At 43.9% G+C, this 44,506-nt stretch carries 44 protein-coding genes and 1 other RNA gene; 36 read left to right on the top strand and 9 right to left on the bottom strand.

Annotation, left to right across the window (positions count from 1 at the left end; genetic code table 11):
- The first annotated feature begins 46 nt into the window (after nucleotides 1–46).
- The 4 genes from PHE37_RS12170 to PHE37_RS12155 all read left to right on the top strand — a co-directional run bounded on the left by PHE37_RS12170 (nucleotide 47) and on the right by PHE37_RS12155 (nucleotide 4,994).
- Nucleotides 47–1,516 (top strand): FAD-dependent oxidoreductase, encoded by a 1,470-nt coding sequence (locus tag PHE37_RS12170; RefSeq protein ID WP_299997730.1) that lies wholly within the window; start codon nucleotides 47–49, stop codon nucleotides 1,514–1,516.
- Nucleotides 1,517–1,582: 66 nt separating this feature from the next.
- Nucleotides 1,583–1,750 (top strand): hypothetical protein, encoded by a 168-nt coding sequence (locus tag PHE37_RS12165; protein WP_299923673.1) that lies wholly within the window; start codon nucleotides 1,583–1,585, stop codon nucleotides 1,748–1,750.
- Between the two features lie 88 nt (nucleotides 1,751–1,838).
- Nucleotides 1,839–2,648, top strand: coding sequence for a peptide deformylase (locus tag PHE37_RS12160; protein WP_299997727.1), 810 nt, complete (start codon nucleotides 1,839–1,841; stop codon nucleotides 2,646–2,648).
- 69 nt (nucleotides 2,649–2,717) lie between these two features.
- Nucleotides 2,718–4,994: a hybrid sensor histidine kinase/response regulator gene (locus PHE37_RS12155; RefSeq protein ID WP_300008674.1), complete on the top strand. Its 2,277-nt coding sequence runs from the start codon at nucleotides 2,718–2,720 to the stop codon at nucleotides 4,992–4,994.
- Between the two features lie 3 nt (nucleotides 4,995–4,997).
- Here PHE37_RS12155 and PHE37_RS12150 read toward each other — a convergent pair whose 3' ends face one another.
- Nucleotides 4,998–5,747 (bottom strand): response regulator, encoded by a 750-nt coding sequence (locus tag PHE37_RS12150; RefSeq protein ID WP_299994842.1) that lies wholly within the window; start codon nucleotides 5,745–5,747, stop codon nucleotides 4,998–5,000.
- Between the two features lie 182 nt (nucleotides 5,748–5,929).
- Between PHE37_RS12150 and hemN the strand changes: the two genes are divergently transcribed.
- From hemN to lgt, 5 genes are read left to right on the top strand one after another with little or no spacing between them, the layout of a single operon-like run.
- Complete coding sequence (hemN, locus tag PHE37_RS12145; RefSeq protein WP_299994840.1) at nucleotides 5,930–7,297, top strand: oxygen-independent coproporphyrinogen III oxidase; 1,368 nt, start codon at nucleotides 5,930–5,932, stop codon at nucleotides 7,295–7,297.
- A gap of 4 nt (nucleotides 7,298–7,301) precedes the next feature.
- Nucleotides 7,302–8,585: a (Fe-S)-binding protein gene (locus tag PHE37_RS12140; RefSeq protein WP_299994838.1), complete on the top strand. Its 1,284-nt coding sequence runs from the start codon at nucleotides 7,302–7,304 to the stop codon at nucleotides 8,583–8,585.
- Nucleotides 8,582–9,079, top strand: coding sequence for a pyridoxamine 5'-phosphate oxidase family protein (locus PHE37_RS12135; RefSeq protein WP_299994836.1), 498 nt, complete (start codon nucleotides 8,582–8,584; stop codon nucleotides 9,077–9,079). The genes PHE37_RS12140 and PHE37_RS12135 overlap by 4 nt, the downstream gene beginning before the upstream one ends.
- A complete protein-coding gene (locus PHE37_RS12130; protein ID WP_299994834.1) occupies nucleotides 9,072–9,407 on the top strand; it encodes a DsrE family protein in 336 nt (111 codons plus the stop codon). The genes PHE37_RS12135 and PHE37_RS12130 overlap by 8 nt, the downstream gene beginning before the upstream one ends.
- 9 nt (nucleotides 9,408–9,416) lie before the next feature.
- Nucleotides 9,417–10,235 (top strand): prolipoprotein diacylglyceryl transferase, encoded by an 819-nt coding sequence (gene lgt / locus PHE37_RS12125; protein ID WP_299994833.1) that lies wholly within the window; start codon nucleotides 9,417–9,419, stop codon nucleotides 10,233–10,235.
- On the opposite strand, the gene PHE37_RS12120 is transcribed toward lgt, so the two are convergent.
- The 6 genes from PHE37_RS12120 to panB form a co-directional block, all read right to left on the bottom strand.
- Nucleotides 10,225–11,430 carry an ArsS family sensor histidine kinase gene (locus tag PHE37_RS12120; RefSeq protein ID WP_299994830.1) on the bottom strand — a complete coding sequence of 402 codons (1,206 nt, stop codon included), beginning with the start codon at nucleotides 11,428–11,430 and terminating at the stop codon, nucleotides 10,225–10,227. The two genes, lgt and PHE37_RS12120, sit on opposite strands and share 11 nt — an antisense overlap.
- Entirely contained in the window at nucleotides 11,427–12,089 is a 663-nt protein-coding gene (locus tag PHE37_RS12115) for a response regulator transcription factor (protein ID WP_299994827.1), read from the bottom strand. The genes PHE37_RS12120 and PHE37_RS12115 overlap by 4 nt, the downstream gene beginning before the upstream one ends.
- Before the next feature lie 9 nt (nucleotides 12,090–12,098).
- The gene (locus tag PHE37_RS12110; RefSeq protein ID WP_299994825.1) at nucleotides 12,099–12,458 is read right to left on the bottom strand and encodes a hypothetical protein; all 360 of its coding nucleotides are present in this window, start codon (nucleotides 12,456–12,458) and stop codon (nucleotides 12,099–12,101) included.
- Between the two features lie 81 nt (nucleotides 12,459–12,539).
- A complete protein-coding gene (locus tag PHE37_RS12105) occupies nucleotides 12,540–13,586 on the bottom strand; it encodes an AI-2E family transporter (protein WP_299994823.1) in 1,047 nt (348 codons plus the stop codon).
- A complete protein-coding gene (gene ruvB, locus PHE37_RS12100; RefSeq protein ID WP_299994822.1) occupies nucleotides 13,583–14,590 on the bottom strand; it encodes a Holliday junction branch migration DNA helicase RuvB in 1,008 nt (335 codons plus the stop codon). Before ruvB ends, PHE37_RS12105 begins: the two co-directional genes overlap by 4 nt.
- An 11-nt stretch (nucleotides 14,591–14,601) precedes the next feature.
- Nucleotides 14,602–15,390 carry a 3-methyl-2-oxobutanoate hydroxymethyltransferase gene (gene panB / locus PHE37_RS12095; protein ID WP_299994820.1) on the bottom strand — a complete coding sequence of 263 codons (789 nt, stop codon included), beginning with the start codon at nucleotides 15,388–15,390 and terminating at the stop codon, nucleotides 14,602–14,604.
- Nucleotides 15,391–15,525: 135 nt separating this feature from the next.
- Between panB and PHE37_RS12090 the strand changes: the two genes are divergently transcribed.
- The 23 genes from PHE37_RS12090 to PHE37_RS11980 all read left to right on the top strand — a co-directional run bounded on the left by PHE37_RS12090 (nucleotide 15,526) and on the right by PHE37_RS11980 (nucleotide 34,996).
- A complete protein-coding gene (locus PHE37_RS12090) occupies nucleotides 15,526–15,930 on the top strand; it encodes an Hpt domain-containing protein (RefSeq protein WP_299994818.1) in 405 nt (134 codons plus the stop codon).
- Entirely contained in the window at nucleotides 15,927–16,667 is a 741-nt protein-coding gene (trpA, locus tag PHE37_RS12085; RefSeq protein WP_299994816.1) for a tryptophan synthase subunit alpha, read from the top strand. Before PHE37_RS12090 ends, trpA begins: the two co-directional genes overlap by 4 nt.
- Before the next feature lie 28 nt (nucleotides 16,668–16,695).
- On the top strand, nucleotides 16,696–17,601 hold the full coding sequence (locus tag PHE37_RS12080) for a DUF3943 domain-containing protein (RefSeq protein WP_299994814.1): 906 nt from the start codon (nucleotides 16,696–16,698) through the stop codon (nucleotides 17,599–17,601).
- 68 nt (nucleotides 17,602–17,669) lie between these two features.
- Nucleotides 17,670–18,041: a transfer-messenger RNA gene (ssrA, locus tag PHE37_RS12075) on the top strand.
- A 148-nt stretch (nucleotides 18,042–18,189) separates the two neighbouring features.
- Complete coding sequence (locus tag PHE37_RS12070; RefSeq protein ID WP_299994813.1) at nucleotides 18,190–18,465, top strand: hypothetical protein; 276 nt, start codon at nucleotides 18,190–18,192, stop codon at nucleotides 18,463–18,465.
- A gap of 382 nt (nucleotides 18,466–18,847) precedes the next feature.
- On the top strand, nucleotides 18,848–19,222 hold the full coding sequence (locus PHE37_RS12065; RefSeq protein ID WP_299994811.1) for a helix-turn-helix domain-containing protein: 375 nt from the start codon (nucleotides 18,848–18,850) through the stop codon (nucleotides 19,220–19,222).
- A 645-nt stretch (nucleotides 19,223–19,867) separates the two neighbouring features.
- The gene (locus PHE37_RS12060) at nucleotides 19,868–20,092 is read left to right on the top strand and encodes a helix-turn-helix domain-containing protein (RefSeq protein ID WP_299994809.1); all 225 of its coding nucleotides are present in this window, start codon (nucleotides 19,868–19,870) and stop codon (nucleotides 20,090–20,092) included.
- A 10-nt stretch (nucleotides 20,093–20,102) separates the two neighbouring features.
- Nucleotides 20,103–20,498 carry a HipA N-terminal domain-containing protein gene (locus tag PHE37_RS12055; RefSeq protein WP_299994807.1) on the top strand — a complete coding sequence of 132 codons (396 nt, stop codon included), beginning with the start codon at nucleotides 20,103–20,105 and terminating at the stop codon, nucleotides 20,496–20,498.
- Nucleotides 20,495–21,541, top strand: a complete 1,047-nt coding sequence (locus PHE37_RS12050) for a HipA domain-containing protein (protein ID WP_299994804.1) — start codon at nucleotides 20,495–20,497, stop codon at nucleotides 21,539–21,541. The genes PHE37_RS12055 and PHE37_RS12050 overlap by 4 nt, the downstream gene beginning before the upstream one ends.
- Nucleotides 21,542–21,803: 262 nt before the next feature.
- On the top strand, nucleotides 21,804–22,163 hold the full coding sequence (locus PHE37_RS12045; RefSeq protein ID WP_299994803.1) for a PepSY domain-containing protein: 360 nt from the start codon (nucleotides 21,804–21,806) through the stop codon (nucleotides 22,161–22,163).
- Nucleotides 22,160–23,344: a TolC family protein gene (locus tag PHE37_RS12040; RefSeq protein ID WP_299994801.1), complete on the top strand. Its 1,185-nt coding sequence runs from the start codon at nucleotides 22,160–22,162 to the stop codon at nucleotides 23,342–23,344. Before PHE37_RS12045 ends, PHE37_RS12040 begins: the two co-directional genes overlap by 4 nt.
- Nucleotides 23,344–24,393, top strand: a complete 1,050-nt coding sequence (locus tag PHE37_RS12035) for an efflux RND transporter periplasmic adaptor subunit (protein WP_299994799.1) — start codon at nucleotides 23,344–23,346, stop codon at nucleotides 24,391–24,393. Before PHE37_RS12040 ends, PHE37_RS12035 begins: the two co-directional genes overlap by 1 nt.
- Entirely contained in the window at nucleotides 24,393–27,449 is a 3,057-nt protein-coding gene (locus PHE37_RS12030) for an efflux RND transporter permease subunit (RefSeq protein WP_299994797.1), read from the top strand. The genes PHE37_RS12035 and PHE37_RS12030 overlap by 1 nt, the downstream gene beginning before the upstream one ends.
- The gene (locus tag PHE37_RS12025) at nucleotides 27,449–27,736 is read left to right on the top strand and encodes a DUF3240 family protein (RefSeq protein WP_299994795.1); all 288 of its coding nucleotides are present in this window, start codon (nucleotides 27,449–27,451) and stop codon (nucleotides 27,734–27,736) included. The genes PHE37_RS12030 and PHE37_RS12025 overlap by 1 nt, the downstream gene beginning before the upstream one ends.
- A complete protein-coding gene (locus PHE37_RS12020; protein ID WP_299994793.1) occupies nucleotides 27,737–28,384 on the top strand; it encodes a response regulator transcription factor in 648 nt (215 codons plus the stop codon).
- The gene (locus PHE37_RS12015; RefSeq protein ID WP_299994792.1) at nucleotides 28,374–29,588 is read left to right on the top strand and encodes a hypothetical protein; all 1,215 of its coding nucleotides are present in this window, start codon (nucleotides 28,374–28,376) and stop codon (nucleotides 29,586–29,588) included. The genes PHE37_RS12020 and PHE37_RS12015 overlap by 11 nt, the downstream gene beginning before the upstream one ends.
- Before the next feature lie 162 nt (nucleotides 29,589–29,750).
- Complete coding sequence (locus PHE37_RS12010) at nucleotides 29,751–30,461, top strand: DUF2231 domain-containing protein (protein WP_299994791.1); 711 nt, start codon at nucleotides 29,751–29,753, stop codon at nucleotides 30,459–30,461.
- Nucleotides 30,458–32,137 (top strand): 2-oxoacid:acceptor oxidoreductase subunit alpha, encoded by a 1,680-nt coding sequence (locus tag PHE37_RS12005; RefSeq protein WP_300008671.1) that lies wholly within the window; start codon nucleotides 30,458–30,460, stop codon nucleotides 32,135–32,137. Before PHE37_RS12010 ends, PHE37_RS12005 begins: the two co-directional genes overlap by 4 nt.
- Nucleotides 32,134–32,994: a thiamine pyrophosphate-dependent enzyme gene (locus PHE37_RS12000; protein ID WP_299996405.1), complete on the top strand. Its 861-nt coding sequence runs from the start codon at nucleotides 32,134–32,136 to the stop codon at nucleotides 32,992–32,994. The genes PHE37_RS12005 and PHE37_RS12000 overlap by 4 nt, the downstream gene beginning before the upstream one ends.
- Before the next feature lie 14 nt (nucleotides 32,995–33,008).
- A complete protein-coding gene (gene rd / locus PHE37_RS11995) occupies nucleotides 33,009–33,173 on the top strand; it encodes a rubredoxin (protein ID WP_299930981.1) in 165 nt (54 codons plus the stop codon).
- A gap of 161 nt (nucleotides 33,174–33,334) precedes the next feature.
- A complete protein-coding gene (locus tag PHE37_RS11990; protein ID WP_299996403.1) occupies nucleotides 33,335–33,925 on the top strand; it encodes a ParA family protein in 591 nt (196 codons plus the stop codon).
- 13 nt (nucleotides 33,926–33,938) lie between these two features.
- Nucleotides 33,939–34,190 carry a ribbon-helix-helix protein, CopG family gene (locus PHE37_RS11985; RefSeq protein ID WP_299996401.1) on the top strand — a complete coding sequence of 84 codons (252 nt, stop codon included), beginning with the start codon at nucleotides 33,939–33,941 and terminating at the stop codon, nucleotides 34,188–34,190.
- 11 nt (nucleotides 34,191–34,201) lie between these two features.
- Nucleotides 34,202–34,996 carry a hypothetical protein gene (locus tag PHE37_RS11980; protein WP_299996399.1) on the top strand — a complete coding sequence of 265 codons (795 nt, stop codon included), beginning with the start codon at nucleotides 34,202–34,204 and terminating at the stop codon, nucleotides 34,994–34,996.
- A 95-nt stretch (nucleotides 34,997–35,091) separates the two neighbouring features.
- Here the strand turns inward: PHE37_RS11980 and PHE37_RS11975 are convergent, their stop codons facing one another.
- A complete protein-coding gene (locus PHE37_RS11975) occupies nucleotides 35,092–35,661 on the bottom strand; it encodes an alkylphosphonate utilization protein (RefSeq protein ID WP_299996397.1) in 570 nt (189 codons plus the stop codon).
- Nucleotides 35,662–35,703: 42 nt separating this feature from the next.
- Nucleotides 35,704–36,486: an MBL fold metallo-hydrolase gene (locus PHE37_RS11970; RefSeq protein WP_299996395.1), complete on the bottom strand. Its 783-nt coding sequence runs from the start codon at nucleotides 36,484–36,486 to the stop codon at nucleotides 35,704–35,706.
- A 161-nt stretch (nucleotides 36,487–36,647) separates the two neighbouring features.
- Between PHE37_RS11970 and PHE37_RS11965 the strand changes: the two genes are divergently transcribed.
- The 4 genes from PHE37_RS11965 to PHE37_RS11950 are packed head-to-tail and all read left to right on the top strand — an operon-like array spanning nucleotide 36,648 to nucleotide 44,299.
- Nucleotides 36,648–40,019: a DUF2126 domain-containing protein gene (locus tag PHE37_RS11965; protein WP_299996392.1), complete on the top strand. Its 3,372-nt coding sequence runs from the start codon at nucleotides 36,648–36,650 to the stop codon at nucleotides 40,017–40,019.
- A 47-nt stretch (nucleotides 40,020–40,066) separates the two neighbouring features.
- Nucleotides 40,067–42,538 (top strand): circularly permuted type 2 ATP-grasp protein, encoded by a 2,472-nt coding sequence (locus tag PHE37_RS11960; protein WP_299996407.1) that lies wholly within the window; start codon nucleotides 40,067–40,069, stop codon nucleotides 42,536–42,538.
- 3 nt (nucleotides 42,539–42,541) lie between these two features.
- Nucleotides 42,542–43,444: a transglutaminase family protein gene (locus PHE37_RS11955; RefSeq protein WP_300008669.1), complete on the top strand. Its 903-nt coding sequence runs from the start codon at nucleotides 42,542–42,544 to the stop codon at nucleotides 43,442–43,444.
- A gap of 42 nt (nucleotides 43,445–43,486) precedes the next feature.
- The gene (locus PHE37_RS11950; RefSeq protein WP_299996386.1) at nucleotides 43,487–44,299 is read left to right on the top strand and encodes an HDOD domain-containing protein; all 813 of its coding nucleotides are present in this window, start codon (nucleotides 43,487–43,489) and stop codon (nucleotides 44,297–44,299) included.
- Nucleotides 44,300–44,506 lie beyond the last annotated feature (207 nt).

Here is a 44,506-nt window from a genome sequence, read left to right as displayed (position 1 = left end):
ATTGGGGTTATAATCACTTTTTATGGAATTCATCTAAGGAGAAGATATGGCGAGATTAGTTGTCCTCGGCGGCGGAGTCGCCGGACATACTGCAGCGACATTTGCGGCAGATTGGCTCGGAAAAGAACACGAAGTAGTAGTAGTTACCCCTAACTCAAAATGGAACTGGATCCCTTCCAATATTTGGGTCGGTGTCGGCGGAATGACAAAAGAGGACGTAACATTTGATCTTGCTCCTGTTTATGAAAAAGCAGGGATCACTTACAAGCAGGCAAAAGCAGTCAGTATCAATCCTGAAGGGAATGCTTCAACAGATAAATCTTTTGTAACGATTGAATATACAGGACAAGGCAAAGCGGGTCAAAGCGAAGAGGTAACATTTGATTATCTCATCAACGCTACCGGACCGAAACTTAACTTCGGTGCAACTCCGGGCTTGGGTGAAGGTTCAAACTTGGGTGAGTTCACTGTTTCAGTATGTACAGCGGATCACGCGGATCATGCAGCGCATGAGCTTAAAAAAGTTATGGATAAAATGCGCAAAGGCGAACGCCAAAAAATCCTAGTCGGTACAGGTCACGGTATGTGTACGTGTCAAGGTGCGGCATTCGAGTATATCTTCAACATCGAACATGAAATCCGTAAAGCGGGTCTTCGTGACATGGCTGATATCCAATGGATCTCTAACGAATCATTCATGGGTGATTTCGGTATGGGCGGACTCCACATGAAAGTAGGGGGATACGTCGTGAGTTCTCGTATCTTTACCGAGTCTTTGTTCGCTGAACGCGGTGTTAACTACATCACCGGTGCACATGTTAACAAAGTAGAAAAAGGGAAAGTTACGTATGAGCTTCTTGACGGGTCTACCGGCGAAGAAACGTTTGACTTCTCAATGCTGATTCCTCCGTTTGCGGGTGTAGGTCTTAAAGCATACAACAAAGCAGGTGAAGATATTACTGATACAGTATTCGCACCAAACGGCTTTATGAAAGTTGATGCAAACTATACGCCAAAACCGTACGAAGAATGGAAAGCATCAGACTGGCCACGTACCTATCAAAATCCGACCTATAAAAATCTATTCGCTGCAGGGATTGCATTCGCACCTCCGCACATCATCTCTAAACCGATGAAATCTCCTAACGGTACTGTGATCAACCCGACTCCTCCGCGTACGGGTATGCCAAGCGGTATCATGGGTAAAGCGGTAGCGCACAGTGTTTGCGATTTGATCAAACACGGCCCAAGTGCACATTTGCATGAAGCTTCTATGGCGGAAATGGGTGCGGCGTGTGTTGCATCGGCAGGTAAAGGATGGTTAGACGGTCAAGCAGCGGCTATGACGGTTTATCCGGTTGTTCCTGACTTCGATAAATATCCGGGAACAGGCCGTGACACCGATTATACGTTCGGTGAAATCGGTCTTGCAGGTCACTGGATCAAACACATCTTGCATTATTTGTTTATCTATAAAGCAAAACTCAAACCGTTCTGGAAAGTAATTCCGGAATAAGCATTAAGTCAAAACTGAAGAGAGATGACTCTCTTTGGACCTAAAATATCGCAATAGGAGAAAAAAATGGCAGTAAAAGAAGAAGAGTTTAACTTCGCTAAAAATGATAAATTCAATACCGCGATGATTCCTGGGAAATTTGCCCGTGCTATGCGTACATGCAAAATTTGGCAATTTATCCGTTTTGTCATCATCAATATTAAAATGATTATTGTAGTCGGCAAAAGCCACTAACTATTTCTAATTATTAGAACGCCAAAGGAATATATCCTTTGGCTACACTTGCCTCCTATGGGGCAGAATTTTTGAAAAGTTATCTTCTATGGTTCAACCACTTCTAAAGTATCCCGACCCGACTATCCGGCTTATTTCCGCTAATGTCCGTTTCTTTAATGACGAATTGTCTCAATGGATCACCGATATGATCGATACGATGAGAGAGAATGATCTCAGTGCACTCAGTGCCATAATGATCGGTATCCAATACAACGTAATCGTTATGAAAGAAGGGGATAGCTATATCCCATACATCAATGCCCGTTTGATTAAACATTCCGGGATGAGTACGCAAACCGAACGGAGCACGTATTATCCCGGAATCAGTGTGGATGTCGATCGATTTGAATATGTGACGGTGATCTACGAAGATGAAAATGGGAACCCTCACCATCGTGATTTAGATGCCGAAATGTCCCGAATATTTCAGCAGCAGCTCGATTATTGTTTTGGCAGCACGTTTGTTGACCGTGTTGATAAAGAGATGAAACAGCGGATTAATGATCATTTGGAACATGGCCTCGTCGAAGGGGGCGGTTCCTGTCCGATCGTTTTTTATCGGGACTATTTTAAGCGAGGGGCAAAATATTTGATTTCCTTTATAGCGCTCACGTTTGTCCTTCCGTTTTTTGTTTCGTCTGAAGTCCGAAGATGGGTTTATACGGTTGATACCTATGGTCTGATACTTATTCCGCTATTGCTGATTTCTTACTTTTTGTACGCGCAATACGAGGCCAAAATCTACAAACAGTGCACGAGCTGTCAAACCGGAAATATTATCGGTACGACGGCAATTTTGCTTTTTCAATACGCGATTATCAGTTTAGGCGTTTTTTTCTGGATCGCACCAAAATAATAAAAAATTATATTTTTACCCATTTTTCAGTATCATAACCAAAAAAATTGTTAGCAGTAAGGAATCCGTATGTCTCTACCGGATATGTCCCCTTTAGTCCGCTCTAAAGAGAAGCTCCTGTTGGAAAAGGATGCTATATTACACGAATGGGTCGAATCTGAACTGTGTATTTCGATTTTAGAGCGTCATGAGATTGAACCGGATTTTTTTCGTATCTATTATGCCGGCAGTGTTTATGATTATTTTATGGGGGTTGTCTCCGGAAATATGGCAATCGGTGAGTGCCCTGTAATCGCCGATTTAATCGATTACCTGAAAAACAAAGATCTCCGGGCGGACGAGCTGTTTGTTCTATGTACCCATTTTAAACGATCGGTTATTAATGCAACGTATCGTTTGGGAATCAATGAGCACGCGGTCTTCAATGGGATCAGTTTTTTATTCGACCAAAATTTTGCCAGTGTATTAAAACTCTATACGGATACGATTTATCAAAAAGAACAGGAAGCGCTCAACGCTTCCAAAGCAAAAGAATATTTTCTCTCCAATATGTCTCATGAAATACGAACACCGCTTAATGCGATTTTGGGATTCGTATCTCTTTTACGGGATGAAACAACAAACCCGCGATATCAACAGTATCTCGATATTATCAGCAACAGCGGTGAAAATCTTCTCCATATTATCAATGATATCCTCGATTTCTCAAAACTCCGCAGCGGGGAATTTACGGTTGATCCGCAACCATTTAATATCCATGACGAGATTTCCCATACCATGGAGCTTTTTGTCCCGAGTGCCAATTCTAAAAGCATTACGCTGACCAGTTTTATCGATCCTTCCATCCCGTATGAAATTATCGCGGACGCGCTTCGAATTAAACAGATCGTCGGGAATTTTTTGAGTAACGCCATTAAGTTCAGTCATCCGGGCGGAGCGATCCATGTGGAAGCACGATGCACGGAGGGGATACTGTCTCTATCCGTGAAAGATAACGGAATCGGTATTGCACCTGGGGATCAAGAACGCATTTTTGACGCCTTTTCCCAAGCACAAGAGGGGATGATGAAAATCAATGAGGGGACCGGTTTAGGGTTGTCCATTTGTAACCAGCTTGCAGAACATATGGGTGGAAGCATTGAACTGGAGACCCTCTTAGGCGAAGGGAGTCTGTTTACGCTAAAAATACCGGTCGTTGCCAATTATGAGTGTGAAATTCCTAAATTTGATGCTTCAATCTTTGACGGTATCCGATTCGGTCTGCTCGAGTATGATCCTTCCGAGAGTTATAAACTTGAGTCGCTCCAACGGTATTGGGAACATTTCGGGTTGGATATACAGTTGGTCACAACGGTTAAGGATGCGTGTGACCTTCTGATCTTTTTAGAGAGTTCTATGGACGATGATAAACGGGAAACCATTCTGCGTCATCATATCCCGTCTGTCGCTATTCTGGACTTTTTGGATGACCGTTATGATACGACCCCTACGATTGTACCGCTTACCTTTCCGATCTATTGTACCAAGCTCCAGAGTGCTTTAAGTGAGGTTTTGGGGATCACCCATTCCCGTCATCCGATTGAAATAGGAGAAAACGGAAGACTCGGGTTCATCGGCAAGGTGTTGGTTGCCGAAGACAATCTTGCCAATCAGGAACTTATTAAAATTATTTTAGAGCGCTACGGTTTGGAGTATGTCATTGCTTCGAACGGGCTTGAAGCAGTGAGGGAATACCGTTCGGATCGTTTTGATCTCATTTTTATGGACGAGCAGATGCCGGAAATGGACGGCAATGAAGCAACGGCGGCTATTTTGGCTTTTGAAAAAGAGACGGGGCATGAACATACCCCTATTGTCGCGTTAACCGCCAATGTCATCAAAGGAGCGCGAGAACGTTCTATTCAAAACGGATATGACGCGTTTTTAGGTAAACCGATCGTCTTGCGCGAGATAGAACAGATTTTTGAACGCTATTTGGAACCTACGGTTCTCCCTTTGCGCGAGAATGTAACGACGAAAGAGTCGGGCAGCAGAGCTATCGATATGGAACATCTCAAAAGCGCATTAATGCTCGAAGAAGATCAAATCGAACATTTGTTGAAAATCTATCATCATAAAATGGAACATTCTCTTCATGAACTTTTGAATGCGATAGAAAATAAATCGTATGAAGATATCGCTTTTATCGCCCATGCGATCAAAGGCTCAAGCGCTAATTTCCGTTTCGAGGAACTTTCCAGACTGGCATATGTCATTGAAGAATCGGCAGTGGGAGAAGATGAAGAGTTTGATTTTATCGAAGCCTACGATGTGCTTCGATCCGGATTTATCAAGAAGTTTATCTAGAAGCTATTCTTCCAAATAATAACCGACTCCCGAAGCGTTTTTAATGACGTCGGTCGGGAGTTTGCTCCGTAGTCTCCAAACAAGTGTTCGGACGCTGTTGTCGGTAGCCCCTTTGGTCTCCCAAACATAATTGATCGCCTGTTCGAAATCGACGACACTCCCGAGTTGTGCTACCAAGAGACGGATAAACGCGTTCTCTTTTTTAGTAAGCTTGATTTTTTGGTTTTGGTAATAGGTTTCGCCCAATCCTGTATCGTGGCGATACCCATCGCCAAATTCGACAATCGGTTTATCGGAAAGCTTTTTAGCGTAGACTAACTTTTCGAGCTCTTCGCGGTCGGATTTGAGTTCGTCGATATTGGAATTGCGTTTTCGCTCTTCTTTAAATCGGTAAAGAGCCATTTGAATCGTGGTATGCAGATTGATAGGATCGAACGGTTTGACAATGTATCCGTAGGGTTCGGTTTTTTTCGCTTTCGCAAGCATGTCGTTATCTGAATGGGCTGTCAGGTAGATGAATGGGAGCGGATGTTTATCACGGATAAATTGTGCGAGTTCGATTCCGTCCATCGTCTTTTGCAAACCGATGTCGATGAGGGCAATATCAGGATTATAAATTTTTATTTTATTACGTGCTGTCACGGCATTATCGGCAATCGATATAACATCGTACCCTTGTTTTTCAAGGGACATTTTCAAATTCATTGCCGTGACTTCATCGTCTTCAACGACTAGCACTTTGATTATACTCATGTATCCTCTTTTATTATAGTTTTATTAGTAATTATTTTATCACATTGTCGATGAAATTGCACGATAATGCGCGCAAATATTGTGATAAGCGGTCGCTATTGTAGAATAATATTTCTTTTTTATCCGTTATTCAACCCAAAAGGGGCATAATCGCGTCATTAACAGGGAACGATAGGATAACAATGCTTGACTTTGATAAATTTACCAAATATTCCAAACCGGGGCCTCGCTATACGAGTTACCCTACCGCATTAGAGTTTAGTGATACGTTTGATTACGACAGCTATCTCGAAAAACTCCATTCTCAAGATCCTTCGCGACCTCTATCGCTCTATTTTCATTTACCGTTTTGTAAGAATGCCTGCTATTTCTGCGGATGTAATGTTGTTTTTACCTCTAAAGAGGATAAAAAAGAGCGTTATATCGATTATCTGCTTCGCGAACTTCAAATTTTAAGTACCCATATTGATGTGAACCGTCCTGTCATTCAGCTCCACTTCGGCGGCGGGACGCCGACATTCTTCGATGCGGATCAGCTGAACCGAATCATCAGTGCGATCAAGAGCCATTTTAAAAACTTTACCGCTGATGCTGAGATTAGCTGTGAGATCGATCCTCGCCATATCAATGAAGAGCAGATGAAAGTGATGAGTGACGCCGGATTTAACCGCGTGAGTTTCGGGATTCAGGATTTTGATGAGAAGGTACAAGTCGCCGTTCACCGTGTTCAGCCGTATGACATCACCAAAGCTGCGATGGAGTTGGCGCGCAAATACAACATGGTGAGTGTCAATGTCGATTTGATCTACGGCTTGCCGTATCAGAGTTTGGAGACGTTTAAAAAGACTCTCGATTTAGCGATTTCGCTTGATCCGGACCGTTTTGCCGTCTTTAACTATGCGCATGTTCCGTGGCTCAAAAAAACGATGCGTAAAATTGATGAAACGACGTTGCCGCATCCGGCGGAGAAACTGGCCATCATGCGCTATACCATCGATCATATGTCCGAGCTCGGATATCGCATGATCGGAATGGACCATTTCGCAAAACCTGAAGATGAACTTTTCAAAGCGATTGAAAAAGGGGAACTGCACCGCAACTTCCAAGGTTACACGACGAAAGGGGGCGCCGATCTGATCGGGATCGGGCTCACATCGATCGGTGAAGGTTCCGATTATTATGCGCAAAACTTTAAAGAGATGGATGCGTATGAAGCGGCCATTGATGCGGGTAAATTGCCGTATGAGCGTGGTGTAGCCCTCAATGAAGATGATCGTATCCGTCAGTTCGTCATTATGGAATTGATGAGCAATTTCAAACTCGATATCGCCCGTTTCGAGCGGTTGTACGGAGTGAAGTTTGCAGAGTATTTTGCCGATGCTTTGGAAGCGCTTAAACCGTTTGAAGCGGATGGATTACTTACGATGAGTGACAGGGCGATAGAGTGTTCGGCTACCGGTACACTCCTGATCCGTAATATCGCAATGCCGTTTGATGCCTATATGAAACGTCATGCGGCTTCTGACAAAGCGTTTAGTAAAACGGTGTAACTGAATGGAACCTCGCGAACTTTTTAATTTTACCGAAACTTCGGATGCCTGTATCAAATGCGGGAAATGTATTCCGGTATGTACCATCCATAACGTCAATGCGGACGAAGTTACCTCTCCACGCGGATTTATCGACCTGCTCGGTGCGTATCAGCGCGGGCAGTTGGAATTGGACAAAAACGCCAAAGCGATTTTTGAGACCTGTTTCTTGTGTACCAATTGTACCGATGTGTGTCCGAAGGCGCTTCCGACCGATATGGTGATCGAACAGGTTCGTGCCGATCTTGCCGATAAATACGGGATCGCTTGGTTTAAACGGGCATTTTTCTTTCTTCTGCGTCATCGTACATTAATGGATATCCTCTTTAAATTCGGGTATGTCTTTCAAACCTGCGGGTTTAAAATCAAAGCGGAACTGAACTCGATGCAGCCGCGGTTTAATCTGCCGATCATCAAAAAAGAGCGTCTTTTGCCGTCGATGGGCAAGACGTCATTTTTGAACAGTTATCCTGAAAATATTCCCAACGGCGGGAAACGCCGTGTTGCCATTTTTATCGGGTGTCTGGCGAACTACAATTACACCGAGATCGGTAAAGGGTTACTGGAGATTTTGAACGTTTTGGAAGTGGATGCTTTTATCCCGAAAAAACAGCTTTGCTGCGGAGCGCCAGCTTATTTTACCGGGGACTTTGCGACCGTCGATCATAACGCCAAAAAGAACATTGAATATTTTGAGAGTTTCATCGATGAAGTCGAAGCGATTATTATCCCGGAAGCGACTTGCAGCGCGATGATCAAAATCGATTACGAACATTTCTTTCACGATCAGCCTGAATGGCTCGAGCGTGCCAAAAAACTCAAAAGCAAGATCTTTATGGCGACCGAGTGGCTGGAACAAAAAACCGATCTCAAGGCGATCCTGGCAAGCAAGGGGCATAGTGACGCGGTTGTGACCTATCACGATCCGTGTCATGCGCGTAAAATGCAGGGGGTGTATCAAGAGCCTCGCCGTTTGGTTTCCCAAAATTACACGATTACCGAGATGAGCGATCCGAATGCCTGCTGCGGATTCGGCGGTGTGACGATGCAGACGGAAAATTTCCATTTTGCCCAGGCTGTAGGGAGACCGAAAGCCGCCATGATCGCTAAAACGGGGGCACAGGTGGTTACGGCTGAGTGCAGTGCGTGCCGAATGCAGATCAACAACTCTATGAATGAGGCGAATGTCGATGTCGTCTTTAAAAATCCGATCGAATTGATCGCGGAAGCACTAAAGGCCGATAAATGACATCGATCGAAGTTGAATCGTTTTTAGAGACATTCCAAACACTGGTCATGGCTTCTCTTACTCCCGAGGGCGAAGCGCATGCGAGCACGGCTCCGTATATACGGATGGACAATAATTTCTATATCCTTATCAGTACGGTAGCTCAACACGGACGGAACCTTTTGGCGGCGAAAAAGGTCTCTTTGCTTTTTGCGGAAGACGAGTCTCAGTGTGTACAGCCTTTTGCCCGTAAACGGGTAACGATTGAAGCATCCGTAAGCGAATTGGACCGAGACGATGAGGCATATTCTCAGGTGATAGATCGCTTTTGCGCCCATTTCGATCCGGACTTGGTTGCATCCCTCTCGAATATGGGAGATTTTCATCTGTTTAAACTTTCTCCGCAGTGCGGCAGTGTCGTCATGGGATTCGGCAAAGCGTATCGTTTGAACGAGTGCATGGAAGTACAGACTCAAATCATGGGTCAGCATCAAAAAGGGCATGGGAATGGATAAACTCCTCATCGTATGGAGCAGCGGTGAGGTCGAAGTAGCCAAAAAACTTGTATTGCTTTATGGAAGTGTCGTCTTGCCGCGCGGATATTGGGATGAAGCACATCTTATGATTTGGGGACCTTCCGCAAAACTTTTGGCAGAAAATACTGAAGTTCAGGAAATGTTTACCAAGGTCGTAGATAGTGGCGTCACATCTTCCGTATGTGTTGTATGCAGCGACGATTACGGTGTGACCGAGCAGCTTCGCTCTTTGGGTGTGGAACCGATTCACACGGGAGAATTTTTGACTGAAGCTCTGAAAAATGACTGGAAAGTCGTGACGTTCTAAAGGAACATAATGGAATTTTGGAACCATATCTACGAGCATTTCAATCCGGTAGCCTTTAACATTTTTTCGATTCCCGTCCATTGGTACGGGTTGATGTATGTTCTGGCACTCATCTCGGCACTGATGATTGCCAAATGGATTGTGAAAAAAGATAACATCGCGATCACCAAAGAACAGCTGGACGATTATTTTATTTATGCCGAAATCGGTGTCATCCTCGGGGCCCGGTTGGGGTATATCCTTTTTTACGATATCCACACCTCGTATTATCTGAGTCATCCGTGGCAGATATTTAACCCGTTTGTCGACGGGCAGTTCGTCGGAATCCGCGGGATGAGTTTTCACGGGGCGATCCTCGGTTTTCTGATCGGATCGTATCTGTATCACCGCCGACACGGTATCCCTTTCGGGCGGCTGATGGATTTGGTTGCCGTATCGGTGCCGCTGGGATATGTTTTCGGACGGATCGGAAATTTTCTCAATCAAGAGCTTGTCGGACGCGTTACCGATGTACCGTGGGGGATTTACGTTTATGATACCCTCCGTCATCCGTCACAGCTTTATGAGGCATTCGTCGAAGGGATTGTCGTTTTCATTCTTATCTATGCCTACCGCAAGCGCAAAGCGTTTGAAGGTGAACTGATCCTGCTGTACGGATTTTTATACGGAATCGGTCGTGCTTTGGTGGAATTTTACCGTGCGCCGGATGCGCAGATCGGCTATATCGTAGGTCAGTGGATGACGCTCGGGATGGCACTGAGTTTAGGTATGGCCGCAGTATCGGCTATCATCTGGATCTGGATGAAAAGACGTATTATCAAAAGATAATACAAAATATATGGACACCCTCTTCATAGCGGTAGTTCAACGTAAAGTTGTGTAAATCTGCAACTGACTGGGCGATATAGAGTCCCAATCCTAATCCGCCTTCTCCACGCTCCGTTACAAACGCCTGCAACGCCTCTTCAACCGGACGTTTCAGCGGGTCACCGCTATTACGGATACAGATTTTTGTGCCGTCACATTCGATATCAATCGGGTAGGACGTAGCATGCCGTACGGCATTATCAATGAGATTTTGCAAGGCGCTGGTGAAGAGTGCAGGATCCACGGTAACAATGTGATCGCAGCCGTGTATCTGAATCATATCTTCTTCAATCATCAGATTGTCCATGGCGTTGTAAATCATGCTGTCCAGAGAAATAGGCGTTTTGACCAGAGCAAAGGCGTGCATTTTTTCGATATGGGCCATTTGTTGGATCAGATGTTCCAAGCGGCTGAAGAGCTTGCCGAGCAAGGTGCGATTTGGGCTGGGTTCTTCGAGCTCTACGATGAGCTTTCCTTTCATAATTGGAGTCTTGAGCTCGTGCATGATGTTGCGTAAAAAAAGTTCACGCGACTTTTTGAATTTGTTTTGTTTTTCCAGTGCACTGTGCAGGGCGTTGGAGATGAGGGCGATTTCATCTTTGCCGTTGCTCGGCGTATTGAGGATCTCTTCTCCTTCACCGTATCGCTGTATCTGCTCATACAAATGTTTGAGCGGTTTGAGATTTTTCCAAAGTACCAGATACATACTCACTAAACCGCCCATGAGGGCAAAAAACAAGAACCAGACGAAATAGTACGTTGCCCCCTCGGCCGTATCGCGGTAATACATCGTACAGTGTTCACGTGACAGTGCGTAAATTAATCCTTTGTTATCTTTGTAGATGGTGACGCTCACATTACGGGATCGTAGTTTGGCACGCATCGGCGGTGGAAGAGAAATCGCTTCACAATTCGGGGTTAACGCATCTATGATTTTAAATCCCGCTTCCTGTAGCTCTTCGCTTTGTTCCATGCAGGTTCGATCTTTGGTCTCATCAATGATACGGGAGAGCTCCATAGAGCGGTGGGCAAGGAGGTGAAATCTTTGTTGTTCCTGTTCACTCAGAGCTGAGATAAATAATAGCAGTAAAACGATCACTGCCAAAAAAAAGAAAAAATGGAGTTTGAAAAATACGGAGTGACGGCGTGAAATCATAGAGTAAACTGATAGCCCATTCCTCGAATGGAACGGATGAGGGTAGGATGTTTCGGATTGGCTTCGACTTTTTGGCGAATACGGCTGATGAGGACGTCGATACTCCGCTCTGAACTCTCCCATCCGATCGATTCGACGTTATTGGCGATAAAGTCGCGGGAAATGATCTGACGGCGGTGTTTTATCAGCAGTGCCAGAAGCTCAAATTCGGCACGTGTCAGCGGAAGGAGCTCACCGTCTTTATAGATGCCGTTTTCATCTACGCGGAACGTATCACTGCTCACCTGAATCGTTTTTCCGTTGATGCGGCGAAGGAGACTTTGGATACGGGCGACAAGTTCGCGCGGCTCATAGGGCTTGGGGAGATAATCGTCGGCACCGAGTTCCAGTGCGATGACTTTGTCTCCCAAATCACTCCGGGCCGAGGAGATAATGATGGGAATATCGCTCCGTTCACGGAGCATTTTGCAGACATCCAGCCCGTCGATATCGGGGAGGGTAAGATCGAGCAGTACGAGATCGTACGATTCGATTCCCAGCGATGCGAGAGCACTTTTGGGATGGGCATAACTGATCACCTCCATCTGATAACGGCTCAGATATTGTGTGAGCAAATCCGATATTTCAAGATCGTCTTCAATCAGGAGGATTTTTACCATGGGAATCGACTATTTGTTATCGCAAGCTTTACAGCCCATTGGCCCTTGAGGCATTTTCATCGGCATCTGTTTCGGGCACATTTTAGGCATATTGGCTTCAAATGTTTTACGTTGTTCCGGAGTAAGTACCGCCATCATTTTTTCGTGTTGTTGGTTATGGAACTCTTTGGCTTCTTCACGAAGTTTTTGGATTTGGGCTTTTTGATCATCGCTAAGACCCAATTTTTCAAACGGTCTAGGAAGTTTTGAGGTATTGCAATCACATCTTTGCATCATCCCCTGACCATTCATCATACCGCCGTTTTTCATCGGGCAGGCCATGAGTGCGGTTGCTCCGAGAATGAGCGCTATACTTAGAACTTTTTTCATTTTTTTCTCCGTCGGTTGGTATTTGACTGTAACATCATAGACTCTTTATGATAATACTGAATCAATGCTCTATTAACAGCATTAATGGATCATTTCTTCTTGAGGGACAGCTTCGCTGATACGCATGAGGGTCAAGAACAGTACGGTGATTGCCGGTCCGATAATCATTCCCCAAAATCCGAACGTCGATAGCCCGGCGATAATGGCAAAAAATATGATGAGTTCATTGATTTTATCTTCGGGTTTGATCAATTTTTTATTGATGATTTTGATAATGACCGGTTTGATAAACGTATCGGCGATGATTGAGATCACGACAATCGTATAGAGCGCGATAAAGATAGCACTTTGTGTATTCCCGACCGAGAGTTCAAAGAGGGTAAACGGCAGCCACATAATCGCTCCCCCGACCACCGGGATGAGGGAAGCGAATCCGAACATGATCCCGAACAACAATCCGTTGTATCCCATATACTCTACCGCGATTCCGAAGAGGGCTCCTTCAAATACGGCGGTCGCAAGGATCGAATAAAATACGACGCTCATGGATGAGCGCATCTCGAATATGATAAGGGTACTCTCTTGCTGCGGAAAATGGGCGGATCGTTTAAAAAATTCGAAAATCTCTTTACCGTAATAAAGCGCCACAAAATAAAAGGCCAAAATAAAGACGGTACGAGAGAGAAACGACATGGCGAAACCGCCGATCAGGCTCGCATATTCGAGTGAGTTTTGGGCAAATGATGCGGGATCAAACTTGCTTAGAGAGAGTTCCATTTTGGCTTCGATATTTGAGAGTGCAGGGGGAAGATGTGCGATCCAACTGCGTAAGTGAACGTCGATTTTTTCTAATGAAGCCGGATCGAGGTTTTGAAGAAAAACCGAAAAATGGAATAAAAAGTATCCCATCGGGGCAAAAAATAGAGCCGAGAGGACCAGTGTAGAGAGTGCCGAGGCCCAAAAGCGGCTGTTGGTAAGTTTGAAAAATCCCATCTGGATGTGGTGCGTAGAGATAGCTAGGAGGGATGCGACGATAATACTCATCCAAAACGGTTCATACAACCGATACATCGCATAGGACACAACAACTAACAGTACCAGAGTGAAATACTCTTTTTTCATTGTCATTCAAATAATCCTTGTTGAGGAGTTCCAAATTTGAGTAATTCATAGGTTTTCGGGGTTGCAACCCGTCCCCGCGCTGTCCGTTCCAAATATCCGTTGGCGAGGAGATACGGTTCGAGGACATCTTCGATCGTCCCTTCATCTTCACTGAGTGCCGCAGCGATCGTACTGAGCCCCATCGCACGTCCTTTGGCTTCCATCAGGAGTTTGAGCAGACGTATATCCATTTCGTCAAATCCGTTGGCATTGATTCCCAGCTGATCGAGGGCATAGCGGGAACGTTCGTGTAAAATGGTCGACTCGTTGGCGACATCGGCGAAATCGCGCACCCTCTTTAGCAACCGCAACGCGATACGGGGTGTCCCGCGGGAGCGTTTAGCGATCTCGTGGGCGGCATCTTTGTCGATATTTTTACCGAGTTTTGTCGCTGCTTGAGTGATGATGGTACACAGTTCATCCGGAGTGTAGAATTGCATCCGAAAATTCATCCCGAAACGGTCGCGCAGAGGATTGGAAAGCATCCCCGCACGCGTCGTCGCACCGATGAGGGTAAAGCGTGGGAGGTCGATTTTGACCGTCTGTGCCGCAGGACCGCTTCCGATGATGATGTCGAGCCGGAAATCTTCCATCGAGGGGTAGAGAATCTCTTCGACCGCAGGGGAAAGGCGGTGGATTTCATCGATAAAGAGGATATCCCCCTCTTCGAGATTAGTGAGGATAGCGGCGAGATCACCGCTTTTCTCGATCATCGGAGCAGCGGTGACTTTGATATTGCTTCCCATCTCGTTGGCGATGATGAGGGCGAGGGTCGTTTTCCCCAAGCCGGGAGGGCCGTAAAAGAGGACATGATCGAGCGCTTCGCGGCGTTTGCTGCTCGCTTCGATAAAGACTCCCAGATTCTTTTTGATCTGTTCTTGCCCGATGTAATCATCCCATGCACTCGGGCGCAGCGAGGTTTCGGTGACCTCTTCGGCGTTAAATTTTTCGATTTCGACTATGCGTTCCACGTTAGGCTTTCCTAATAAATATAATTTTCATCGGGAAACGAACGATTTTGGACTTCATCGGCATAGGTTTTTGCCGCTTCTTTGACGGCTGCCGCCCCGTTCATGTACTGTTTGACAAATTTCGGGACGAATGGCTCATAGAATCCCAGCATATCGGAGAAGACCAGTACTTGACCGTCCACGCCGTTCCCCGCACCGATTCCGATAACGGGGATGGAGACGCTTTGTGCAACCCGTGTTGCGACATCGGCTTTAACCCCTTCGATGACGAGGATAAAGGCTCCCGCTTTTTCCAGTGCCTGAGCATCGGCGATCAGAGAGAGGGCTTCGTCTTCGGTTTTTCCTTTGACTTTGTAGCCCCCTTCGGCACGAACCGCTTGAGGTAAAAGTCCGATATGCCCGCAGACGGCGATTCCGTTGGACGTGAGATAGTGTACCAGGTGGGCCTTATCCGCACCCCCCTCGATTTTGACCGCATCGGCCGGAGTTTCACGGTAAACGCGCATGGCGTTTGCAAAGGCGGTTGCTTCATCGATATAGGTTCCAAACGGCATATCGGTAATGACAAACGTATTCGGTGCACCTTTGCAGACGGCATTGGTATGGTAAATCATCTGTTCCATCGTTATGCTTAGCGTGTCGGGATTGCCGCCGAAGCTCATGTTAAGACTGTCTCCGACGAGGAGAATATCGGCGCTCTCGGTGAAAAGTCGGGCGAAAAGAGCATCGTATGCCGTGATCATTACGAGCGGCTGAGCACCTTTGCGTTTTAGAATCGTACCGATTGTCAGCTTTTTCATTGTTCTCTAAACTCTCATGTGTATTAATTGGGATAGTTTACCCAAAAAATTGCTCTCTATGGCATTGCTAGGCAGGTTACGATGCGATATTAATAAAAAGCTCGATATAATTCATCCATCATAGGAGAGTTTATTATGGGGATTCGGAGCGTTCTAGAAGCTAATTTCGACTTTGAAATCATTGACGAATTTTTAGATCATTATGCGATGATGATGGAAATCTTGGAGCCTTTAATCATTGATTTAGGTAACAATGACCGATATCAACGCAGTATCGAAGAACTGTTTCGGATTTTTCATAATATTAAATCGGCATCGGGCTATTTACAGATTCAACCGATGGTCCGTTTGTCGACGTTTGTCGAAGATGCCCTCGAACAGCTCAGAGCCCGAGATAAAGTTGTGAATGAAGAAACGATCACATGGTTTATCAGTGTCTCTGATATGTTCATGCAGTGGCAAGAAGATTTTAAAATGGATAATGAACTCTCTAAAATCCATTTTTCCCTTTTAATTTTACCCGATATGGAGAAAGCGTGAAACAACTCGTAGCGTATATTACTGCCGGTTATCCCGATAAAAATTTTACTGTTGATCTGGCTTTGGCGTTGGGCGAAAATGGTGTCGATACACTCGAAATCGGAGTCCCTTTTTCAGACCCTGTTGCAGACGGTCCCGTTATCGAAGCGGCAAACCAGCGTGCTCTCGAAGCCGGATTTCGTTTTGCCGATCTTTTAGAGATATCTGAGCGCATCGCACCGAAAATCGATACCCTATGGATGGGATATTTTAATCCGTTTTACCAATACGGCATGGAAGCGCTGCTGGATAAGGCGAAAAGCATCGGAGTTAACGGGCTCATTATCCCCGATGTCCCGTATGAAGAGGCAAAAACCTATCACCCGCTTTTCGAGAGCAGAGGATTGGCAAACATTACCTTTGTCGCTCCGACCGATGGCGAAGAGCGTATCGCGACAATTACGGCAGAAGCACGCAAATTTATCTATCTCGTCGCGTATGCAGGGATTACCGGAAGCGGAAAAGCCGAAAATTTGGCTCCGGTTCTTGAGATGATCAAACGACACACGGCTACCCCTGTCTATGTCGGATTCGGCGTCAATGAACAAACGGCTCGTGAAAAAGTGCAGGGGGCTGACGGTGTCATCGTCGGTTCGGCAATCGTGAATGTCTTGTTGGATGATGCCCTGAGCTCGACACAGAAAATCGCCAAATGCTGTGACATCACCCGCACGATCAAATCGCTTATAAATGAATAACATTCGTAGAGTGTTTGCAGTCAGATAAATGATCCGTTGGATTTTTCTTGTACTCTTTGCCTCGATAACGGCTTTTGCAGATGAGACGTTATACGATGCGCTAAAGAAAAACGACGTTCCCCAAAGCGGACAAAAGTACCGCTCTGATTTTTCTATACCGCCATCTCCCGTTTTCGCGCAATCCGAAGAGTTTCATCTCACCGAGGACGCTGAAAAAAAAGACTATCTCCCCCAATACATCAATGTCAATGATCAACTTCCTGACCGATATAAAAATTTGATCGGAGATTCGGTTTCTCTCCAGTTTCTCATGATTTCGACGATAGGCTTTTTAGCCATCCTGCCCGATAGCATAACAAACTGGAATTCGGAGAAGCTAAAGGAACGCTCGCTGGGAGAACGCTGGAAAGAAAACGTCTCGACGACCCCCGTCTGGGATCATGATAACTGGATGATCAACTATATCGGACATCCGGTATCCGGTGCGTTTTACTATACCTTGGCTCGAAACGACGGGATGTCGATGGGGGAATCTGCCGCTTTTTCAGCGCTGATGTCTACCTTTTTCTGGGAATACGGGTATGAGAGTTTTGCCGAAGTCCCCTCGATTCAGGATCTCATTTTTACCCCTTTGCTGGGGTCGATTTTGGGAGAACAGATGTTTACCCTCCAGAAAAAACTGGATCAAGAGGGAGGGGTGGTTCTCGGATCAAAAACGCTGGGGGATATGAGCTATTTTATTCTCGATCCGTTGGGGAATATCGCCTACGGGATCGGAAATACTCTGAAAAGACTCAACTTCGACGCCGATGTGACGATGAGTATCCAAACCTACCCGCTGGCTAAAATCCCACCGTACAATTCCGATGTCCCGATAGAAGATTCTTTGCATTTTAAAGAGCGCGAATACGGTTTTATTATCACCATTCAGTAGTATGGAAAACCGTCTTTGCATTTACATGGCTTTGGGTATAATACGTTTATAACTTCGGTTATCCACGAGGGGGCGACATGGCTTCGACTGGATCAAGAAGGTTTTGGTTGCATCGCCGGACTGAGCAGCTCCGTTATACGGCTCACAATTGCTTAAACGCAAACAACACTAATTACCGTCCTGCTTACGCTGTAGCGTAAGTTTAACTTAATTTAGGACTGCGCTACCTTCCTATGCTATAACCGGAAGGGCTTGGCGTATAACCCCTGTGATAGCTATATTCTTGGAATGTCTCGGACAGGAACGAATTTAGAGAATTGGATGATGTAGCTTTGCACGTTGTGTGATAGTCATCTGAAAAACAAACAACGTTACTAAGCATGTAGACGCCTTTACTCTCTTGGTTTAGGACTCCGGTTCAATCCCGGACGCCTCCACCAAATTCTCTCTGAAAATATCAATCAATATTTGATTCTAATTGCAATAAATAGGTACTATGAAATGTGATTTGTGTTGCGTAATAGGTTTGAGCTATAATGTTGACAAGTTGATTGCAAATCAATGAAATTCACAAGCGGGAGAGATTAAATGGAAATTGTTATAAGTGAAGCAATTTTAGAAAATATGCTCAATCACTTAGAAAAATACATTCATGCAAAGCCATATTGTCTTAGCCGTGCGGACAAACAGTCTATAAACGAAGCGAAGGCAAAAAAACCAACACTTCAATTGCATAAAAAGATCAAAGCGATTGTAATAAAAGTTCTTGCGAACGTCAATCAATTCAATCCTAACATTCACTTCATCACAGAAAATATCCTCACACAAACCACCTATTACAAAACCCTCACTGCACGCCCTTAATTTATACCTATTCTAATTTTTAGAAATCGATAAACCTTTTTTATGTTTTGCCATATTCGGCATTCACAAAACTAAAAATTACAATCAGGAAATAATACAATGCACAATTATTTTGGTATGAAACTCAAGATCGTCTATCTTATCCTTTTGACTATATTTGCTATTTTTCTTAGTGGAGATGATCATGACTATACCCACATACATATCGAGGTACCAAATAAGTTTATTGCAGAATATGAAAAGGATGTTAGTAATAAATACGAAAGAGGAGCAAAATAAGACAAACACTTTTTTTAGTTATAATTCGTCTTGACAAAAAGTATCATATATGATACATTATGTAAAATATTAAGTATTAGATATGATACTAAAAGAAGCTACCATGTTTAAATCATTAATACTCTCTGAACTCAAAAAACAAAAAGAGGCATTAGCAATTCCCTATGAGGCTATCGCTTCTCGTGCCGGTGTCGGTATAGCGACTGTCAAACGTGCGTTCTCGGGACATGATATTTCGCTTGATACCCTCGATAAAATCGCGGTTGCTTTGGGATGCGAAATCGCCATCAAACCAAAACAATCACCTAAAGCTTTATACCAAGCACAAATCGAGAAAAAAGCGCAAGAGATTGTGAACCGTGTCGTAAAAACGTCTGCTCTCGAAAACCAAACTCCAAGCATTGAAGCACAAAAAAAGATGCTTATTCAAGCTAAAGCGATGATTGCTAAAATGCCAAAATCTCGAGTATGGGCATAGTACTTTTTTAGTTGAAAGAATGTACAGAGAGATTTTTATGAATCATGTATAGATTTTGGTGTATACTATTTTTCAGAATTGATGTACTGCGTAGCGGGGGTCAATTATCCTTCGGTAATACTACTAATCCATGTCCTCTAACTTTTCTATTTTTATCCGGCGCAGATGGTCATTTTTAAATATCGCTTGACACCATGTAATGAAACGAAAAAGAGTTGTCATTAAAAATAGTGTTCTAGAAAGCTCTTGTTGAGCTAGAAAAATTAATTATGCGCCCACTTTTCTTATCGCAAAAATGTCGATACATGTATCTCGAATAGGTTATTGGCTAAGGAATTATTAAGTAAATAAAATTCTATGTACCCAAACACTATTAATATATTGTAAGTATCGATCTATTTTGAGTATATTTAATATATAAAGTGGCCTTACTTACAACATATTAATACTTAATTTAAAGACATTGATGAAAAAAAAATACACTTTTCTAAAATATCGGTCAATAGTTTTTACTAAGGAAGCATTAAGATTAAATGTTGATAGGAATCCATATACTATTAATATATTGTAATTAATGGCCTAATGTAATCAATTTTGTGCTAAAAAATGGTTATACTTTCAATATATTAATATTTGGAGCCCAAAGTGGAAGTGAAGAAAGGTATTCGTTCTTATATAGGCGATGCAGTTGTTAAACGACGCATAGAAATTAAAATGGAACAAGAATCTGTTTGTGCCTATGCTGATGTAAGTATTACAACTCTTTCAACATTGGAGAATGGTAAAGCAAATATATCACTACTTAAACTTGAAAAAATACTGGATGTTCTTGGTCTAGAAGTAGTAATAAAAATCAAAGAGAAGGTATAGGATCGCTTAAATGCAAAAAGGTGAAGTTTATCGGAATGAAAGATTGATAGGAACTATTTCAAAGGGACTTGATGGTTATCAATTTGAATACAAAAAAGATTATTTAGATGATCCAAGAGCTCTTCCTATTTCGGTTCGTTTTCCTTTGAGATTAGAAACTTATACATCACCGGTTCTTTTTCCATTTTTTGCAAATATGTTAGCAGAGGGAAGTAGTAAAATAATTCAGTGTCGGGAATTACGTATTGATGAGAGTGATCTTTTTACTCGTTTATTGAAAACGACTGAAAATAATACAATCGGTTCGATTACAGTTAAAGATGTAACGGTGTATAGAGATACCAAAATTAGTAAGCTGCTAAATAGGTTTACAGTACATTCTGATGAGAAAGGAGATCAAGCATGAAATGTTATGGATGTTTTAAACCAATTAATACTGGAACGTATTGCACAAAGTGCAAAGCGGAACTTTTCAATGGAAGGAATATTAATCAACTTAATTTTGATATTAAAGAGTTTTATGAATACCGACAATCTCAGGCACCACGCATTTCTATATCTGGGGTACAAGATAAAATTTCTCTCAAATTAGAAGGTAATGATCTACTTCCAACGGATAAGAATGGAACATATATTCTAAAGCCAGTGCCTGCTACACAACTTCAACATTCAGAAGATATTGTTGCAAATGAGCACTTAAGTATGCAGTTGTCGAAACAGATATTTAAGATTCCAACAGCCGCGAATGCAATAGTGCATTTTAGAAATGGAGATATGGCTTATTTGGTAAAACGGTTTGATTATGCAAAAGATGGGAGCAAGCTGGATCAAGAAGATTTTGCTTCAATTATCGGTATGAGTGAAGAAACAGATGGACAGAACTATAAATATGATTCAAGTTATGAAGCAATTGCCTCAGCAATACAAAACGTAGTTGCAACAAGCTCTATGAGCATCGAAGATTTATATCTGCGGATAATTTTGAATTATCTTATAGGTAATGGAGATGCTCACCTGAAAAATTTTTCACTTTATCGTCCAGAGGGAAGAAGTGACTATACTTTAACACCAAATTATGATCTTCTCTTTAGTGGGTATCATATCCATGAAATGTTTGGAGTTATGGGATTGGAATTATTTGAGTCTTATGAAACAAAATCATATGGTGCACTTGGATTTTATTCGTTAGAAGATTTTGAAGCTTTTGCTCATTTATTTAAAATACCATCATCGCGTATGATAAAGATATATAAGCTTATTTTTTCTTCAGCTAGTAAAGCTGAACAGATGATTGAAAATTCTTTTATGACTGATAATGGTAAAGAAGCTTATTTGAAAAACTTTCATAACAGACTCAAAAATGGATTAGCATATACAATGAAAGAACCTGGGTTTGAGTTTGAATCAATATTAAAACCATTAGCGGATGATTTTCTGAGAATGGTTTAAAAAAATGAATTTTACATTAATGTAGTTTTTAATGTAGTTTATTTCTTATATAGTCTTAAAAATATCATATTTTGGCTTTTGTTTGATAGAGGACGCCTCCACCAACCTTCCCTAACCTCTCACTCCATTTCCAACAGGTTGAAAAATAATGATTGTTGGCCTATAATCTATTAGGGTCTTTAATACATTTCCACAGCATTCTCAAGATTTTCTCATGTTGATCCTATAGAATCCCATTATATTTTTATAAAAAGGATAAATGGTGAAACGTATTTTCTTTATCTGTTTGACATTTCTTTCCTTGTCCCTTTATGGCGCAATGGGTTCATCGGTCACTATTCCGACACAAGAACATATGAAATATACTTTTGGAAATCACAGAAACCATTTAGTTAAAAGTATGCAAGAAAACCAGTATTATAAATCAATGGCACCTATGAATGAAGAGGATATCCGCAAGCATCTCTCAGATGAAGGGTATGGTGTCCGCGGTGTCAAACTGCGAGACATCGCTTCTGAATTGGTGTATCAAGTCTATGCTACCGATGCCACTGCAAAAGATATCAAACTTTATGTCGATCCTGCTAACGGGTCGATTTTAAAAATGGAGCCGCTACAATGAAAATGTCATGGGCATATAGTGCTATTTTAATACCGTTTTTAGGGCATGCAATCAGTTTTCATGACCTCTCTGAACAAGCGTATACGGTTTCGGGGGATCTTATCCAGTCTCACGGGCGTATGGATGCGATCGGATTTGAAAAGGATGCCGCGATGGCAGGGGAACCTTTGAGCATCGAGACGTCCGGACGAAAAATAAATGCGAATGTCCCTTCTGATAGTGGTCAGCAATATGGGGTGATGGTCGATTATACGATGAAAATGCCCTCTCTCAGATCGGCACAAGCCTATGAGTTTGAACTCCAAAAAAAAGGGACCGAATATGAGATGTCGGTTCAAAAAGGGCAGATACAAGTAGCATTGAAACGCTCTTGGTTGATGTATCAGCTGGAGCAGGAAAGAAATGCGGTTCTAACGCAAAAACGTGATTTTTCGTATAAAGCTTTTCAAGTAGGAGAAAAGAAATTCAAAGCCGGCCGATTGTCGCAGATGGAACTTTTGCGTTTGGAAAGCGAATACAAAAATACCCTTCAAGAAGTAGCAGCGGTAATGATGGAAGCGGAACATGCACAGCATTATCTCAAAGAATCGGTTATGTCGCAGGAAAACGTGATCGTCGATGATATGAATTTTGAATTTATTAAAACCGCTGCATTGGAGGATCGTATCAACAATGCACCGTTGTTGAAATCTTTGACTGCCCGGATTGAAGCGATAGATGCCAAGATTGCCACACTGCGCCACTCTACAGTCGAATCCGTCTCATTTGGGGTGGGGATGACACAGGAACCTACACAGAACAGTCTTGATTTCCGTCTTACCGTGCCGCTGGCGCTCAGCAGCAAAAATGAGAAGAAAATTGCCGCATTGATGAGCGAACGAAGTGCTTTGGTCCATATGCGGGAAGTAAGCAAACAAAAACTTCACATCAGTGTTCGCGGGTTGGTGGAACATTTGCAAGAGCGTGAAGAGAGAATCAAGGTTTTGAGCGAAAACGAAAACAGTTACGAAACTCTCTTTACAATAGCGCAAAAAGGGTATGAAGGGGGCGTAATAGGCCAATTTGAATATCTCGCTTCCAAAAACGCTTACTATGATGCACGCTTACGCACGCTACAAGTCAAACAAAACTACATTGAAGAAATGTCTGCAATCGAAGAAAAACTAGGGGGGATCTGGTAATGAAAAAAAGTTTATTGATTCTGTTAAGCGCTACGGCGTTGATGGCACAAATCACAATGAGCGAAGCTCAGATGAAAAAAATGGGGATTGCGGTAGAACAGGTACGAATGATCAAATCGGAAGCCATGGGGCCGTTTATCGGAACATTTGATTACAGTGACAAGGGTGCGAGAAGCTATACGCTAAGCGGTGAAGCTACGGTGGCGGAGCTGATGAAACAAACCGGGGACACCGTGAAAAAAGGGGAAGTCATCTGTACTATTGCCTCTTCAGAATTGCTCTCAAGCAGCTATGAACTCAACGATCTTCGAAATCGCCTTAAATTGGCTCAAGAGTATGCAAAAAAAGATGATACCCTCTACAAAGACGGAGCCATATCTTTGCGTGAATCGCAAAAAAGCAGTCTTGAAGTTATGAGTCTGAAATCCAAAGTCGCCGAGATCGAAAACCGGTTTGTTTTCGCAGGTGCCGATATTCAACCGAAAAACGGGATGATGTTCACGATCCGAGCCCGCCAAAACGGCATATTGGCGCATGCTCCGCTCAAAGCCGGAGAAAAGATTGAACCGTTTGTCCCTTATCTGAAAATTGCCAGCGCAGATGCCCTCAGTGCGTTTATCAAAATCCCTCCTAAAATGATCGGAAGCATCCATAAAGGTGCGCTGGTTATGGATAAAACAGGTGCGGAAGCCGGAAAAATCACGGCAGTCTCTTCCGCTGTGGATGTCATGAGCAATTCTGCGACCGCTGTTGCTGTCTTGAAGGCCAACAATAATAACCGTGCAGGGACTTCGGGTGAGTTTTATATTGCGTCAACGCAAACCGATAAATGGATATTGCTGCCGCGTTCGTCTGTGACAAAATACAAGAAAAACGACATCTGTTTTATCCAAACGCCGACGGGATTTAAACCACAAATCATACAGATTCAGAAGATTTATAAAGATTATATCGCGGTGAAACCTGAGGGATTGGACTCTGCAACCAAAGTTGCGAGCGACGGGATCATTACCCTAAAAGGTGCCTTGAGCGGATTGGGATTTGAATAATGCTGAACTCTATTATTGAATTTTCTCTCAAGCAGCGGCTCATCGTCATCCTCCTCTCCCTGGCCCTGTTTGGGTATGGGGTCTATTCGTTTTATAAAATACCGATTGATGCTTTTCCGGACATTTCATCGACACAGGTGAAAATCATTTTGAAAGCACCCGGAATGACCCCTGAAGAGGTTGAAAACCGTGTTGTTAAACCGTTGGAAGCAGAATTGCTGGGATTGGAAAATGAGAAGCTTCTCAAGAGTACGTCAAAATATGCGATTGCCGACATAACGATCGATTTTAACGACGGTACGGATATTTATCGGGCACGTAATCAAGTTTCTGAAAAACTTGCATCGCTTTTGCCGACACTCCCAAAAGGGGTGGAAGGGGGAATGGCCCCTATTACTACACCGCTTGGCGAAGCATTTATGTTTACGATTGAAGGAAATATAAGCCCAAAAGAGAAACGTGAATTGCTGGACTTTGTCATTCGTCCGGTATTGCGGGGCGCCAAAGGGGTAGCCGATGTCAATTCGCTAGGCGGGGAAGCACGGGCTATTGTCGTACAGCCTGATTATACGGCAATGCGTCATCTGGGGATACCTCTGAGCACCCTGCAGGACACATTGGAAAAAAATCTGAAAAACGACGGGGCGGGACGGGTTGACGCAAACGAAGAGAGCTATCTGGTTAAAGTTCAAAGCGGTGTCAAAGATGCGAGTGAAATAGCCAACATCACGATCCATTCCAATAACGGACCGATCCGTGTCGGCGATTTTTGTGAAGTTCGGGACGATTCGAGAACGCGATTGGGATTTGTTACCAAAGACGGTGTCGGAGAAGCGACGGAAGGTCTGGTTTTGACGCTTAAAGGGGCAAATGCCCAAGAGACGATTTCACAGATCAAAGAACGGCTCGAACAACTGAAACCGATGCTTCCCGCAGGTGTGAGCATCGTCCCTTTTTATGACCGGAGCAATCTGATTGAGAAGGCGGTCGGTACGGTTTCCAAAGCGTTGGTGGAAGCCATCGTATTGGTTATTGTTCTTCTCATGGTCTTTTTGGGAGATGTTCGTGCGGCAATCGCCGTGAGTGTCATCTTGCCGTTTTCAATCGCGATTGCGTTTTTAATGATGAGATATTTTGGTTTGAGCGCCAATCTGATGAGTTTGGGAGGGTTGGCAATCGCGATCGGTATGCTGGTCGATTCCGCGGTCGTAGTTGTTGAAAATGCGTTTGCCAAACTCAGTGAAAATGATACGTCACTTCCAAAATTGCATCAAGTTTATCGAGCGACCAAAGAGGTGAGTACTGCCGTATTCAGCGGTATTTTGATCATTGCGGTCGTCTTTTTGCCGTTATTGACATTGGAAGGGCTGGAAGGGAAATTATTTGCTCCGGTAGCACTGACCATCGTTTTCGCACTGTTCGGTTCGCTTCTTCTATCGTTAACGCTCATTCCGGTTGTAAGTTCTTTGATTTTAAAGAGTACCCCTCATGAAGAGACGTTTATCGGCAAATTCTTTGCGCGTCTGTATGAACCGATGCTAAAATTTGCATTGACCCGTACAAAAGTCCTTTTTACCGGAGCGGTCGCTTTCTTGATTATCAGCTTTACCCTGTTTGCATTTGTAGGGAAAAGCTTTATGCCGACTTTGGATGAGGGAGATATTATTTTAGGGATTGAAACCCCTCCGTCTATTTCGCTTGAAAAATCCAAAGAACTCAATCTGGCCATACAACGTACGTTGATTGAGCATGTTCCAGAAATCAAAACGATCGTTGCGAGAACCGGATCCGATGAACTCGGACTCGATCCTATGGGGTTAAATCAAACCGATACGTTTATTACGTTAAAACCGCAAAAAGAATGGAAAGCGAAGAATAAAGAAGAGATCAAAAGTGAAATTCAAGAGTCACTCAAAAATTTTCCGGGGATCAGTTTTAGCTTTACCCAACCGATCGAAATGCGGATATCGGAGATGCTAACGGGTTCACGGGGTGATTTGGCGATCAAGATTTATGGAAGCGACATTGACAAGCTGAATGAACTCAGTCAAAATATTGCCGATACGCTTGATAAGATAAAAGGTTCGTCCGAAGTGTTTACAACCCTTAACGAAGGGGTGAATTATCTCAGCGTAAAACCTAATCGGACAGAATCGGCCAAGACCGGTGTCGATACGGCTGAACTCGAACTGTTTCTAAAAACGGCCTTGGAAGGGGTTACGATCGATGAGCTTTCGATCGATAATACACGAATTCCCGTGTTGATGCGGCTTGACAGTGAAGTCTCTCAAGATATGGAACTGTTCAAATCGCTGGAACTTCCGCTAAGTGACGGATTTTCGGTCCCTATTTCAAGTGTTGCCCAAATTGAAACCAGTGAAGGGGCTTTGAAAGTAGATCGTGAAAACGGGAAACGATACAGTACCGTACGTGCCAATGTTGAAGGGCGGGATTTGGTCGGATTTGTAGAAGAAGCCAAACAAAAAATCGATGCCAACATCAAACTCCCTCAAGGGTATACCATCGTATACGGCGGACAATTTGAAAATCAGCAACGCGCTGCGGCGAAGTTGATGACGGTCATTCCAATCAGTATCGGGGTCATCTTCCTGATTCTTTTCTTTACGTTCCGTTCTGTGAGTGCGACTGCTCTCATTTTGCTCAACATTCCGTTTGCGGTGACCGGCGGTATCATTTCACTGTATTTCAGCGGAGAGTATCTTTCTGTACCGGCATCGGTCGGATTTATCGCACTTTTCGGAATCGCGGTACTCAACGGGGTTGTTATGGTCAGTTATTTTAATACCCTTTTAGGCAATGGCTATTCGATTGATGATGCGGTTGCGGAGGGGGCGCGCAGACGTCTTCGCCCTGTCCTTATGACGGCCTTCATTGCCGCCTTGGGTCTTTTACCGTTGCTGTTTGCCTCAGGGGTCGGGAGTGAGATCCAAAAACCGCTGGCAATCGTTGTATTGGGCGGATTAGTGACATCGACGATCCTGACACTTCTCATTTTGCCGCCTGCGTTTAAAATGATTTATAAAAAGGGTCAGTGATGAATATGACAAGTATGGATATTTACTTCGAAATCGCCAATAAAGATACATTGGTTGATTTATTATTGGAAGAAGGATATGATGATTTCTACTTTTTCTCTTGCAAACGCTACAGCGCCGGAGCTTTTCTGATAAGTGCCGAGGAACAAGTCAGTGCGAGGAGAGATTTTGGACTGTTTCGTCTTTTCCTTCATGATACCGAAGCGTTAGTTCTCTCTGCCGCTATCAAAAGAGAATTAAAAGATAAAACGATCAAGATATTCATGACCGGAGTGAAAGAGCTGTAGATGCGTATACTCATTGCTGATGATGAGCCTGAGCTCCTTGAATTGTTAAAACTCTCTTTGCAAAATGAAGAGTGGATTATTGACACGGTCAGTGATGTAAATGATGCCAAAACGTATCTGGATGCCTATTCGTACCGGATTTTTCTTGTGGACCGTACTTTTCATGGAAAAGATCGTGTAAAAGAATTAATCACGTACGGCAGAACTAAAAATCCATCAATGGGAATTTTAGTCCTGAGTGCATTGGGCACCATTGATGAAAAAGTTCAGGGGCTTGAATACGGGGCGGATGATTATCTGGAAAAACCGTTCGATATTAAAGAGCTGCGGGCGCGTTTGGCTGCTTTGTCCCGTCGTTATGTACCCAAAGTAAAAAACTTTGAAGACATTGAAATCGATACGAATTCTAAAACAATCAAAAAAGCGGGGAATGAAATTCTCCTCAGCAGTAATGAGCAAAAATTATTTTTTTATCTTTTAGAGCGGGGCAACATCGCTTCCCGTGATGAAATTATGGACGCCCTTTATGATAATCCTCAGAATATCACCTCAAATGCGATTGATGAGCTGATCGGACGGATACGCCGCAAGCTTCATCCCGGTATTATTAAAACCATAAAAACACGAGGATATCTCATTGCAGTTTAAATGGGCAAAGTCTCTAAAATTTAAAATTGCCCTTATCTTTACAATAGGGCTTGCAATAGCATTTACAATAAACTTATACATCGCAATCAAAACGATCTATATTCAAAAAGTGGAAGATGTGGAGCATGTGCTCAAACATGTTCTCATTGAAAGTACGGATGAATATATTACGACTCTTTTAAATCCATCCAGTGACGTAAGCTTTCTGTATACGATTCCGCATAACAAAATGATTCTAAGTGATTCGGAAGTGAATGGACTCCGTTTTGTTATCTCAACCAATCCGCATAGAACAAACGATACCCTGATTGTCTCATCTATAAAACTCTCCAATAACTATTATATAAATGCTATCAGTGATTACAAAAAAATAGACACTAATACCCATAAGTATTGTCAAAAATTACTGTTACGCTATATCGTCTCGTTACTCATCGTGTTATTCATTATTATTTTTACCCTAGATTTTTACATGAAACCATTGGAATTATTGGCAGCTAAAACGAGAACGTGGAAACGAGAAAGCCCATTCGATCTTGTTTTGAATGACGCTTCTTCCGAGATTAAAGAGGTGTCGAGTGCTTTCGATGCTTTAGTCAGACGATTGGAAGGATACCGCCAAAAAGAGGCTGAGTTATTTAAAGAAGCCGCACATGAACTTAAAACACCTTTGGCGCTGATGAGGTCGCGGCTGGATGTTTATGAAAACAGTGCCCATTATGATAAAGACAAATTTATTGTCGATCTCGGACACGATATAGAAAGACTGACACGAGAGCTTAAAAATGTCCTTTTTCTTGAAAGTTCGGATTTTGAAGAAGCACACAGTATTGAAATCATACAGATATTAAAAACCCTTGAACATAAAATGGCTATTTTGATCCAACGAAAAGGGTTGAGGTTAAAACTTCCGAATGAATCATTTAGCGTTGTCGTTTCGGAGAAATTGCTGTTTAAAGTCTTAAGTGCCTTGCTGGAAAATGCGATCACCTATGCAAAAGAGAATACTGCGGTGGAGATCGGATGCAATCCACGAGAAAGGACGCTTTGGATAGGCAACCAAATAGGCAATGAGAAGTACTTATTCAGTTCCAAGATAGGGGAAAAGATCCTAAAACGTTTAAGTCATGAAATCGGCTTTGAGTATAGTATCAAACAAGATGATGAATATTTCCGTATTGAACTCGTATTTAATTCTCGCTAAATCATGTTGAAAACATATAGAGCTGGTACTCTATAACATTTTGTTTACCAATCTAGACTAAAGTATCTTTCATATTCGTGAGAGTTTCGTTTATATCGTAGAACGATAGTTCAATATATGCTTGTTTTTTATGGGCATACAGGAAGTTGTGAGTGGGGATCTATGCAGCAATTTACCGAGGAAGAGCTTCAAAAATACAATGGTCAAGACGGTGCGCCGACTTACATCGCTTTCAAAGGGAAAGTATACGACGTCAGTTCGTCCAAACTGTGGAAAAACGGAGCCCATTTTAAACGACATTTTGCAGGGTGTGATCTAACACCTGAAATGGAAGATGCGCCTCACGCCGATGAGGTCTTCGAACACTTTGAATCCATCGGACTTTTTATTCCGTCGACCAAAAAGTCGCCGCAAGATGAAAAAGAGGCTCGAAAAGAGCGATACCGACAATGGTACGCAACTTACCACCCTCATCCGATGCTTGTCCATTTTCCCATTGCATTGCATTATTTTAGCGGTGTGGCGGATATCCTGTTTTTAATAAATCCCTCTGTTGCGTATGAAGAGAGTGTATTTTTATCCTTTTTTATGGCTACGGTAATGGGAATATTTGCTTTATTTGCAGGAGTATTCAGCTGGTGGATCAACTATGATCTAGTTAAATCCAAGCCGTTTATGATCAAGCTTGTCGGCGCCTTGTTTACTCTGCTCGTCGGAGTGATTCCCATCATCCAAATGTTTATGAATTCAAATATCCCTTTTGAAAAAGGTATAGACGGGATTATTTACCATTCAATTATTTTTCTAACGGTAATTTCGGTAACGATCGTCGGATATTACGGCGGAAAAATTACCTGGGGGGCGAGACAATGAGAGATTCGGTTTCGATATTGATCGGGGGAAAAGCGGGGCAGGGGATTGCGAGTATCGAAACCCTTTTGACCAAAGGATTTAAGCGAGCCGGATTTTATACCTTTTCGACCAAAGAGTTCATGTCCAGAGTTCGTGGGGGCAGCAACACGACGCTGATCCGCATCTCGAAGAATCCGGTTAATGCTCCCGTTTACAAAACGGATATTTTTGTTCCTTTGGACATCAGTGCTTTTTACCATGCGCAAGATCGGATTACAAAAGAGACCTTTTTAATCGCCAAAAAAGGGGATTTCGAATGCGACTGCACGTTTTACGATCACGATTTGGAAGCTTTGGCCAAAAGTATCGGGAGCCCGATCGTCTCTAATACGATAGCGGCAGCACTGGTGTTCGGACTGCTCGGATGCGATGTGGATGTGTTGAGAGAGATTGTAGCACAGCTGTACAGCAGTGAGCTGCTCGAAGTGAATCTCAAAGCGCTAGAGATCGGAGCGAAACTGGGTCAGGATAACGGAAATTGTCTGTACTGTATCGAACCGGATCTCTCAGACCTGCAAACAAAAGATTTCTTTTTGAGTGGGACGGAAGGAGTCGGGTTCGGAGCAATCGCGGGTGGATGCAATTTTATCTCCAGCTACCCGATGAGCCCATCGACAGGGGTGCTGACCTTTTTGGCGAAGCAGAGTCAGGCTTTCGGTATCTGTGTCGAGCAGGCGGAAGATGAGATCGCGGCGTTTCAGATGGGTCTGGGGGGCTGGTATGGGGGCGGACGATCTATCACGACGACGAGTGGAGGCGGATTTGCTCTGATGGGGGAGGGACTCAGTCTCAGCGGGATTACCGAAACGCCGATGGTTGTCTATCTGGCGCAGCGTCCCGGCCCCGCGACCGGTCTCCCGACACGGACGGAACAGGGAGATTTGGAACTCTCCATCTACAGCGGTCACGGGGAGTTTCCGAGGATCGTACTGGCACCGGGAGACGTGAGAGAGTGTTTTGATTTAGCCAGAAGGGCCTTTGAACTCGCAGATGTGTATCAAATTCCGGTGATTGTCTTGAGTGATCAGTATTTGGCAGACAGCTATTTTCATGTCGAGCGGTTTGAAATCAATCCGAAACAGCCTGTTCATCACATCATAAAAACCGAGGCGGACTATAAGCGCTATTCTTTGAGCGATGATGGGATCAGCCCCCGCGGAATCCCCGGATACGGTGAGGGGTTCGTGCTTGTCGATTCGGATGAACATACTGAGGAAGGGCTGATTACCGAGAGTATGACCGTCCGTAACGAGCAAAACGGCAAACGTCTTAAAAAACGGGAGTTGATTTCTAAGGAAGCGATTGTTCCCGAAGGGGATGTCGGAGGGGATATTGTCATCGTTGGCTGGGGAAGTACGAAACACATCATTAAAGAGGCCGTGGAGAGAGTCGGTGATGATAGGGTATCGGCGATCCATTTTTCATGGGTTCATCCGCTGAGCGAATCTCAGTTGGCTCTGTTAAGAGATGCAAAACAGGTCATAACGGTCGAAAATAATGGGACGGGACAGTTTGCAAGACTTCTCAAAGTGCACGGTATCGTGATTCATGATCAGATACTAAAATCCGACGGCTTGCCATTTTTTGTAGACGAGCTCTCCGAAAAGATTGCATCCGTACTAAAGGAGATCCGATGAGTACACGGTTTGACCGAATCGTAGAAGATAACGCCTGGTGCCCCGGATGCGGAAATTTTTCGATTCTTGCCCATTTAAAAGAGGCGTTGGATGAAATGGGGCTTGATCCGCTTCAGAGCGTAGTGGTTTCGGGGATAGGACAGGCGGCGAAAACACCGCAATACATGAGTGTTCATATGTTTAACGGACTGCACGGCAGGGCACTCCCCGTCGCTCAGGGGCTGAAAGTAGCCAATCCCTCACTGACGGTGATCGCCGAAGGAGGCGATGGCGATATGTACGGTGAAGGGGGAAACCATTTTATGGCGGCAATCCGACGAAACGCCGATATAATCAACATCGTCCATAACAACATGGTCTACGGTCTTACCAAGGGCCAAGCTTCTCCGACATCCCAGCGGGGGTTTAAAACACCGGTGCAGACCGAAGGGGTGCATGTGGAATCGTTTAATCCGATAGCGACGGCGATATCGCTCGATGCATCGCTCGTCATCCGAACATTTTCGGGGAACAAGGAGCACTGCAAAAAAATGCTCAAAATAGCGATCGAGCACAAAGGGTATGTGCTGATCGATATTTTTCAGCCATGCGTGACGTTCAACAAAACCAACACCTTTAAATGGTTCAAAGAGAATGTGTACGAACTGCCGGAAGATTATGATCCGAGAGACAAGGTCAAAGCATTTGAAAAAGCGCTGGAGTCCCATCCTTTTCCGTTAGGGGTCATCTATAAAAGCCCTCCGAAAGCCATTTTGGAAAATGTCCTGAGAGACGAAAGCGGGCTTGGAGATAAACCGTTGTATTCTACTACGGTTGATTATCAACGTCTCGGCATCGAGATGGAAAAATACATTTGAGTGAAGGAGAGAACATGACAAAATATGAGTGTGACGTATGCGGATATATTTATGATCCGGAATTAGGTGATCCTGAGAACGGAATCCCGCCCGGAACACCGTTTGAAAACCTTCCTGAGGACTGGATTTGTCCCGTATGCAGTGTCGGCAAAGAAGATTTTACCGAATTGGCTGAATAAATTCCTATGCTACGGGCTACACTGCCCGTTTAGCGCTTCTACCAACCCTCTTTTATCCGTAAAAATCTTAATCTAGTTTTTAACAGTATAAAACTTGACATAAACTATTATTTATAGGTAAAATACTGTAATTAACAGTTATATACATCTCAAGGTAAAATATGAATATTACAATTGTAAATTTTAAAGGGGGAGTGGGCAAGTCCATGATTGCCCATCAGCTTATTTCCGGATTCGGATTTTACGGTTGCGAGATTGATCCGTACGGTTCGCTCTCCGATCGTTTGCCTGAGCGGGTAGAGCGTATTGACATTCAGCAAAAACATTTGCAAAAGCCGACAGATGAGACTATTTTTGATTTTGGGGGTTTTGATGATATCAAACTCGATCAGGCCATCAGTTATTCGGATTTGATAATTATTCCGTTTATTCCGACTCTGGAGACGATTCAGGGGACGGTAGATACTTTGGTACGCGTCGCGTCGTCAAATAAACCGATCTTGATGGTGCCGAACATGAGCCAAAAAGAGAATGATATCAAGGATGCGAAATTTGTATTCGAAGAGACGCTCGGGTTTGAGATTGAGATGTTTCCGATACCTATGAGCGTTGCATTGCAGACGGCGATTAATGAAAATCGATCTATTGTCGACCTTTCGCAGCAGGGTGGGATTAAGGCGTATGCGTATAAAAAAGGTTCCAATCTAATCCGTGATCTTCATGAGAAAATCCGCGAATATGAAAACATCTAAGGGGGCGATATAGATGGAAAAAGTAAAAGAAAACAAGTTTGCTGCACGGGTGACCCAGCGGGAACTTTCAACGCATAAAGAGATTCAAACGGCGAAACACCCGGGCGGACGTCCGAAAAAAACGGAAGAGATCAAGCAGAGCGAAAAGGTGTTTTTGACACTGACCAAACAAGAAAAAGCAAAACTCGATGAACACACGGCACGTACCGGCGAATCGATCGCCGGAGCAATCCGACGGGCACTTAAAGAGATGGGGATGATATGAAAGGAATAACAATGAAACGATCGATAATGTTAGCGGCAACGATGCTTATGCTGGGCGGATGTGTCCAGCAACCTGTAACACAACCGCAAAAACCGTGTATGAGTGCGGAACAGCTTGATGCATACGGATATGATTATTTGGCACGGGTGGCAAAATTGCTCCGCGAGGATAAAAAAAATATTGAATCGTTCGAGGGATTCATCAATACGATGAAGGGGACAGTCGATAATTACTCCGAAATGGTCAAATCGAGCGTATACATCAGCAATGTCGTCCGATTTTTACCGATCCCGTATGCAGGAGAGGTTTGCAATACAACCAAGCTGATTTCCAAAACGGTACTCAATCTCGGCGGTGCCGCAAGTGCGCTGAACCGATATAAAGCAAGTACGGACATTTTTTTGGCGGGATTTGACAAGATGGATCGTTCAAATGTAAAAGCGGCAGACATTTCACGATTGGCAGTGTATGCTGACACAAAATTGCTCAATGATGCGAATGACCTCGAAGTCTCACTAAAAGAGATTTCCTCTTCTACCGCTGCAATGGCGGCGACGACGCAGAGTATTGCCGATGCACTCGATACGACGGGCAACTACGTCAATCAGGCGAAAAGCTTTGTAGGATTGACACAGCCAAGTGGGGATGACAAGACTAAAGTGGCTCAAAACCGCAATTCGATCAATGCGCGGATGATTCAACTCAATCAAAAAATCGCATCATTGGAAAAGAGCGGTCAAACGCATCGTTTTAACATAGCTAAAGCACGTATTTATTCAGAGTTAGCGGTTCAGTTGGAGCAGTAATATAATTTGAACGATTTTTCTGCCTCGATAGAGGCAAGCTTCAGTGCCAAAGCGGCGAGCGTAGCCAAAGGGATGAATTCCTTTGGCGTTTAATTTTAGGCTTTTTTCATAAATGCGGCAACGAGAACAATCGTGCTGCCGTTGATTTTTCCTTCGATGTACCGCGGATCATCGGTAAGGCGGATGTTTTTGACGATGGTTCCGCGTTTGGCGGTAAATCCTGCCCCTTTAACTTCGAGGTCTTTGATCAGCGTTACGGTATCACCTTCTGCTAGGATGGTTCCGTTGCTGTCGCGTTGAACAACTGCTCCGCCATCATCGTTTGCGGCAGTGCTGAGCATTCCGGCTTGTGCCCATGCTTTGACATCGTCTTCGAGATACATCATATCGAGTTGATCTTGATCACCAAGTGCGCTGAGAAGGCGATATGCCATTACTTGTACGGCTGGGACTTGGCTCCACATGCTGTCGCTTAGACATCGCCAGTGATCTGTATCGAGATTTTGAGGGTTTTCAATTTGGCTTTTGCAGGTTTCGCAGATGTAGATCGATTGTTCTGCACTTCCGTCACTCGGAGCAACTTCATAAGGGCTCAATCCCTCGCTTGCACCGCACAATTCGCAAATATTTCCGCTGCGTTCTTTTAATGTTTGTTCAATACTCATAATGACACCTTACTTAAATAATAAGCGTATTATAGCGTATTGCTACCGTGCGTATTGAATTCGATCCCCATCGACAAGGACTTTCCCTCCGTTACGGAGCAGCTTCATCGCTTTTAATTCATCGACTATGGGAGCAACGAAGAGGGCTTTGAGATGCATGACGGAGACTGTGAAATCATCTCTTTTGCATTTATTCAATTCGTCTGAAAGGAGTGCCGGGGTAAGGTGTTTACTATCATGTGCCAATTTTGTAAAACTCGATGGGAAGGATACTTCTGTAATGAGGGTGTGAATATGCGGGAGTTCATCGAGAAGATCCCATATGCGATTGCATCGATAGGTATCGGCAGTAAACATCATCCCCGCACCGTTTTTTTCGATGATATAGCCGCAGCTTCCTTCCGTGTGATCTGTTTTGAAAGGGGTAAGGGTTACATCATCTACTGTATAAGGAGTTTCGAGTTCCAGTTCGATCAGTTCGATCGTCTTTTGCGTATGGCCGATCAGCGTGATCTCTTCAAAGTTCGGCCAGACCCGATGGTTAAAGATAAATTGGCGTAAATCATCAAGTGTCGCTTTCAAACCATAAATTTTGAGAGAGACTTTTTTTTGGGTAACGAAAAGATCGGCGAGAAAAGGGATGTCAATAATATGATCGAGATGCGAATGGCTGAGAAAAATATGTTCTATTGTAAAAACGTCATCACCGAACGTATTGATAAGATTGCCGGCATCAATGACACAGTGGGTACTTACCCGCAGGCAGGTAGTCCCTTGTGTGGGTGTTCGCGTTCCGCCGGTCCCTAAAAATTCAATACTGTCCATGAACTCACCCTTACATATGAAATTAAATTATATTACAAAATATGTGAATCTGCGTTTTAAATACGACTGATCGTTTTATAAGCATTAAAAGTTCGATATTTTGGATCAAATTGTGTTATCCTTGCTGATATTTAACCTATCAGTACGCGCAAAGGAATCCGATGTCGCTCAAAGTTGTCCTCTCTCATAAAACTCATTATGCTTTCGATCGTCCGATAAATCTTTCTCCTCATGTGATACGTCTTCGCCCAGCCCCCCACAGTCGGACCCCTATTGAGGCGTATTCACTGAATATTAAACCGGAAGATCATTTTATCAACTGGCAGCAAGACCCGTTCGGGAATTATTTGGCACGAATCGTATTTCCTGAAAAGACAACGGAGCTGGAAATCGATGTAGAAGTTTTAGCGGAACTGGTCAGTATCAATCCATTTGATTTTTTCGTTGAGGAATATGCGACAAACTTTCCGTTTACCTACAAAAAAGAGTTGAAAAAAGAGCTCACACCGTATTTGAAGATTAGTGAAAAAGGGAAACGGCTTCAAGCATTTATAGATTCTATCGATAAAACTCCGCGTCCTATCAACGATTTTTTGGTTGAACTGAATATGAAAATCAACCAGTATCTAAACTATACGCTTCGAATGGAACCCGGAGTCCAGACCTGTGCCGTAACGCTTAAAGGAAAAACGGGGTCATGTCGCGATTTTGCATGGTTGTTTGTTCAGGTACTCCGACATCTCGGGCTTGCCGCACGGTTTGTATCGGGATATCTTGTGCAGCTCGCTGCTGATGTTAAATCGCTCGACGGTCCGAGCGGTCCGGCGGAAGATTTTACCGATCTGCACGCATGGACCGAAGTCTATATTCCGGGAGCCGGATGGATCGGATTGGATGCTACGAGCGGATTGTTCGCTGCGGAGGGACATATCCCTCTCGCCTGTACTCCCAATCCGGAAAGTGCCGCACCGGTAGAGGGGGCTATGGATAAGTGTGAGGTAGAGTTTACGTTTTCCAACACCGTAACGCGGGTATTCGAATCGCCGCGTGTCACAAAGCCGTATCGTTCCGAGCAGTGGGAAGCGATCGATGCACTGGGATATCAGGTAGACAAAGAACTGTTTGAAAATGATGTCCGTCTTACGATGGGGGGAGAGCCGACTTTCGTCTCCATCGATGATATGGAATCGCCCGAATGGAATACCGAAGCAGACGGTCCGCATAAACGTGAACTCGCCAATGTACTCTCCCGCCGATTGTTAAAGACTTTCGGCAAGGGGGGGCTGCTCCATCATGCACAGGGGAAATGGTATCCGGGTGAACCGCTCCCGCGTTGGATGTCGACGATTATTTGGCGTAAAGACGGGCAACCGATTTGGAAAAATCCCGATTTACTGGCAAGTTTGGATCAGTCGTTCGATTACACTCCGGAAGATGCACGGAAATTTTTAGCCAAGCTCTGCTTGAACCTGGGCATCAGTGACAAAAATATCCATGATGCGTATAACGATCCGCTTGTAGCACTGCTGCAAGAGTCATTGTTGCCGGTCGATGTCGATCCGTTGAAAGCAACCCTAAAAGATTCATTGGAACGCCGTGCTCTAGCCGACAGTCTCTCCAGCGGGATTGACAAACCTGCCGGATTTGTACTGCCGCTGAATTGGGGAACGACCCGATGGATCACCTGCCGCTGGGAATTTCGGCGGGCTCAACTTTTCCTTGCTCCGGGAACCTCTCCTGTAGGACTACGCTTACCGTTGGATTCATTGACCCATAAACCGCATGTGGAGTTGGAACAGAGCTTTGAGCCGGATCTTTTTGCGGCATTTCCGTCGCTGGGAGAGTACCATGACGCCGTAAAAGAACGGGCGGCAAAAGCGAAACAAACAACGAAAAAAACAATCGATTATGAGGCTTTTGTCCGCACGGCTCTCAGTATTGAGATACGCGAAAAGAAACTCTTTATTTTTCTTCCTCCGATTTTGAATACCGAAGCTTTTTTGGATTTGATCGCTTCGATCGAAGAGACTGCCGAAGCACTGAATATGGCAGTGATGATTGAGGGGTATGAGCCTCCGCATGATTTACGTATTGAAAAAATGCGTGTTACCCCCGATCCGGGAGTTATTGAGGTTAATATCCATCCGACCTCTAGCTGGGGGGAACTCACGGGTGTTATCAATACGCTTTACGAAGAAGCGCATCAATCCCGTTTGGGGACACTCAAATTTATGCAAGACGGTAAACAATCCGGGACGGGAGGAGGAAACCACGTCACCATCGGCGGTATTACTCCAAGTGACAGCCCGCTCTTACGCAATCCGGAGCTGCTGCGTTCGTTGATTACCTTTTGGCAGCACCACCCGAGTCTATCGTACCTTTTTTCAGGACAGTTTATCGGGCCGACTTCTCAGGCGCCGCGTGTGGATGAGGGTCGGCTGGAAAACTTGTATGAGCTTGAAATCGCATTCAATCAAATTCCCGAGAGGGGAGAAGTTCCGTTTTGGCTGACTGACCGACTGTTCCGGCATATGTTGACCGATTTGACGGGAAATACCCATCGTAGTGAATTTTGTATCGATAAACTTTATTCTCCCGACTCGTCAACCGGACGGCTTGGAATTTTGGAACTTCGCGGTTTTGAGATGCCGCCGCATGCGCAAATGTCTCTTGTGCAGATGCTGTTGATCCGTACTCTGGTGTCATTGTTTTGGAAAAAACCGTACAAACACAAACTGGTTCGATGGGGCACACAGTTACACGATAAATTTTTGATTGAACATTATGTTCGCGAAGATATCCGCGACATTGTCGAATTTTTACGTTCCGAAGGATATGCGTTCGAAAATGATTGGTTCGATCCGTTTTTTGAATTCCGTTTCCCGTTATACGGGATGAGTACGATCGAGGGAATCCACTGCGAACTGCGTGGAGGAATTGAGCCATGGAACGTTTTGGGCGAAGAGTCAAGCTCGCAGGGAACGGCCCGTTATGTCGATTCCTCGGTTGAACGGGTCCAGATAAAAGTACAAGATTTTGTAAGTGAACGCTATGTCGTTACATGCAACGGTGTGCGCGTTCCACTCGTTTCAACGGGTGTAGAGGGTGAATACGTCTCCGGTGTCCGTTACCGTGCGTGGCAGCCATGGTCGGCACTGCATCCGACGATCGGGGTCGATACACCATTAGTATTTGATATTGTCGACACATGGAATCGCCGTTCTATGGGAGGGTTTACCTATTTTATCGCCCATCCGGGAGGACGTGCCTACGATACTTTCCCCGTCAATACACTCGAAGCACAATCGCGTCGTATCAGCCGTTACTGGGGATTCGGACATACCCAAGGCGAGATGGAAGAGATTCATGAACCGATGATTCGCGAACAGGAACTGATGGGGGAAGAGGGAATAACACGTAAAGTACAAGCGCATCCGAAACAAAAAACATTCACGTATCAGGAATTGCCGGGATCATTGGAATATCCGCATACACTTGATTTACGCCGAAAATGGAGCCCTAATGCACAATAGGGTAAAATTCGTTACTTTAGTCAAAAAAGGGTAACGGATTGAATTCGATGTTTGAAAACTATCATGTCAGTTCATCGCATGATGAGATGTTTGACGAGGAAAACAATATTCGTCCTCATTGGAAAACATTAAAAGACAATCTGGAAACAATCGGGTTGGATCAGCTGCGTTTCAAGCAAAAAGAGATTGACTGGCGGCTTGAGGACAACGGGGTAACCTATAACGTCTATAATGATCCGGGAGGGCTCAACCGTCCATGGAAACTTGATCCGATTCCTTTAATTATTGAGGAAGATCAGTGGAATGCCGTCGAATTAGGGCTTAAGCAGCGATGTAAACTGTTTGATTTATTGCTGCAAGACATTTACGGCGAGCAAAAGACGATTAAAGACGGAATTATCCCCATGGAAGTCATTTATGCACATGGGGGTTTTATGCGTGAAATGCACGGCATGAAAATCCCTTTGGTGATATATGCGGCGGATATGGCGCGTGGACCGGACGGGAAAATCTGGGTAGTCAATGACCGTACCCAAGCCCCATCCGGTATCGGATACGCCATTGAAAACCGTCTTACCATGAACAGTGCGATGCAAGATTTATTTGAAGGAATTTCGGTCAAACGGCTGTACGATTTTTTTGAAACATTCAAATCGATCTTTAATAGTGACAGCATCAGACATAAAATTGAGCCGCTTAATGTCCTTTTGTCCCCCGGTCCGCATAATGAAACATATTTTGAACATGCATATTTAAGTTCGTTTTTGGGGCTTACTCTGGTTCAAGGTCAGGATCTATTGGCTAAAAACGGTGCTGTTTGGCTCAAAAGTCTTAAAGGGCTCCGTCGTGTCGATACGATTTTACGCCGTGTGGATGAGACCTATTGTGATCCTTTGGAATTGCGACAAGATTCCCAACTCGGTGTAGCCGGACTTGTTCAGTCGATCAGAGCCGGCGGGGTGAAGATGTTCAATCCTTTAGGCAGCGGTGTACTGGAAAATGTCGGTTTAAATCCGTTCATGTCTCATTTGGCGCGCTATTTTCTCGATGAAGAACTGATTTTGCCGCAAATCGCCACATGGTGGTGCGGTCAAGCCAAAGAGCAAAAATTTGTGTTGGATAATATTGACCGGCTGATTATCAAAACAATTGACCGGATCGGAGAAAAACATACGTTTGTCGGGAAAAACTTGACGAAAAAAGAGCTTAAATCACTTCGTCAAGAGATCCTTGAACAACCGCATCGCTATGTCGGTCAAGAAGAAGTCGAATTTGCGAGCTGCCCTACATTGGTAAAAGACTTGATTGAGCCGAGAAAAGTTGTTATTCGTGCCTATACGATTGTTCAGAAAGATGAATATACAGTGATGCCCGGAGCCTTGGTTCGTGTGGGGATGAGTAATGATTCTTTGATGGTATCGAATCAATTCGGCGGAAGCAGTAAAGATTTGTGGGTACTAGGGGAATCCAAAACGGTGCCATTAAATCCTCTTTTTAAATCTCAATCGATTGCTGAAAATTCACTTGAAAATATACCGAGTCTACGGGCAGAGAACCTTTTTTGGCTGGGACGATATCTAACGCGTTCTATCTTGACCGCACGTATGATACGGACTACCCTCAAATACATGACCAATGCCTCGCGCTATGATCAAGCTTCAAACCGTCAAACGCAAGAGATGCTGACGAAAGCCCTTACCCATGTTACTATGACCTATCCCGGTTTTTTAGATGATGAGAAGCAAGTTGTAGCATTCGATGAAATTACTTCTGTAACCCTCAATGCAATGCGTGTGGGAAGTTTGGCCCAGATTATCGGGATGCTCTCTAATACCAATACCTATGCCAAAAACCTTTTACCGCTGGAAGCATCCCGTATTTTTGAACGGCTTAGTCGTGAATGGCATCAATTTTGTTCTGAAACTAAACCGCCTCCGCGTTTGATGATTTACAATATGGATAAATTGCTTATGCAATTAATGGCCTATAAAGAGTTAATCCAAGAGAGTCTGTTTGCCGATCAGGGGTCCGTTTTATATGAGATCGGCGCACGTGTTGAACGCGCACAGTTACTCATTTCAAAAGCAAGAGCTTTGCTTATTCCTGTGCACGACGTTGTTAGCGAATATGAAATCTTAGAGACGCTCCTCACAACGTGTGAGAGTTTAAATGCGTATCGTGCCCGGTACCGGACGTCATATGAAATACACAATGTCATTGAGTTTTTGTTACTCGATACCCATTTTCCAAAATCGCTTATCAGTGAGATTGAGGGGTTGATGAAACTATTCCCGCAATTGCCGAAATTTAAAAATGCCATCTATCTTAGTCGATATGAAGAACCTGTTTTTGAAGCGTTTTCGATGATGCGTTTGAGCAAAATAGATCGAATGTGTTCTGTCCAAAGCGATGAATATATACGAGGTGAACTGGAAACACTCCTCTCAGGCCTCTCGACGCGGTTATTATTGGCTTCCGGAGAACTTTCCAAAACTTATTTTGCCCATTATGATGAGTAGCCAATGATTTATACTATTTACCACAGTACCCGCTTTTTTTATCAGCATGAGGTTGGATTCAGTCACAATCTTATCCGTCTTCAACCTAGGAATACATCAATTCAGAAGGTACTGAATTTTGATTTGACGACCAAACCCGTAGCGGCAGAGATCGAACCATACGACGATTTTTTCGGAAATCATTTGCATCATCTATTAGTACGTGAACCGCATACTGTCCTAGATGTGGTTGCACAATCACGTGTTGAAATCAATTATGACTCGCTGGAGAGACACCATGAAAGCAGAAGCAGGGCAGCAAGCCTGACGTATGCTCAAATATTGGAACGTATGATGTTTCTGACTCCTGAAATCATTGAAGCAAAACAATTCAGTTTGAAAAGCCCGTTGTTGCCTATTGCTTCGATGGAGATTTTAAATTATGTGCTGCAATCCATTAAACCGGAACGCTCACTTTATGAGGGAATCGTGGAATTCATCGAGCGGATTTTTACCGATTTTGCTTTTGTGAGCGGTTTTAGTGATCTGAGTACACCGGTCGAGACGGTTTTTTCTGAAAAGAAAGGGGTTTGTCAAGATTTTGTCCATTTTGCATTAACCGCTTTGAGAGGAATTGGAGTCTGTGCCCGTTATATGAGCGGATATATTGAGACTATTCCTCCTGAAGGGGCAGAAAAACTATTCGGTTCAGATGCATCCCATGCATGGTTTTCGGTCTTTTTCCCAGGCTTTGGATGGTTTGATTTCGATCCGACCAATAATATGGTCCCGATGGATCAACACATACTTTTAGGCTATGGACGTGATTACAGTGATATCTCTCCGATGCAAGGGGTAGTGAGCGGAAGCGGGTCGAGTCATTTAGAGGTGATGGTGGATGTCGAACGTGAAAAAAGCAGTTCGTAGCCTAAACGAGAATAAGAAGACATACTATGGAGAGTAAAAAGAATGGGATTTGAATCCATTATTGCCAAAATACACTCTCTTCCTCCGCTCCCCGCTTCGGTGGTAAAACTTGAAGAAGCCTTTCGTCAGGGTGAACCGGATATGAAAAGCATCGTTTCCATCATTGAGGGAGATCCTCTGTTGACTGCCGATATTTTGTCAAAAGTAAACTCTCCGATATACGGGTTAAGAAACCGTATTGTTTCGGTGATGCAGGCCGTTACTTTGTTCGGGTTAGGGACGGTTCGTGCATTGGCGCTAAAAGCATCGATGGATCGCAATTTTGAAATCGATATGTCGCCGTACGGATTGAGCAATGAAGATTTTGCCAAAATCAGTGCAATGCAAAATGCATTGATGTTTCAATGGTATATGGGAGTTGATGTCGAACGCTCAAAAATCATGATACCGCTTGCTTTTTTGATGGAGACGGGGAAAGTGATCATAGCAAAAGAGTTGACAGAAAGCTCATACGGGGAAGTCTTTCGAGAAATGCTTGAATCCAATTCAGTGGATGAAATAGAAAAAGAGTTTACGGATGTCACATCGGCACAGGTGAGTGCAATGTTGTTTAAACATTGGCATTTTGAAGAGATTTTTTCGATCCTGATGGAACATGCGGATCAAGAAGATCAAATCGACAAATCCATAGAAGAGATGGTTTTGGCAATCCAAGCGGTACGCACTGCGATAAACGTAAAAGAGCAACTGAGTGATAAAAGTATCGAAGCAGGTTGTATGATTGTAACTAAAATGGGAAGAGACTCCGTTCGCTTTATGAATGCGACGCGACGTGTAAAAGAAAAATTTGAGTAAGTAAATCAAAAAATCTATATATTATAGAAGCGATTGTGAACGTTTTTTACAGTTTAGTTAATTTCATCAAATTTCTTTCGAAAACCTCTTGACTTCTTTGATATTTTCCCCTATAATTCCCGTCCACAAACGCTGATAGGCCTTGAGTTAAGGTACTGAGTTTGAGTTTGAGATCATTGAAAACTAAGTAGGTCAAACGGTTCGAGA

Source organism: Sulfuricurvum sp. (assembly GCF_028681615.1).
In the GTDB taxonomy this organism is placed as follows: Bacteria; Campylobacterota; Campylobacteria; order Campylobacterales; family Sulfurimonadaceae; genus Sulfuricurvum.
The sequence above is the reverse complement of the archived record's forward strand: the minus strand, read 5'-3'. Positions and strand labels throughout refer to the sequence as shown.

Coding starts and splice junctions, on each gene's coding strand:
- PHE37_RS12170 (WP_299997730.1), top strand. CDS start 47: ATGGCGAGATTAGTTGTCCTCGGCGGCGGAGTCGCCGGACATACTGCA.
- PHE37_RS12165 (WP_299923673.1), top strand. CDS start 1,583: ATGGCAGTAAAAGAAGAAGAGTTTAACTTCGCTAAAAATGATAAATTC.
- PHE37_RS12160 (WP_299997727.1), top strand. CDS start 1,839: ATGGTTCAACCACTTCTAAAGTATCCCGACCCGACTATCCGGCTTATT.
- PHE37_RS12155 (WP_300008674.1), top strand. CDS start 2,718: ATGTCTCTACCGGATATGTCCCCTTTAGTCCGCTCTAAAGAGAAGCTC.
- PHE37_RS12150 (WP_299994842.1), bottom strand. CDS start 5,747: ATGAGTATAATCAAAGTGCTAGTCGTTGAAGACGATGAAGTCACGGCA.
- hemN (WP_299994840.1), top strand. CDS start 5,930: ATGCTTGACTTTGATAAATTTACCAAATATTCCAAACCGGGGCCTCGC.
- PHE37_RS12140 (WP_299994838.1), top strand. CDS start 7,302: ATGGAACCTCGCGAACTTTTTAATTTTACCGAAACTTCGGATGCCTGT.
- PHE37_RS12135 (WP_299994836.1), top strand. CDS start 8,582: ATGACATCGATCGAAGTTGAATCGTTTTTAGAGACATTCCAAACACTG.
- PHE37_RS12130 (WP_299994834.1), top strand. CDS start 9,072: ATGGATAAACTCCTCATCGTATGGAGCAGCGGTGAGGTCGAAGTAGCC.
- lgt (WP_299994833.1), top strand. CDS start 9,417: ATGGAATTTTGGAACCATATCTACGAGCATTTCAATCCGGTAGCCTTT.
- PHE37_RS12120 (WP_299994830.1), bottom strand. CDS start 11,430: ATGATTTCACGCCGTCACTCCGTATTTTTCAAACTCCATTTTTTCTTT.
- PHE37_RS12115 (WP_299994827.1), bottom strand. CDS start 12,089: ATGGTAAAAATCCTCCTGATTGAAGACGATCTTGAAATATCGGATTTG.
- PHE37_RS12110 (WP_299994825.1), bottom strand. CDS start 12,458: ATGAAAAAAGTTCTAAGTATAGCGCTCATTCTCGGAGCAACCGCACTC.
- PHE37_RS12105 (WP_299994823.1), bottom strand. CDS start 13,586: ATGACAATGAAAAAAGAGTATTTCACTCTGGTACTGTTAGTTGTTGTG.
- panB (WP_299994820.1), bottom strand. CDS start 15,390: ATGAAAAAGCTGACAATCGGTACGATTCTAAAACGCAAAGGTGCTCAG.
- PHE37_RS12090 (WP_299994818.1), top strand. CDS start 15,526: ATGGGGATTCGGAGCGTTCTAGAAGCTAATTTCGACTTTGAAATCATT.
- PHE37_RS12080 (WP_299994814.1), top strand. CDS start 16,696: ATGATCCGTTGGATTTTTCTTGTACTCTTTGCCTCGATAACGGCTTTT.
- PHE37_RS12070 (WP_299994813.1), top strand. CDS start 18,190: ATGGAAATTGTTATAAGTGAAGCAATTTTAGAAAATATGCTCAATCAC.
- PHE37_RS12065 (WP_299994811.1), top strand. CDS start 18,848: ATGTTTAAATCATTAATACTCTCTGAACTCAAAAAACAAAAAGAGGCA.
- PHE37_RS12055 (WP_299994807.1), top strand. CDS start 20,103: ATGCAAAAAGGTGAAGTTTATCGGAATGAAAGATTGATAGGAACTATT.
- PHE37_RS12050 (WP_299994804.1), top strand. CDS start 20,495: ATGAAATGTTATGGATGTTTTAAACCAATTAATACTGGAACGTATTGC.
- PHE37_RS12040 (WP_299994801.1), top strand. CDS start 22,160: ATGAAAATGTCATGGGCATATAGTGCTATTTTAATACCGTTTTTAGGG.
- PHE37_RS12035 (WP_299994799.1), top strand. CDS start 23,344: ATGAAAAAAAGTTTATTGATTCTGTTAAGCGCTACGGCGTTGATGGCA.
- PHE37_RS12030 (WP_299994797.1), top strand. CDS start 24,393: ATGCTGAACTCTATTATTGAATTTTCTCTCAAGCAGCGGCTCATCGTC.
- PHE37_RS12025 (WP_299994795.1), top strand. CDS start 27,449: ATGAATATGACAAGTATGGATATTTACTTCGAAATCGCCAATAAAGAT.
- PHE37_RS12020 (WP_299994793.1), top strand. CDS start 27,737: ATGCGTATACTCATTGCTGATGATGAGCCTGAGCTCCTTGAATTGTTA.
- PHE37_RS12010 (WP_299994791.1), top strand. CDS start 29,751: ATGCAGCAATTTACCGAGGAAGAGCTTCAAAAATACAATGGTCAAGAC.
- PHE37_RS12005 (WP_300008671.1), top strand. CDS start 30,458: ATGAGAGATTCGGTTTCGATATTGATCGGGGGAAAAGCGGGGCAGGGG.
- PHE37_RS12000 (WP_299996405.1), top strand. CDS start 32,134: ATGAGTACACGGTTTGACCGAATCGTAGAAGATAACGCCTGGTGCCCC.
- rd (WP_299930981.1), top strand. CDS start 33,009: ATGACAAAATATGAGTGTGACGTATGCGGATATATTTATGATCCGGAA.
- PHE37_RS11990 (WP_299996403.1), top strand. CDS start 33,335: ATGAATATTACAATTGTAAATTTTAAAGGGGGAGTGGGCAAGTCCATG.
- PHE37_RS11985 (WP_299996401.1), top strand. CDS start 33,939: ATGGAAAAAGTAAAAGAAAACAAGTTTGCTGCACGGGTGACCCAGCGG.
- PHE37_RS11980 (WP_299996399.1), top strand. CDS start 34,202: ATGAAACGATCGATAATGTTAGCGGCAACGATGCTTATGCTGGGCGGA.
- PHE37_RS11975 (WP_299996397.1), bottom strand. CDS start 35,661: ATGAGTATTGAACAAACATTAAAAGAACGCAGCGGAAATATTTGCGAA.
- PHE37_RS11970 (WP_299996395.1), bottom strand. CDS start 36,486: ATGGACAGTATTGAATTTTTAGGGACCGGCGGAACGCGAACACCCACA.
- PHE37_RS11965 (WP_299996392.1), top strand. CDS start 36,648: ATGTCGCTCAAAGTTGTCCTCTCTCATAAAACTCATTATGCTTTCGAT.
- PHE37_RS11960 (WP_299996407.1), top strand. CDS start 40,067: ATGTTTGAAAACTATCATGTCAGTTCATCGCATGATGAGATGTTTGAC.
- PHE37_RS11955 (WP_300008669.1), top strand. CDS start 42,542: ATGATTTATACTATTTACCACAGTACCCGCTTTTTTTATCAGCATGAG.
- PHE37_RS11950 (WP_299996386.1), top strand. CDS start 43,487: ATGGGATTTGAATCCATTATTGCCAAAATACACTCTCTTCCTCCGCTC.